This window comes from Pseudomonas marincola (assembly GCF_900682675.2).
Lineage (GTDB): Bacteria > Pseudomonadota > Gammaproteobacteria > Pseudomonadales > Pseudomonadaceae > Aquipseudomonas > Aquipseudomonas marincola.
This window is the reverse complement of sequence record NZ_LR215729.2, coordinates 1,311,163-1,368,833: the sequence shown is the minus strand read 5'-3', so window position 1 is coordinate 1,368,833 and position 57,671 is coordinate 1,311,163. Positions and strand designations below refer to the sequence as shown.

The 57,671-nt window shown below is 57.0% G+C and carries 48 protein-coding genes, 2 tRNA genes and 4 rRNA genes (1 of these 54 running past the window's edge); 29 read left to right on the top strand and 25 right to left on the bottom strand.

The window, feature by feature from the left end:
* From rrf (PMYSY11_RS06290) to ampC, 7 genes are all read right to left on the bottom strand, one after another.
* Window positions 1–95 (bottom strand): 5S ribosomal RNA (gene rrf, locus PMYSY11_RS06290); it reaches 21 nt to the left of the window's first position.
* A gap of 96 nt (window positions 96–191) precedes the next feature.
* Window positions 192–307, bottom strand: a 5S ribosomal RNA gene (gene rrf, locus PMYSY11_RS06285).
* A 123-nt stretch (window positions 308–430) separates the two neighbouring features.
* Window positions 431–3,321, bottom strand: a 23S ribosomal RNA gene (locus tag PMYSY11_RS06280).
* A gap of 257 nt (window positions 3,322–3,578) precedes the next feature.
* Window positions 3,579–3,654, bottom strand: a tRNA-Ala gene (locus PMYSY11_RS06275).
* A gap of 90 nt (window positions 3,655–3,744) precedes the next feature.
* A tRNA-Ile gene (locus PMYSY11_RS06270) sits at window positions 3,745–3,821 on the bottom strand.
* 65 nt (window positions 3,822–3,886) lie between these two features.
* A 16S ribosomal RNA gene (locus PMYSY11_RS06265) occupies window positions 3,887–5,429 on the bottom strand.
* The 16S, 23S and 5S rRNA genes sit together here with 2 tRNA genes alongside, the layout of an rRNA operon.
* A gap of 625 nt (window positions 5,430–6,054) precedes the next feature.
* A complete protein-coding gene (gene ampC, locus PMYSY11_RS06260; RefSeq protein WP_150548627.1) occupies window positions 6,055–7,215 on the bottom strand; it encodes a class C beta-lactamase in 1,161 nt (386 codons plus the stop codon).
* A gap of 283 nt (window positions 7,216–7,498) precedes the next feature.
* On the opposite strand from ampC, the gene PMYSY11_RS06255 reads away from it, so the two are divergent.
* Window positions 7,499–8,827: a spinster family MFS transporter gene (locus tag PMYSY11_RS06255; protein WP_069900965.1), complete on the top strand. Its 1,329-nt coding sequence runs from the start codon at window positions 7,499–7,501 to the stop codon at window positions 8,825–8,827.
* 44 nt (window positions 8,828–8,871) lie between these two features.
* Here PMYSY11_RS06255 and PMYSY11_RS06250 read toward each other — a convergent pair whose 3' ends face one another.
* From PMYSY11_RS06250 to PMYSY11_RS06235, 4 genes are all read right to left on the bottom strand, one after another.
* Window positions 8,872–9,840 carry a CobW family GTP-binding protein gene (locus PMYSY11_RS06250; RefSeq protein ID WP_150548626.1) on the bottom strand — a complete coding sequence of 323 codons (969 nt, stop codon included), beginning with the start codon at window positions 9,838–9,840 and terminating at the stop codon, window positions 8,872–8,874.
* 50 nt (window positions 9,841–9,890) lie between these two features.
* A complete protein-coding gene (locus tag PMYSY11_RS06245; RefSeq protein WP_150548625.1) occupies window positions 9,891–11,627 on the bottom strand; it encodes an amidohydrolase in 1,737 nt (578 codons plus the stop codon).
* A gap of 128 nt (window positions 11,628–11,755) precedes the next feature.
* Entirely contained in the window at window positions 11,756–13,093 is a 1,338-nt protein-coding gene (locus PMYSY11_RS06240; RefSeq protein ID WP_150548624.1) for a YjiH family protein, read from the bottom strand.
* A 130-nt stretch (window positions 13,094–13,223) separates the two neighbouring features.
* Window positions 13,224–13,964: a class II aldolase/adducin family protein gene (locus PMYSY11_RS06235; protein WP_150548623.1), complete on the bottom strand. Its 741-nt coding sequence runs from the start codon at window positions 13,962–13,964 to the stop codon at window positions 13,224–13,226.
* Window positions 13,965–14,140: 176 nt separating this feature from the next.
* Here PMYSY11_RS06235 and PMYSY11_RS06230 point away from each other — a divergent pair, with 176 nt between their 5' ends.
* Window positions 14,141–15,037, top strand: a complete 897-nt coding sequence (locus tag PMYSY11_RS06230; protein ID WP_239655543.1) for a LysR substrate-binding domain-containing protein — start codon at window positions 14,141–14,143, stop codon at window positions 15,035–15,037.
* A gap of 78 nt (window positions 15,038–15,115) precedes the next feature.
* Here the strand turns inward: PMYSY11_RS06230 and PMYSY11_RS06225 are convergent, their stop codons facing one another.
* Complete coding sequence (locus PMYSY11_RS06225; RefSeq protein ID WP_275582071.1) at window positions 15,116–16,111, bottom strand: LacI family DNA-binding transcriptional regulator; 996 nt, start codon at window positions 16,109–16,111, stop codon at window positions 15,116–15,118.
* 157 nt (window positions 16,112–16,268) lie between these two features.
* Window positions 16,269–17,885, bottom strand: a complete 1,617-nt coding sequence (locus tag PMYSY11_RS06220; RefSeq protein WP_069900974.1) for a 5-guanidino-2-oxopentanoate decarboxylase — start codon at window positions 17,883–17,885, stop codon at window positions 16,269–16,271.
* 164 nt (window positions 17,886–18,049) lie between these two features.
* Here PMYSY11_RS06220 and PMYSY11_RS06215 point away from each other — a divergent pair, with 164 nt between their 5' ends.
* The 3 genes from PMYSY11_RS06215 to PMYSY11_RS06205 all read left to right on the top strand — a co-directional run bounded on the left by PMYSY11_RS06215 (window position 18,050) and on the right by PMYSY11_RS06205 (window position 20,194).
* Window positions 18,050–18,607: a cysteine hydrolase family protein gene (locus tag PMYSY11_RS06215; protein WP_150548621.1), complete on the top strand. Its 558-nt coding sequence runs from the start codon at window positions 18,050–18,052 to the stop codon at window positions 18,605–18,607.
* 15 nt (window positions 18,608–18,622) lie between these two features.
* Entirely contained in the window at window positions 18,623–19,171 is a 549-nt protein-coding gene (gene thpR / locus PMYSY11_RS06210; RefSeq protein ID WP_150548620.1) for an RNA 2',3'-cyclic phosphodiesterase, read from the top strand.
* Between the two features lie 165 nt (window positions 19,172–19,336).
* Complete coding sequence (locus PMYSY11_RS06205; RefSeq protein WP_079235599.1) at window positions 19,337–20,194, top strand: alpha/beta fold hydrolase; 858 nt, start codon at window positions 19,337–19,339, stop codon at window positions 20,192–20,194.
* 62 nt (window positions 20,195–20,256) lie between these two features.
* Here the strand turns inward: PMYSY11_RS06205 and PMYSY11_RS06200 are convergent, their stop codons facing one another.
* A complete protein-coding gene (locus PMYSY11_RS06200; RefSeq protein WP_197737969.1) occupies window positions 20,257–20,697 on the bottom strand; it encodes a MarR family winged helix-turn-helix transcriptional regulator in 441 nt (146 codons plus the stop codon).
* A gap of 71 nt (window positions 20,698–20,768) precedes the next feature.
* Here PMYSY11_RS06200 and PMYSY11_RS06195 point away from each other — a divergent pair, with 71 nt between their 5' ends.
* The 13 genes from PMYSY11_RS06195 to PMYSY11_RS06135 all read left to right on the top strand — a co-directional run bounded on the left by PMYSY11_RS06195 (window position 20,769) and on the right by PMYSY11_RS06135 (window position 33,779).
* A complete protein-coding gene (locus PMYSY11_RS06195) occupies window positions 20,769–21,512 on the top strand; it encodes a siderophore-interacting protein (protein ID WP_150548619.1) in 744 nt (247 codons plus the stop codon).
* Window positions 21,513–21,621: 109 nt separating this feature from the next.
* Window positions 21,622–22,023, top strand: coding sequence for a hypothetical protein (locus PMYSY11_RS06190; RefSeq protein ID WP_150548618.1), 402 nt, complete (start codon window positions 21,622–21,624; stop codon window positions 22,021–22,023).
* Window positions 22,024–22,223: 200 nt separating this feature from the next.
* Window positions 22,224–23,639 carry a cytochrome c oxidase accessory protein CcoG gene (gene ccoG / locus PMYSY11_RS06185; RefSeq protein WP_172970668.1) on the top strand — a complete coding sequence of 472 codons (1,416 nt, stop codon included), beginning with the start codon at window positions 22,224–22,226 and terminating at the stop codon, window positions 23,637–23,639.
* Window positions 23,640–23,705: 66 nt separating this feature from the next.
* Window positions 23,706–25,115: a GntR family transcriptional regulator MpaR gene (mapR, locus tag PMYSY11_RS06180; RefSeq protein ID WP_150548617.1), complete on the top strand. Its 1,410-nt coding sequence runs from the start codon at window positions 23,706–23,708 to the stop codon at window positions 25,113–25,115.
* Between the two features lie 82 nt (window positions 25,116–25,197).
* The gene (locus PMYSY11_RS06175) at window positions 25,198–25,782 is read left to right on the top strand and encodes a TetR/AcrR family transcriptional regulator (RefSeq protein ID WP_150548616.1); all 585 of its coding nucleotides are present in this window, start codon (window positions 25,198–25,200) and stop codon (window positions 25,780–25,782) included.
* Between the two features lie 181 nt (window positions 25,783–25,963).
* Entirely contained in the window at window positions 25,964–26,998 is a 1,035-nt protein-coding gene (locus PMYSY11_RS06170; protein WP_069900990.1) for an NADP-dependent oxidoreductase, read from the top strand.
* 78 nt (window positions 26,999–27,076) lie between these two features.
* Window positions 27,077–28,087 (top strand): zinc-dependent alcohol dehydrogenase family protein, encoded by a 1,011-nt coding sequence (locus PMYSY11_RS06165; protein WP_150548615.1) that lies wholly within the window; start codon window positions 27,077–27,079, stop codon window positions 28,085–28,087.
* Window positions 28,088–28,416: 329 nt separating this feature from the next.
* Window positions 28,417–29,193: a transporter substrate-binding domain-containing protein gene (locus PMYSY11_RS06160; RefSeq protein WP_069900994.1), complete on the top strand. Its 777-nt coding sequence runs from the start codon at window positions 28,417–28,419 to the stop codon at window positions 29,191–29,193.
* Between the two features lie 66 nt (window positions 29,194–29,259).
* Entirely contained in the window at window positions 29,260–29,937 is a 678-nt protein-coding gene (locus PMYSY11_RS06155; RefSeq protein ID WP_069900996.1) for an amino acid ABC transporter permease, read from the top strand.
* Window positions 29,934–30,668 carry an amino acid ABC transporter ATP-binding protein gene (locus PMYSY11_RS06150; protein WP_069900998.1) on the top strand — a complete coding sequence of 245 codons (735 nt, stop codon included), beginning with the start codon at window positions 29,934–29,936 and terminating at the stop codon, window positions 30,666–30,668. The genes PMYSY11_RS06155 and PMYSY11_RS06150 overlap by 4 nt, the downstream gene beginning before the upstream one ends.
* A 19-nt stretch (window positions 30,669–30,687) precedes the next feature.
* Entirely contained in the window at window positions 30,688–31,923 is a 1,236-nt protein-coding gene (locus PMYSY11_RS06145) for a cysteine desulfurase-like protein (protein WP_139134713.1), read from the top strand.
* A 31-nt stretch (window positions 31,924–31,954) separates the two neighbouring features.
* Window positions 31,955–32,827, top strand: a complete 873-nt coding sequence (locus PMYSY11_RS06140; RefSeq protein WP_069901002.1) for a MurR/RpiR family transcriptional regulator — start codon at window positions 31,955–31,957, stop codon at window positions 32,825–32,827.
* Window positions 32,828–32,873: 46 nt separating this feature from the next.
* Window positions 32,874–33,779: an allantoinase PuuE gene (locus tag PMYSY11_RS06135; RefSeq protein WP_069901004.1), complete on the top strand. Its 906-nt coding sequence runs from the start codon at window positions 32,874–32,876 to the stop codon at window positions 33,777–33,779.
* 19 nt (window positions 33,780–33,798) lie between these two features.
* Here PMYSY11_RS06135 and PMYSY11_RS06130 read toward each other — a convergent pair whose 3' ends face one another.
* The gene (locus tag PMYSY11_RS06130) at window positions 33,799–34,692 is read right to left on the bottom strand and encodes a LysR family transcriptional regulator (protein ID WP_069901006.1); all 894 of its coding nucleotides are present in this window, start codon (window positions 34,690–34,692) and stop codon (window positions 33,799–33,801) included.
* Window positions 34,693–34,872: 180 nt separating this feature from the next.
* Between PMYSY11_RS06130 and PMYSY11_RS06125 the strand changes: the two genes are divergently transcribed.
* From PMYSY11_RS06125 to PMYSY11_RS06105, 5 genes are all read left to right on the top strand, one after another.
* Window positions 34,873–36,384 carry a CoA-acylating methylmalonate-semialdehyde dehydrogenase gene (locus tag PMYSY11_RS06125; protein ID WP_150548614.1) on the top strand — a complete coding sequence of 504 codons (1,512 nt, stop codon included), beginning with the start codon at window positions 34,873–34,875 and terminating at the stop codon, window positions 36,382–36,384.
* Between the two features lie 62 nt (window positions 36,385–36,446).
* The gene (locus PMYSY11_RS06120; protein WP_150548613.1) at window positions 36,447–37,220 is read left to right on the top strand and encodes an enoyl-CoA hydratase; all 774 of its coding nucleotides are present in this window, start codon (window positions 36,447–36,449) and stop codon (window positions 37,218–37,220) included.
* 57 nt (window positions 37,221–37,277) lie between these two features.
* Window positions 37,278–38,171: a 3-hydroxyisobutyrate dehydrogenase gene (mmsB, locus tag PMYSY11_RS06115; RefSeq protein WP_150548612.1), complete on the top strand. Its 894-nt coding sequence runs from the start codon at window positions 37,278–37,280 to the stop codon at window positions 38,169–38,171.
* 2 nt (window positions 38,172–38,173) lie between these two features.
* Window positions 38,174–39,265: an enoyl-CoA hydratase/isomerase family protein gene (locus PMYSY11_RS06110; protein WP_150548611.1), complete on the top strand. Its 1,092-nt coding sequence runs from the start codon at window positions 38,174–38,176 to the stop codon at window positions 39,263–39,265.
* A gap of 54 nt (window positions 39,266–39,319) precedes the next feature.
* On the top strand, window positions 39,320–40,471 hold the full coding sequence (locus PMYSY11_RS06105) for an acyl-CoA dehydrogenase (protein WP_150548610.1): 1,152 nt from the start codon (window positions 39,320–39,322) through the stop codon (window positions 40,469–40,471).
* Between the two features lie 892 nt (window positions 40,472–41,363).
* On the opposite strand, the gene PMYSY11_RS06100 is transcribed toward PMYSY11_RS06105, so the two are convergent.
* The 3 genes from PMYSY11_RS06100 to PMYSY11_RS06090 form a co-directional block, all read right to left on the bottom strand.
* Entirely contained in the window at window positions 41,364–42,032 is a 669-nt protein-coding gene (locus PMYSY11_RS06100; protein WP_069901018.1) for a TIGR04211 family SH3 domain-containing protein, read from the bottom strand.
* Window positions 42,033–42,302: 270 nt separating this feature from the next.
* Window positions 42,303–42,755, bottom strand: a complete 453-nt coding sequence (locus tag PMYSY11_RS06095; RefSeq protein ID WP_239655542.1) for a histidine phosphatase family protein — start codon at window positions 42,753–42,755, stop codon at window positions 42,303–42,305.
* Window positions 42,756–42,870: 115 nt separating this feature from the next.
* Complete coding sequence (locus tag PMYSY11_RS06090; protein ID WP_069901022.1) at window positions 42,871–43,053, bottom strand: PLD nuclease N-terminal domain-containing protein; 183 nt, start codon at window positions 43,051–43,053, stop codon at window positions 42,871–42,873.
* 253 nt (window positions 43,054–43,306) lie between these two features.
* Here PMYSY11_RS06090 and PMYSY11_RS06085 point away from each other — a divergent pair, with 253 nt between their 5' ends.
* The 6 genes from PMYSY11_RS06085 to PMYSY11_RS06060 all read left to right on the top strand — a co-directional run bounded on the left by PMYSY11_RS06085 (window position 43,307) and on the right by PMYSY11_RS06060 (window position 48,371).
* On the top strand, window positions 43,307–43,849 hold the full coding sequence (locus PMYSY11_RS06085) for a DUF3455 domain-containing protein (protein WP_150548608.1): 543 nt from the start codon (window positions 43,307–43,309) through the stop codon (window positions 43,847–43,849).
* Between the two features lie 109 nt (window positions 43,850–43,958).
* Window positions 43,959–44,513, top strand: coding sequence for a sigma-70 family RNA polymerase sigma factor (locus tag PMYSY11_RS06080; protein WP_075723370.1), 555 nt, complete (start codon window positions 43,959–43,961; stop codon window positions 44,511–44,513).
* A complete protein-coding gene (locus tag PMYSY11_RS06075) occupies window positions 44,510–45,211 on the top strand; it encodes an anti-sigma factor (protein WP_150548607.1) in 702 nt (233 codons plus the stop codon). The genes PMYSY11_RS06080 and PMYSY11_RS06075 overlap by 4 nt, the downstream gene beginning before the upstream one ends.
* A 208-nt stretch (window positions 45,212–45,419) precedes the next feature.
* A complete protein-coding gene (gene ccoN / locus PMYSY11_RS06070; protein WP_090512801.1) occupies window positions 45,420–46,871 on the top strand; it encodes a cytochrome-c oxidase, cbb3-type subunit I in 1,452 nt (483 codons plus the stop codon).
* A 10-nt stretch (window positions 46,872–46,881) separates the two neighbouring features.
* Window positions 46,882–47,109 carry a hypothetical protein gene (locus PMYSY11_RS06065; RefSeq protein ID WP_150548606.1) on the top strand — a complete coding sequence of 76 codons (228 nt, stop codon included), beginning with the start codon at window positions 46,882–46,884 and terminating at the stop codon, window positions 47,107–47,109.
* Window positions 47,110–47,228: 119 nt separating this feature from the next.
* Window positions 47,229–48,371 carry an HPP family protein gene (locus PMYSY11_RS06060; protein ID WP_069900397.1) on the top strand — a complete coding sequence of 381 codons (1,143 nt, stop codon included), beginning with the start codon at window positions 47,229–47,231 and terminating at the stop codon, window positions 48,369–48,371.
* Between the two features lie 26 nt (window positions 48,372–48,397).
* On the opposite strand, the gene PMYSY11_RS06055 is transcribed toward PMYSY11_RS06060, so the two are convergent.
* From PMYSY11_RS06055 to kdgD, 7 genes are all read right to left on the bottom strand, one after another.
* Window positions 48,398–49,258 (bottom strand): LysR family transcriptional regulator, encoded by an 861-nt coding sequence (locus tag PMYSY11_RS06055; RefSeq protein ID WP_069900398.1) that lies wholly within the window; start codon window positions 49,256–49,258, stop codon window positions 48,398–48,400.
* A gap of 202 nt (window positions 49,259–49,460) precedes the next feature.
* A complete protein-coding gene (locus PMYSY11_RS06050) occupies window positions 49,461–50,399 on the bottom strand; it encodes a 2-hydroxyacid dehydrogenase (protein ID WP_150548605.1) in 939 nt (312 codons plus the stop codon).
* Between the two features lie 24 nt (window positions 50,400–50,423).
* Window positions 50,424–51,980, bottom strand: coding sequence for a galactarate dehydratase (garD, locus tag PMYSY11_RS06045; RefSeq protein WP_150548604.1), 1,557 nt, complete (start codon window positions 51,978–51,980; stop codon window positions 50,424–50,426).
* A gap of 18 nt (window positions 51,981–51,998) precedes the next feature.
* Window positions 51,999–53,366 carry an MFS transporter gene (locus PMYSY11_RS06040; protein ID WP_150548603.1) on the bottom strand — a complete coding sequence of 456 codons (1,368 nt, stop codon included), beginning with the start codon at window positions 53,364–53,366 and terminating at the stop codon, window positions 51,999–52,001.
* Between the two features lie 140 nt (window positions 53,367–53,506).
* The gene (gudD, locus tag PMYSY11_RS06035) at window positions 53,507–54,862 is read right to left on the bottom strand and encodes a glucarate dehydratase (protein ID WP_150548602.1); all 1,356 of its coding nucleotides are present in this window, start codon (window positions 54,860–54,862) and stop codon (window positions 53,507–53,509) included.
* Window positions 54,863–54,961: 99 nt separating this feature from the next.
* A complete protein-coding gene (locus PMYSY11_RS06030; RefSeq protein WP_069900403.1) occupies window positions 54,962–56,404 on the bottom strand; it encodes an aldehyde dehydrogenase family protein in 1,443 nt (480 codons plus the stop codon).
* 87 nt (window positions 56,405–56,491) lie between these two features.
* Window positions 56,492–57,403: a 5-dehydro-4-deoxyglucarate dehydratase gene (gene kdgD, locus PMYSY11_RS06025; protein ID WP_069900404.1), complete on the bottom strand. Its 912-nt coding sequence runs from the start codon at window positions 57,401–57,403 to the stop codon at window positions 56,492–56,494.
* Window positions 57,404–57,671 lie beyond the last annotated feature (268 nt).

Here is a 57,671-nt window from a genome sequence, read left to right as displayed (position 1 = left end):
ACATGGGGAAACCCCACACTACCATCGGCGATGAACCGTTTCACTGCTGAGTTCGGGATGGGATCAGGTGGTTCCAGTTCTCTGTGGTCGTCAAGCAATTTGCTTGAAGCTTCGTCAACGACGCAGCTTCGAATCTGATACTTAAAGTAAAACCCCAGGCCGTTTACACGATCTGGGGTTTTGGTATAGGCGCTTGACGATGACCTACTCTCACATGGGGAAACCCCACACTACCATCGGCGATGAATCGTTTCACTTCTGAGTTCGGGATGGGATCAGGTGGTTCCAATTCTCTATGGTCGTCAAGCAATTTGTTGAAGCCTCGTCAGGGACGCTGCTTCGAATCGGGTATGTGATGTTTTGTAGTTTCGCAAACTTTCGGTGTTTATACTTCTAGAGACACTCAAACATCAAATTGTTTGGGTGTTATATGGTCAAGCCTCACGGGCAATTAGTATGGGTTAGCTCAACGCCTCACAGCGCTTACACACCCCACCTATCAACGTCGTAGTCTTCGACGGCCCTTTAGGGAACTCAAGGTTCCAGTGAGATCTCATCTTAAGGCAAGTTTCCCGCTTAGATGCTTTCAGCGGTTATCTTTTCCGAACATAGCTACCCGGCAATGCCACTGGCGTGACAACCGGAACACCAGAGGTTCGTCCACTCCGGTCCTCTCGTACTAGGAGCAGCCCCTCTCAAATCTCAAACGTCCACGGCAGATAGGGACCGAACTGTCTCACGACGTTCTAAACCCAGCTCGCGTACCACTTTAAATGGCGAACAGCCATACCCTTGGGACCGGCTTCAGCCCCAGGATGTGATGAGCCGACATCGAGGTGCCAAACACCGCCGTCGATATGAACTCTTGGGCGGTATCAGCCTGTTATCCCCGGAGTACCTTTTATCCGTTGAGCGATGGCCCTTCCATACAGAACCACCGGATCACTAAGACCTACTTTCGTACCTGCTCGACGTGTCTGTCTCGCAGTCAAGCGCGCTTTTGCCTTTATACTCTACGACCGATTTCCGACCGGTCTGAGCGCACCTTCGTACTCCTCCGTTACTCTTTAGGAGGAGACCGCCCCAGTCAAACTACCCACCATACACTGTCCTCGATCCGGATGACGGACCAGAGTTAGAACCTCAAGGTTACCAGGGTGGTATTTCAAGGATGGCTCCACGCGAACTGGCGTCCACGCTTCAAAGCCTCCCACCTATCCTACACAAGTAAACTCAAAGTCCAGTGCAAAGCTATAGTAAAGGTTCACGGGGTCTTTCCGTCTAGCCGCGGATACACTGCATCTTCACAGCGATTTCAATTTCACTGAGTCTCGGGTGGAGACAGCGCCGCCATCGTTACGCCATTCGTGCAGGTCGGAACTTACCCGACAAGGAATTTCGCTACCTTAGGACCGTTATAGTTACGGCCGCCGTTTACCGGGGCTTCGATCAAGAGCTTCGCGTTAGCTAACCCCATCAATTAACCTTCCGGCACCGGGCAGGCGTCACACCCTATACGTCCACTTTCGTGTTTGCAGAGTGCTGTGTTTTTAATAAACAGTCGCAGCGGCCTGGTATCTTCGACCGGCATGTGCTTACGGGGTAAACCCTTCACACTCACCGGCGCACCTTCTCCCGAAGTTACGGTGCCATTTTGCCTAGTTCCTTCACCCGAGTTCTCTCAAGCGCCTTGGTATTCTCTACCTAACCACCTGTGTCGGTTTGGGGTACGGTTCCTAATTACCTGAAGCTTAGAAGCTTTTCCTGGAAGCATGGCATCAACCACTTCGTCGTCTAAAAGACAACTCGTCATCAGTTCTCGGCATTAAGATCCCGGATTTACCTAAGATCTCAGCCTACTACCTTAAACACGGACAACCAACGCCGTGCTGGCCTAGCCTTCTCCGTCCCTCCATCGCAGTAATTAGAAGTACGGGAATATTAACCCGTTTCCCATCGATTACGCATTTCTGCCTCACCTTAGGGGCCGACTCACCCTGCGTCGATTAACGTTGCGCAGGAAACCTTGGTCTTTCGGCGTGCGAGTTTTTCACTCGCATTGTCGTTACTCATGTCAGCATTCGCACTTCTGATACCTCCAGCAAGCTTCTCAACTCACCTTCACAGGCTTACAGAACGCTCCTCTACCGCTCATCCAAAGGATGAACCCGTAGCTTCGGTGTATGGTTTGAGCCCCGTTACATCTTCCGCGCAGGCCGACTCGACTAGTGAGCTATTACGCTTTCTTTAAAGGGTGGCTGCTTCTAAGCCAACCTCCTAGCTGTCTGAGCCTTCCCACATCGTTTCCCACTTAACCATAACTTTGGGACCTTAGCTGACGGTCTGGGTTGTTTCCCTTTTCACGACGGACGTTAGCACCCGCCGTGTGTCTCCCGTGCTGACACTTGCTGGTATTCGGAGTTTGCATCGGTTTGGTAAGTCGGGATGACCCCCTAGCCGAAACAGTGCTCTACCCCCAGCAGTGATACACGAGGCGCTACCTAAATAGCTTTCGAGGAGAACCAGCTATCTCCGAGCTTGATTAGCCTTTCACTCCGATCCACAGGTCATCCGCTAACTTTTCAACGGTAGTCGGTTCGGTCCTCCAGTCAGTGTTACCTAACCTTCAACCTGCCCATGGATAGATCGCCCGGTTTCGGGTCTATTCCCAGCGACTAAACGCCCTATTAAGACTCGCTTTCGCTACGCCTCCCCTATTCGGTTAAGCTTGCCACTGAAAATAAGTCGCTGACCCATTATACAAAAGGTACGCAGTCACAGAACAAAGTCTGCTCCCACTGCTTGTACGCATACGGTTTCAGGATCTATTTCACTCCCTCTCCGGGGTTCTTTTCGCCTTTCCCTCACGGTACTAGTTCACTATCGGTCAGTCAGTAGTATTTAGCCTTGGAGGATGGTCCCCCCATATTCAGACAAAGTTTCTCGTGCTCCGTCCTACTCGATTTCACTTCTAAGATCCTTTCGCGTACAGGGCTATCACCCACTATGGCCGCACTTTCCAGAGCGTTCCGCTAAAATCAAAGAAGCTTAAGGGCTAGTCCCCGTTCGCTCGCCACTACTAAGGGAATCTCGGTTGATTTCTATTCCTCAGGGTACTTAGATGTTTCAGTTCCCCTGGTTCGCCTCTTACACCTATGTATTCAGTGCAAGATACCTAACTTATGCTAGGTGGGTTCCCCCATTCAGACATCTCCGGATCAAAGGTTATTTGCCACCTCCCCGAAGCTTTTCGCAGGCTATCACGTCTTTCATCGCCTCTGACTGCCAAGGCATCCACCGTATGCGCTTCTTCACTTGACCATATAACCCCAAGCAATCTGGTTATTGTCTCTAACGTGAAGTAGACATTCGCCGAAAATTTGCAATTGAGAACTACAAATTTTACCTTGACCAAATTAATTACCAGTGAAAGTAATCAATTAGTCACTTCTATCACATACCCAAATTTTTAAAGAACGATTTTTTCTAGTCAAAGACCAGAAATCAACATTCAGCTACTTAATGTAGGAATGCTCATTTCTGAACACTAACGAGACGCGGATCAAGCAATTACATAATGGTGGAGCCAAGCGGGATCGAACCGCTGACCTCCTGCGTGCAAGGCAGGCGCTCTCCCAGCTGAGCTATGGCCCCATGATACGGATTTTATTCAGAACAAGGCACTTAGTTGCGCCGTGTAGTACAACTACACAAGTCACTAAGTAACGCTGTGCTGGATAAAATTGGTGGGTCTGGGCAGATTCGAACTGCCGACCTCACCCTTATCAGGGGTGCGCTCTAACCAACTGAGCTACAGACCCAATCGTCTTCTTCAATGAATCAAGCAATTCGTGTGGGAGCTTATAAGGAAGCTGATGTCGTCGATTAAGGAGGTGATCCAGCCGCAGGTTCCCCTACGGCTACCTTGTTACGACTTCACCCCAGTCATGAATCACACCGTGGTAACCGTCCCCCTTGCGGTTAGACTAGCTACTTCTGGTGCAACCCACTCCCATGGTGTGACGGGCGGTGTGTACAAGGCCCGGGAACGTATTCACCGTGACATTCTGATTCACGATTACTAGCGATTCCGACTTCACGCAGTCGAGTTGCAGACTGCGATCCGGACTACGATCGGTTTTATGGGATTAGCTCCACCTCGCGGCTTGGCAACCCTTTGTACCGACCATTGTAGCACGTGTGTAGCCCTGGCCGTAAGGGCCATGATGACTTGACGTCATCCCCACCTTCCTCCGGTTTGTCACCGGCAGTCTCCTTAGAGTTCCCACCATAACGTGCTGGTAACTAAGGACAAGGGTTGCGCTCGTTACGGGACTTAACCCAACATCTCACGACACGAGCTGACGACAGCCATGCAGCACCTGTGTCTGAGTTCCCGAAGGCACCAATCCATCTCTGGAAAGTTCTCAGCATGTCAAGGCCAGGTAAGGTTCTTCGCGTTGCTTCGAATTAAACCACATGCTCCACCGCTTGTGCGGGCCCCCGTCAATTCATTTGAGTTTTAACCTTGCGGCCGTACTCCCCAGGCGGTCAACTTAATGCGTTAGCTGCGCCACTAAATTCTCAAGGAATCCAACGGCTAGTTGACATCGTTTACGGCGTGGACTACCAGGGTATCTAATCCTGTTTGCTCCCCACGCTTTCGCACCTCAGCGTCAGTATCAGTCCAGGTGGTCGCCTTCGCCACTGGTGTTCCTTCCTATATCTACGCATTTCACCGCTACACAGGAAATTCCACCACCCTCTACTGTACTCTAGCTTGCCAGTTTTGGATGCAGTTCCCAGGTTGAGCCCGGGGCTTTCACATCCAACTTAACAAACCGCCTACGCGCGCTTTACGCCCAGTAATTCCGATTAACGCTTGCACCCTCTGTATTACCGCGGCTGCTGGCACAGAGTTAGCCGGTGCTTATTCTGTCGGTAACGTCAAAACAGCAAAGTATTAATTTACTGCCCTTCCTCCCAACTTAAAGTGCTTTACAATCCGAAGACCTTCTTCACACACGCGGCATGGCTGGATCAGGCTTTCGCCCATTGTCCAATATTCCCCACTGCTGCCTCCCGTAGGAGTCTGGACCGTGTCTCAGTTCCAGTGTGACTGATCATCCTCTCAGACCAGTTACGGATCGTCGCCTTGGTGAGCCATTACCTCACCAACTAGCTAATCCGACCTAGGCTCATCTAATAGCGTGAGGCCCGAAGGTCCCCCACTTTCTCCCGTAGGACGTATGCGGTATTAGCGTTCGTTTCCGAACGTTATCCCCCACTACTAGGCAGATTCCTAGGCATTACTCACCCGTCCGCCGCTCGTCAGCAAAGTAGCAAGCTACTCTCTGTTACCGCTCGACTTGCATGTGTTAGGCCTGCCGCCAGCGTTCAATCTGAGCCATGATCAAACTCTTCAGTTCAATACTGCAATTAGGTTTTGAGAAAACCTTATAAACTTGGCTCAGCAATCGCAAAACTTACAAATTAATGTAAGGTAACTCTCGAATTAACGAGTGTTGCTTTGTGATGCTGATAATCTGTTGACTATCAGTCTTACCTCACAAGCACCCACACGAATTGCTTGATTCAGTTGTTAAAGAGCGGTTGGTTAAGTCTTTCGTCTCAACCGAGGCGCGCATTCTACAGCAGCCTCATTTACTGTCAAGCTGTTTTTCGAAGAATTTCTTCAATCTACTCAACCACTTGCGCTTCCGATCAAACCAGCTTCTCGTCAGCGGGAGGCGCATTCTACAGCGTTCAAACTCGCTGTCAACACCTCGTTTTCTACCGCTTTCGATCACCGTGACGATCACTCTAAAAGGCTTTAAAGCCACCCTCCAGAGCTCGGCGCATTCTACACAGCTTTCGCTGCTTTGCAACCCCTCTTTTTAAGCTAACTTCTTGTTTTCTAAGAAGTTTTCCGAGAGGTCGACGCCGGAAGAGGTGCGCATTATAGGCACCTCAGTTTTGCCGTCAAGGGTTTATTGCGGATTTGTTTCAATCAGCGCCAAATGGCCATCATCCTGGGCTGAATCGAGCAGAACCTTATGGCTTTAACGTATCGATGATCTGCAGCGCCGCCTTTACTCTCAGTGCATTCGGGTAGTTCTTGTTAGCTAAGAGCACTACCCCCACTCGCTTGGACGGGATGAACACGGCGTATGCACCGAACCCATTGGTTGAACCGGTTTTGTTAACCAGCCATTCTGAGCCAGACGGCTCGCCCGCTGCTACCGGCTCAACCGGATGTGGCTCCAGCGCCATGCTTGATGAGTTGCCTTGCAGCAACGTCTCCAGCGTTGTCGGGTAACGGTAGAGTTCCCAACCCAATCCCTGGTACATGCCTGCAACCTTGTAATACGGCTGTTGCGTCGTCGCTATCGCCCGTTGATACGGTTTCTCCAGTGCCTCAGCTGACATATTAAGCTGGATAAAGCGCAGCACATCGCCTGCGGTGGTTTTAACCCCGTACGCTTCTGCGTCGAGCATTCCTTTACTCACGCGTACCGGCTGACCATTGGCCATGTAGCCCTGCGCATAATCGGGCATCTTAGCGGCAGGTACTTGCAGATAACTGTGCGCAAGGCCCAGCGCCGGAAATAGCTGTTTCTGCATTAACGTCTCGAATGGTTTACCCATGCTTCGAGCAGCGATATAGCCGAGCAGCCCGATACTCGGGTTTGAGTACTGTCGATGACTGCCCGCTGCATAGCTCGGCTGCCACTGACGGTAGAAGCGGTACATCTCAGGCTCATTATTAACGCCATCAGGAAACTGCAACGGCAAGCCGCCCGCACTGTAGGTGCCGAGTTGCAACAAGCTGATGTTATCGAACGCGCTACCGCGAAAATCCGGCAAATGCTGCGTCACACGGTCAGTCAACGCCAAGTGGCCGCTCTCTTGCGCATACGCGGCCAGCGTTGCGGTGAAGGTTTTGCTTAGCGAGCCGATCTCGAAAAGGGTTTCTGCGGTTACCGGAACAGCCCCCTCGGCCGCGGCCAAGCCATAGCTATATAGATAGCGCTCGCCATCTACGGTCACCCCGACCGCCATACCTTTGATGCCCTGCTCCTGCATCAGCGGCAATACGCTCTGATCCACTGCCGACTTAACTGACGTCTCGCTCACCTTGGCTGCCTGCAGCGGATTAGCCGCCAACAGCGCCACCAGTGGCAACCCGATTACCGCCGTGCGTCTTCTGCACATATAAAACCCTTCTCCTGAATAGCCATTAGCAACAGATCTTTTATGACCGCAGCCTTACAGCACCTGCACAGAATTGACCACGACACTGATCACCTACACCCATCGCAGGCTGATACGTCTGACTAATCGCACCTTATAAGCGTTCCAAACCATGGCTTTGTTTGATTGACGCTCAGGCCAAAGCAACGTTTGATCGGCACATGCGTTATCTAAACCGAGCCGCCATGTGTCTCGATATTTAACCTGGCAATACCTCACCAATAACAACAATGAGGTCAGCTACATGCACGAGTCCCAGCAAGCCAAGAACGCCTGGCGCGTATTATTTCTGCTTTTCCTAGCCAACCTGTTCAATTTTTTTGACCGCACCATCCCCGCCATCATCATTGAACCGATGCGCATGGAGTGGAGCCTCAGCGATTTACAGGTGGGCCTGGCCGGCACCGTATTCACAATCGTCTATGCGATTGCCGGAATCCCGTTGGGCCGCATGGCCGACACGGGCTCAAGGCGCAAGATCATGGGCTGGGGCCTGCTCGTCTGGAGCGGTCTTACCGGCGCAACTGGCATGGCCGGTAATTTCATAACCTTCCTGTTTGTGCGCATGGGCGTAGGCCTTGGCGAGGCCAGTTACGCGCCTGCGGCCAACTCGCTCATTGGTGACTTGTTCCCCACCCAACGCCGTGCTCGCGCAATGGGCATTTTCATGCTCGGCTTACCGCTCGGCTTGGTACTGGCGTTCTTCACTGTAGGCGCAATGGTCGAAGCATTCGGCAACTGGCGCGCGCCCTTCTTCATCGCCGCAGTGCCGGGCATGTTGTTGGCCGTATTTATCTTCCTGATCAAAGAACCTTCACGCGGGGCGGCTGAAGTGGTCAAGTCTGCCACCACGCCAGTCGAAAAACCGCTGCGCAAAGTCCTGGCCATTCGCACCTTCTGGTGGTTGCTGTTGGCGGGACTGGCATTCAATTTCGCCAGCTATGCGTGTAACACCTTTATGGTGCCGATGCTGCAACGCTACTTTCACCTGCCGTTGCAGCAGGCGGCGGTGGCCACGGGCGTGATTGTCGGGATTACCGGCCTGTTCGGCCTGACACTTGGCGGCTGGGCTGCCGATAAAATTCATCAGCGCTGGGCCACCGGCCGCCTGATGTTTGCTGCTATCAGCATGTTCATCTCGGCGCTGGCGACGGGTTACGCATTGCTCGCCGGACAAATTGAAGTGGGCGTATTCATCGCGGTGTTCAGCGTGGGCTGGCTGTTTTCGTACAACTACTTCACCTGCGTATACACCGCCATTCAGGACGTGGTCGAGCCACGCCTACGCGGCACGGCGGTCGCGCTGTTCTTTGCAGGCTTGTACTTGCTCGGCGGCGGGATGGGCCCGGTGGTTGTCGGAATGTTGTCGGACCATTACGCTCACGCCGCCATGCTGGCAGCTGGCGCCAGCGAGATGAACGAAACCTTCAAAGCCATCGGCCTGCACGACGCAATGCTGCTGATTCCCGTTGCGTTTGTGCTGACCACATTGGCCTTGCTGCAAGCCTCTCGCTGCTTTGTAAAAGATGCAGAAACCATGCGCACCGGCATGGAGCAAGCGGCGCTGGCGTGAACGATCAGCTGCGCAAGATGAAACCCATCTTGCGCAGCGTCCACTCAAGCGACGCACTGATCGAAGGCGGCTTGCAGATTGGCCGGATCAATTGCGCCGTGGGCCCCGATCACAATGAATTCACTGTAAGGGCTGGTTCCACGCCACGTGTCATGCGGCTTGATTTCAGTACGGCTGCCAACCAAATGCAGCACACAACGCTTGTCTGCCACCTCAACCAGATTACAAACACCTTTGGCCCGGTAAATGTCAGCAGGCAGCGATGCTAGGGTTTGGCGCAAGGCTTTGAGCGACAATGGCTTGTCGCTGCTCCAACTCCAGCTCGCAAATAGCGCCGCATGATCCGTCACACCCGGCGCTTTAACTGAGGGTGCAGCGGCTTTAAGCGGCCTGAAGGTTTGCGCCGATTTGAAACGTTCAACGCCAAGCACGAACTCCAGGGGCACACCACACTCAACGGCTTGCAACAGCCTGACATTGGGATACAACCAGCGCGAACGCAGGGCATCCACCTGCTGCGGACTGACCTGATCGATCTTGTTCAACACAATAATGTCTGCCGCATCCAACTGCTCCATGGCCAACTGCGCCATGTCACCCTCAAGTGTTTCGAATTGCGCGGCATCGACCACCGTCAGAATACTGTCGATATGCAAAGCGTTGCGAAACTGTGGATAACGCAAAGTGCTGGCAATCTTGACCGGATTGGACACACCACTCGCCTCGATCACGATGTACTCGGGCCGGTTCTCGCGGTTGTCCAGCAGCCGCCCCATCTGCTCGATCAGGTCGCTTTCGACCGTACAACAGATACAGCCGTTGGCCAGACTGACAGTCGTCTGGGTCTGGCTGACGATCAGTTGGCTGTCGATATTGATGGCACCAAAGTCATTAACCATGACGGCCATACGCAACCCGTGATCGCTGTTAAGAATGCGATTCAACAGGGTGGTCTTGCCTGCCCCCAGAAATCCGGAAACGATGGTGACCGGAATACTTTCTCGCCTGTGCATAAATTTCCGCCTCTTGGCTTGCAGTCAGGGCCAGGCCCTGACCCGATCAATCAGAAGTTTGGCAACTCGCCCTGCCAGACTGCGGCATGGTCGGTGTTGTTGAACTCGCCCTGTCGATCCCACATCACCTCGCCCTCAAGCAAGGTCAGTTGAACTTGAGTGTCATGAATATTGCCCTTGGCCGAGCGTGCGAACAGATCGCGGTCGAGCACAATCAAGTCCGCCGACTTGCCGACTTCAATGGAGCCGGCCTTATCTTCCATACCCATGCACCAGGCGCCATTGATGGTCATTACACGGATGGCCTGCTCTAACGTAATCGGGTTGCCGTAAAAGCTGCCCTCTTCGCTGCCAAAAGGATTCTCGCGGGTGATCATCGCCTCGAAGCCGATCCATGGATTGATGCTGGATACCGGCCAGTCGGTGCCCATCACGGCTACGCCGCCAGCATCGAGCACGCCTTTGAAGTTATAGGCGCGTTGCATGCGTTCCTCACCGAACACCGTACGGGCGTTGGCAAAGGAGGACGGAAACCAGCCCACCGGGGAAAATTCAGCGGTTACCTGCAACTGGGCGAAGCGTTCCAGGTTGGCATCGAGCAGAGTCGTGCTGTGCGCACATTGGTGACGAACACCGCTGTCGCCATTACGCCGACGCGCTTCAGCCACTGCATCGAGAAACAAATCAGACGCGCCATCGCCGGTGCAATGGGCAATAACCCGCACGCCTTTTCGGTCCATGTCCACGACCATGTCGCTGATATGCTCAGGCGTCAGATTCAGATGCCCACGCCAGCTGGTTTCACCCGGCCATGCGCTCGACAGGTAAGAGGAACGCGACTCATGAGTGCCGTCGAAATGGAACTTCACCGCGTTGGCATTGAGCCGGGCGCTGCGATAGAAATGCCGTTCACCCGCGAGCAACTCCCAACGCCGCTTGACCGGGAAAATATCATCCTGCCAACTGATTGCGGCTTCGACCCGCACCGTCAACTCGCCGGCCTGATCAATAGCTTTCAGTGCATTCAGGCGATGCTCGCAAACATGCACATACTTGGTTCCCACCACGCCATGACCACTCTGAAACTGCACACCCTCGCGGTATGCACGCTGCAAAGCATGCTGCGGGATTGGCGGCATGGCGGCGTGGATCAACGCGTATGCACCGTCCACCAAAATCCCGTTAGGCACGCCGGTCACACTGTCGCGCTCGATATAACCGTGGCGCGGGTCCATGGTGTCGGCATCAATGCCTGCCAGCTCCAATGCCTTGGAGTTGACCATCATGCAGCCCCATGAACGGTCGAGAATTGCTACCGGACGATCCGGCATAAAGCTGTCCAGCCATTCGCGATCCGCTCCCAGGCCTGCTTGCTTGAAGGTGTACCGGACAAAATACTGCCCGTAGATCCAGCCCTCACCGGGGTTGGCCGCCGCGTAATCCAGCACAGCCTGCTTGACCTGCTCAGGCGTCGGGTCATCCAGCCCGATGTTCAAATCTCCGGAATAGCCGGGCGCCAGCGCAAGGTCGGGATGGGTGTGCATGTCGTACAGACCCGGCATGGCAAAGCGGCCATTCAGGTCCAACACTCGCGTTCGCTCGCCAATCAATGGCTGCACATCGGCGTAGCTGCCCACCGCGACAAACCGGCCATGTTTAATAGCGACGGCCTCAACCCAAGGCTGCTGCTCATTGACCGTGTAAATACGGCCATTGAAAAGCACCAACTCGGCAGCGCCGATGGCGCCCGCAATATTGGAGGAGAGATATTGATCAGACTTGGCCATTGGATAGTTCTCACATGTTCAAAGCGCGCGGGTGCTACGAAGAACCCTCTGCGCAGTAAATAGCGAATAAAAAAACCTTCACTCAGACGCCACTCGGGTGTCTGGGTGAAGGTGGGAAAATTGCCGGACTACAGGACCAGGTGCGCCATCAGCGACAGCACGGGCAAGGAGATCAGCACGCGCAGCAGATAGATCGCCAACAGGTCACGCAAGCGCAGGCCGAAGTTGGCACGGACCAGAATGATGGCCGCCTCGGTAAAGAAGATGATCTGGGTAACCGCAACGCCTACCAGCACAAAGCGGGTGATTTCGCTCTCAATCCCAGACGCCAGAATCGACGGCATGATGCTGTCGACAACACCCGCCAGCAGCGCCGGGGCTGCCTCAGCGGCCTGCGGAATCTGCAGCAGTTCCAGATAGGGCACCAGCGGCATCGACAACACATGAAACACCGTGGTGTATTTGATCAGCGACAGGCCCACGCAGCCGATCAACATCATTGCCGGGTACACCGAAATCGCGATGTCGGCACTGATGTGCACGCCTTGCTTGATCAACTCCAGCGGACTGCTGGCTTTATCAGCACGCTGGATTGCGCGGCTAAGGCCAAGGGCAAACAAACCCTGCCCATGGTCGTCATCGGTCACCAGTTGCTTGCCAACACCTGGCGCGTAGGTGTCGAGCTTGCCACGCAGTGGCGGCAGTTTTGGCACGATCAGGGCGCAGATAATTCCGGTAACCGCTACCGAGAGATACCACTGAATAAACACATGTTCCATGCCAATCAGCTTGAGTAGCAGGTAGGAATAGGCAATGGATACGATCGAGAAATTGGTCGAGATCACGCAGGCTTCACGACTGGAGTAGAAGCCGTTTCGGTATTGCTGGGTGGTGAGCATGATGCCCACGCTGGACGCCGACAACCACGACGCTGCGCAGTCAACCGCCGCGCGACCCGGCAGGCCGAACAGCTTCTCGAACACACGGCTGACCAGGGTGCCGATGAACTCCATCAAGCCAAAGTCGGTCAGCAGCGGCAACAAAATGGCGGACAGCAAGTAAATCGCCAACACCACCGGGCCAACGTCGTACAACATCACCCCGCCAGTGTCGCGGCTCCAGATCCACTCAGGGCCGACCTCGAAAAACACCATCAACATCAGCACCGCACCGATCACCCTGACGGCGGTCCAAGCCAGGCTCGGATTGAACAGTTGGATAAAACGATTGGGGTTGTTTTTCAGCGGGCTGAATCGCACCAGCAAGGTAATCAGACTGGGAATCGTCGCCACAGCAACGGTGGCCGGCACCATCATCGGTTTGAGCACATCGTTTACATAGTCGATGATGAACGCAATCATCACCGTAATGCGGCCATCCACGCTCAATGGCGTCAGAAACAACAAAACGCCAAACAAAGTTGGAATAATGAAACGCAGTAATTGCTTTGTGGTGTAGGGTCCCAATGGCGCTCCATGTTGACTTGACGTGGTTTGTGTCTCGCTTGATTCCAGCATGTTTTCACCTTTTTATAGTTGTGGTGCTGCCTGGTTTGCACGCAGTTCTAGTCATTCAAAGTCACGCGGTTGCGTGTGTTCAGTCGCGAAACGTCGGGTCCAAACGGTCCAGTTTGCGTAATTCGGCCTGCCACACCAGTTCAACACTCTCCTGGTGATAAGCCGGGTGTTCGAATTGCTGAGCTGTCATTTCACAATCTTCACTGGACGGCATAATCAAAGGACGCCCGGTTTTCAGGGCCTCCAGCTGAATCTCACACGCCTTGTTGAGATAGAACATGAAGAAGTAGGCTTCAGCCACGCTGCGCCCAACGGTCAACAAACCGTGATTGCGCAAGATCGCGCAGTTGCGGTTACCCAGCGCCGCAACAATCCGCTCGCGCACTTCGAGGTCTAGCGGAATGCCTTCGTAGTCGTAGTAAGCCACGCGGTTGTAGAAGGCCATATTGGTCTGATTCAGCGGCAACAGACCCTCCTCCATTGCCGCCACAGCCATACCCGCCAACGTGTGCGTGTGCATGACACACACCGCATCGTGGCGGTTCATATGAATGGCGCTGTGAATGGTGAAACCGGCGGGATTGACATCACTCAGGCTCGGATCAAGCTTTTTGCCGTTAACGTCGATGGCGAGCAGATTCGATGCGCAGACTTCGTCAGGTGCAAGGCCGTATTGATTGATCAGAAATGACGGCTCGACGCTCGGCAGGCGAGCTGAAATATGGGTAAACACCTGATCGCTCCAGCCATTAAGGTCGAGCAGGCGATAAGCTGCTGCCAGATCGGTGCGTAACGATTGCTCGTGTACTGAATCACTCATCGAGTATTTGCGCCTTTTGTTATGTCACTCTGAAAACTGACTGATGCAATGCCGCACGCAGGCTCAGTCAGTGCAGCGGCATAGCTGCCATCCCTAGGCGTCAGGTTAAGGCGCTTGTTGTGTCAGAAATATCGATTTATCCTTGATACACTCATTCCAAAACGTCATGAACTATTGTGCGCCGACAACTTCCCAGCATGATCTCGCTCAGTTGCTTCACCGCTTTCGCGCGCCACATGAGCGTGACCAAGGCGGCGGCGGAACTGAACCTGACGCAAAGTGCCGTGAGCCGGCAAATCAAGAACCTTGAAGACATGCTCGGCTGCTCGCTGGTCGAACGCGTCAAGCAACGCCTGTTGCTGACTGATACGGGTCGCCAGTACGCGCAAGAGATCAGCCTGCTGCTGGACCAGATCGAAGCGGCTACGCATCAGGTTCGCAGCAGCCATACCGGGCACTTGCGCGTGGGCGCCGAGCCTTCTTTCACCACGCGCTGGCTATTGCCCAAGCTGCGTGATTACGCTCGCCAGCACCCCGAAATAGATCTGGAAATCATGAATGACCTGCGCCGCTTGTATGACGGCCACGAGGGATACGACGTCGGAATTCTCTACGGCGACGGCAACTGGCCCGGTTTCGATGCGTATCATTTGATGAATGGCGACATGCTCGCGGTGTGCACGCCGGAGCTGCTTGAGCGCTATGGAGAAATCCACCAACGCCGGGACATCTTGCGCTACCCGCTCTTGCACCATGCTGCGCATTCGGCGCAATTTCGCTCCTCGACCCAGCTATGGCTGGATGCAGCAGGGCTTTCGCAAAAGGAAATTGAAATGCTCCCGGGCCAACGCCTGGAACACTTCCAGTTTGTCCGCGATGCCGCGCTGCATGGTTTGGGCGCCACAGTGCTGCCGCGCTTTTTTATCACCGAAGAGGTAGACGCTGGCCGGCTGGTTATCGCCTGCGAGCAGCCTTTGAACTGCGGTCAGTACTACGTCGTAGTCCCCAAACACAACCGCGAACCCAAGGTCGATCACTTCGCCCAATGGCTGTTGCAATGGCGTGAAGCGTAACCAACACGGCAGCTAAACAGGCTGCGTCAATGCAACCTGAGCCTACTATCGCTGCATTAATACACCTGCGGACAAAAACTAGCTGCTGCGCCGTGCGGTGGATTCGCGGGCAATCAACTCAGAGCCGACATCATTGAGCATCGCGCCAACGCCTTCAGCCTTGATTTGCTGGGTGAGTAATTCGACGGTGGTGTTGGCAACCAATTCTGCGGGCACCCGCACGCTGGTTAAGGCCGGTGAAGCCACGCGGGCGATTGGCAAGTCCCCGAAGCCGCAGATGCCCAGCTCGCCTGGCACATCAATGCCATTGCGCTGACAGGTAAACAACGCGCCGATGGCCGGCATATCGTTGGTGAAGAACGCGCCGTCGAACTCAAGTTCGCCGCGCACGTAGCGTTCAATCACCGCAACTCCGTCATCAATATGCGGAATCGCCGAGGTGTTGTAGCGCAGCGGTTCGATGCCAAGCCCTTCAACTACAGCCTGGCGAAACCCCTGCCAGCGCAGATTTTCACGCGCATCTTCGTAGCCGAAAAATGCCGGCCGTTGATAGCCACAGTCGACCAGATGCTGACCCGCTGCTGCGCCTGCCGCCCAGTTCGAAAAGCCGACCACCTGCCCCACCGGCGTACGCGGTTCATCCCCCTCCGGTAAGTCCCATAACTCGACCACCGGAATACGCGCCGCCTGCAATAACGCGAGAGTTTCGGGGGTGTGATAGCCGTATGCGAGGATCAGCCCGTCGAGCTGGCGCCCGAGAAACGCACGGAGCATCTTGGTTTCTTCTTCGGGCGAGAAACGCGTCTCGCCGATCAACATGTGCAAACCCGCCTTGCTCAGGCCTTGCTGGAGAATCTCGATGGTAGTCGCCAGAATCGGGTTGGTGATCGTGGTGATCAATGCGCCCACGACTCCGCTACGGCGGGTAACCAAGGCACTGGCAGCCAGATTGGGCACGTACCCCAACTCGCGCACGGCCTGTTCAATCCGATTGCGGGTCTCTTCCGAAACCAGCTCAGGCTTGCTCAGCGCGCGCGAAACGGTCATGCCTGACACTCCTGCCAAGCGCGCCACATCCTGCACGGTGGGTTTATTTTTGATCACGCAAACAGTCCCCTATTGGTCACTCAACGATTATCCCTATCAACAGAGCGCAGGCCAATAAGGGCTGTGAATTGCATGTGGCTGAAGGCAAAAAGCCGCAGCCAACTGGTGACTGCGGCGCAACTGCTTACACGGCGGACAGGAACTCGGCGTGTTCCTGAATCTCGATAATCGTTGGCCGGTCAGCCTTAGCCGCGCTCAACAACAACTCACGCAACTGCTCGAAACTTTCAGCGCGCTCGGCATTGCAGCCAAAACCCTTGGCCAGCGTGAGGAAGTCCGGGGTGTAGATATCGACACCAATGGTCGGGATGTCGCGATTTTGCATGTAGCGCTTGATTTCGCCGTAGCCGCTGTTGTTCCACAGCAAGACGATCACCGGTGCATTGGCCTCCACCGCCGAAGCCAGTTCCGGCAACGTGAACTGAATGCCGCCATCGCCAATCAGCGCCACCACCGGGCGCTCGGGAGCGGACAGTTTGGCGCCAATGGCTGCTGGCAAACCGTAACCCAAGGTGCCGTAACCGGTGGATGAATTGAACCAGGTGCGTGGCTGATTGGCTTCAAACAAGTGATTACCGGAGTAGACAATCTGCGTTGAATCACCCGCAAAAATCATCTCAGGCAAGGTTTCCTGCAACACATCCAGCACGCGCTTTTGCGCACGCCAAGCTTCAGGAACTTGTGCATCCAATTGCTCACGCACCTGCGCCGCAAGTTTGCTGCCAGGGCCTTGCGGATTGAATGCTGGCACTTCACCCAAGCCTGCCAACAGCGCCTTAATTGCCAAGCGCGAGTCACTGAGAATGGCGATGTCGGCCGGGTAATTGCGATTGAGCTGTTCAGCGTCGATATCAACCCGGATCAACTGGCTTTCAATCTGGAAGTTGCCGTCGAACACGGCGTCGTAATCAGTCTCGCCCAGCTCAGTACCAATCGCCAACACCACATCGGCTTGCAGCACCAGCTCGCGCACCGGCACCAGCGACTGATTGGAGCCCAGCGCCAGCGGATGGCCCTTGGGCAAAACGCCCTTGGCATTAATCGTATAAGCGGTGGGCGCATCCAGCGCCTCGACCAGACGCACTGCCTCGGCGCACGCATGGGTTGTGCCGCCACCGAGCAGCACCAGCGGGCGCTTGGCCGACTTGAGCATATCTACCGCGCGCAGAATTGCATCCGGGCATGGCGCCGGACGGCTCGGCACAGCGCCCAGCTTGCGCTTGACGTGATCGGCAGGGGCGGTGATCACATTGATCGGAATTTCGATATGCACCGGTCGCGGGCGGGCGCTGTTGAACACCGCAAAGGCGCGTGACAGCACCGCCGGTAATTCATCTGCGCGCATCAGCGTATGGCTGAACGCTGCAACTCCCGCCACCAGATTGCTTTGCGAAGGCAGCTCATGCAGACGCCCGCCGCCCATCGCCAATTGCTCGGTGTTGTTGACACTGGAGATCACCAGCATCGGGATCGAGTCGGCATACGCCTGGCCCATTGCAGTGGTGATGTTGGTCATGCCCGGCCCGGTAATAATGAAGCACACACCCGGTTTACCGCTGACGCGTGCATAACCATCGGCCATAAAGCCTGCGCCCTGCTCGTGACGTGGTGTGATGTGCGTGATTTGGGTGGCCGGCAAGCCGCGATAAAGCTCCACGGTATGTACGCCGGGAATCCCGAACACGGTGTCCACACCGAAACCTTCCAACATCTCGACCAACAACTCTCCACACGTCAGCATGACAGCACTCCAGGCACATAATTAAGCGATGGCAGTACTCTAACATCGAAATGTTATCGCTAACATAGGTCGTATCAGATTTGTCCAAATCACCGACAAAACGCCTCTGCCAGCTCAGGCTCAAGCCTGATAACCTCGTACTCTGGCATTAATGGAGAGACGCCATGGGCACCGCGTTACTGATCATCGATGTGCAACAGGCACTGTGCACGGGTGAATATGCAGCCTTTGAAGCTGACCGCGTGATCGCGGCAATCAACCAGCTCAGCGCACACATGCATGCCGCCAATCAGCCGGTTGTTTTCATCCAACATGAGGAGCCCAGTGGCTTGCTGCAATTTGGTAGTGCTGGCTGGCAACTGGCAGCGACACTTGCAACCGGCCCGAATGATTTTCGCGTACGCAAAACCACACCGGACTCGTTTCTCAACACCGAACTGAGCGCACTGCTCGACGCACATGGCATCGATCGCCTGGTGATTTGCGGGTTGCAAAGCGACTTTTGTGTCGACACCACAACCCGCCGCGCTCTGGCCCTCGGCTACAATGTAGTGCTCATCACCGATGCTCACTCGACGGTCGATAACGATGTATTAAGCGCCGCGCAGATAATCGCTCACCACAACGCCACGCTGACCAATATTTCAAGTTTCGGTAAGCGCGCGATTGGCATCACCGCCGCCCAATTGCAACTAGATCCTGCTACTTGCCCTGCTAACTGAGAGGACTCCCCGCGCATGAGCCCATCTACACCCGAGCCTCAACTGCCGCAAAAACGCCTGTTCTTCGCCCTGCCCTGCGCCCAACCGCAACGCAAGGCCATCGCCCAATGGCGACGCGAGTTGGGGCTGCGCAATGGCAGCCCGGTGCCCAGTGAGAACTTCCACCTGACCTTATTGTTTCTGGGCGCGGTCGAGCTCGATCAGATTGAACAGGTTTGTCAGGCGGCAGCAACCGTGAGTCGCCCACAATCGCCGCTGCGCATCACGCTCGACCGTTTTGAGCTCTGGCAGCGCAACGCCTTGTTAATGCTTACGCCAAGCCAGCCGCCGAAAGCCCTCGGCCAATTAGCCTACGCCTTGCAACAAGCACTCCTGCCGCTCGGGCTCGGCGCCGAAGCCAAGGAGTTTCGCCCGCATGTCACCCTGTCGCGGCGTTTTAACTCAACGCTTCCCGAGTCGCCAAGCGAACCTGAATTTTGGTTAAAATGCGATTACTTTGCGTTGTTTGAATCCCATCAAGGCCGCTACCGTGAAATCGCCCGCTGGCCACTCGACGGGATTTAGCACGGCAGTGGATGAACAAGCCTGTTAGGGTGTTGCTCAATCGGTGAAGGTCGCCGGTTTGCAGTGCTGTCTTAACTCGATAATCCTGCCTGATTGCCCACGCGCAAGCTCTCTTGGCCACCCACGTGGCCGAATCACCCGAACAAGCATTCAGGGAAACTCCCCATGCGCAGTTGTAAATCACTTATCAGTCTGGCGCTGCTGGCCGCCAGCTATGTTGTTAGCGCTACGAGCGCAGTGGCTACGAGCGCAGTGGCTGCCAGCCAAACGGTCAAACACGGCGAGGCCACCATCGAATATAAGGTCGATGGTTCGGGCCCGCCGGTGTTGATGATTGCATCGCTAGGCCGCCCGGCCAGTGATTATGATCACCTGGCCCAGGTGCTGGTTGATGCAGGCTACAGCACTATCCGCCCGGAGCCACGCGGTATTGGTGGCAGTTCCGGCCCCATGCAAGCGTTGACCCTGGATGATCTGGCGGGTGATGCACTGGCCACCGTGCCCGCCGATGCCAAGGAGCTGATCGTGATTGGCCACGCGTTCGGCCAGCGTATCAGCAGTTTGCTGGCAACCCGCCATCCAGAGAAGATCAAACGAGTGGTCATGCTCGCAGCCGGCGGCAAAGCACCAATGCAGCCAGGCGCTGAAGCCGCGCTGATGGCGTCTTTCAACCTCAAGCTGTCACCCGAGCAACACATGGACGCGGTTAATTACGCCTTCTTTGCACCCGGCAATGACCCCGAGGTCTGGCGCGATGGCTGGCACGCCAAAGTCGCCAAAATGCAAATCACTGCCGCCAAGGCTCAGCCCACAGAAGACTGGTGGGGCGCAGGCAAAGCCAAGGTTCTGGTGATTCAGGGCGAGCAAGACAAGATCGCCACGCCGGAGAACGGTGAACTGCTCAAGCAAGAATTCGGCGACCGGATAACCCTGCAGCGGGTCAATAACGCCGGGCATGCGCTGATAGCGGAGCAACCGCAAATCATTGCGGACTCGGTGCTGGAGTTTCTCAAAGCCAAATAACCCGCCCGCTTTGGCAACTGGCGGCGCGGGCGCTGCGTAGATCTCGCGCAGCGCCCGCGAACTCAGTTGGCGTTTTCGATATTGGCCCGCACCCGCGCCAGCAATTCATTAAGTTGCTGGCACTCGGCGTCGGTCAAACCTTTGACCGCGCTGTTCGACACGTGGCGACCTTGCTCTTCGACGGTGTTGAACACCTCATGGCCAGTCGCGGTTAACTCCATGCGAATACTGCGTCGGTCGGTCTGATCAGCGCAGCCCTGCACAAAGCCCTTGCTCTTCAAGCCCTGCATCAGCCGCGCCAGCTGGGCTTTATCGCGCCCGCTGTGGGCCACCAGATCACTCTGGGTTGAGCCCGGATGACGGGCAAAGAAAGCCAACACCTTGAACTCCATGTGCGTCAGCTCGAAGGGCCCGTCGCGCAGGGAGCGGTATTGCTGCGCCCGATACAAATGCATCAGCGAGTGGATGGACTCAAAAACCTGATTGGCAATATCGCTGCTCATACTGTTGACTTTATCAACCATGTGAAATTATGATTGTTGATATTATCAACTTAACCCACCGAGGTACAACCATGGCAACTACCCAAGAGCGTCGCGTGCAACGTGTACGTCACGAATTACGCCGTCGCGATGTCCAGGTTACGCGTATCAATCCGATTGGTTCAGGCTTTGTCAGCCTGACATTTGCCGGCGAGGCCCTGCAGGATTTCACCTCGCTGGGCTTTGATGATCACATCAAATTCATGTTCGCCGACGCCGATGGCGAAACCGTGCGCCGCGACTACACGCCGCGTCACTTCGACCCCGTATCCAATGAACTCACCGTCGAATTTGCCCTGCATGGCGATGGCCAGGTGTCGGAATGGGCGCGCAATGCCAAAGTCGGCGACAACGCCATCATCGGTGGTCCGCGCGGCTCGATGATTGTGCCGATGGATTACGCCTGGCATTTGTTCATCAGCGATGAAACCGGCCTGCCTGCCGTCAGCCGTCGCCTCGAAGAGCTGCCGGCAAACAGCCACGCAATCGTTATCGCCCAGGTTGCCGATGCAGCGGACCAACGCAAATTTGCCGCACAGGCCAATGTGCAGGTGCAGTGGGTACAGAACGCCGATGAGCTGATCGATGCGGTAGTCGCTTTGCAATTACCCGAAGGCGACGGTTTCGCCTGGGGCGCGGGTGAAGCCTCGAGTATGGCCAAGGTGCGCAAGATTCTGGCCGACGACAAAGGTCACTCCAAGCAAGCCATGCGCGTGGCCGCTTACTGGCGTCACGGGGCGAGCGACTTTCATGAAGAGCTCAGCCAGCCCGAGTAAACCACTGAATGTGGCTGATTAGCTGTCAGCCACGCAACGCGCAACACTCGGCAAGCACCTGCAGCTTGATGGCTTCTAAAACGGCCTGACAAACCGCTATGATCAAGCCATGAATTCGTCCAACGCCACCCGCCAACCCTGCCCGCCCGGCGCTTGCAATTGCGAGCGCGAGCAGCTTGTGGAAATCCCGGGCGGCGATACACGGATTTTGCTGCTCACCCGCAGCGAAGAGAAACGCCTGCTCGAACGGCTCGAGTCAGTCAGTAGCCTGGAAGACCTGGAACACATGCAACGACGCATGTACCAGCAACTTGGCATCCGGGTGTCCATCGCGCCGGGTTTTAACGAGGTGCGCAGCATGCGCGGTATCGTCATCGACATCGCCGAGCAAATCGGCCTGTGCCGTAAAACCCGCCAGGCCATCCCCGCCGCCATTCGCCGCGCACTGGAACAGCGCCCGGAAATTGCCTACCGCTTGCTGGATTCCCACGATTTGCTGCGCGACGCGTAGCGCTGAGCGCGCCCTCCTGAAACTGCATCCTCGATAACCACCAGCGCCGGTCATGCGCCGCTTGATTGCGCGCCAAACACAGCCGGGGTGCGACAACCCGTCAGGCTGATATGCTTTTTTTACAAAAAACTGAGCCTGTTATAAAACACCTCGCAGCCTGATCATGCGCTCGCCTGATAAAACCAGACGAGGCTCATGACGTGAGCGAGCGCATCCCCGCAACACTTATCGAACCCACAACTTCCTCCAGCCCAGTGCGCCAGACGCCGGCGATGGCGGGAGGCGCAATTCACACCCGCAGTTTCACCGGGCTCTATCGCTCGCTGCGTCTGTACGGAGCCGGGGCCTTGTTCGTGCTGTACTTCGGCACAGCCTGGCTCAACTGGAACGGTCGCCAAGCCGTGCTTTGGGATCTGGGCAAAAGCCAGTTCCATATTTTCGGTGCCACCTTCTGGCCGCAAGACTTCGTGCTGTTCTCGGCCATCCTGATCATCGCGGCGTTCGGCCTGTTCTTCATCACCGTATTCGCCGGGCGCGTGTGGTGCGGCTACACCTGCCCGCAAAGCGTCTGGACCTGGGTGTTCATGCGCATCGAGCACTTCACAGAAGGCGAGCGCCATCAGCGGATCAAACTCGATAACGCGCCCTGGTCAATTAATAAACTGCTGCGCCGCACCAGCAAACATGGCTTATGGCTTGGCGTCAGCCTGCTGACCGCGCTGGCATTCGTCGGCTATTTCATGCCGGTGCGCGCGCTCAGTCACGATCTCATCAGCTTCAACCTGAGCACCAGCGAAAGCGTCTGGCTGTTTCTGTTCACCGCCGCCACCTACATGAATGCCGGCTGGCTGCGGGAAAAGGTCTGCCGCGACATGTGCCCCTATTCGCGGTTTCAGAGCGTGATGTTCGACAGTGACACCCTGCTCGTGACCTACGATGCCAGGCGCGGCGAAAACCGTGGCGCGCGCAAAAAAGAAATCAATGCAAAAGCCGCAGGGCTCGGCGACTGCATTGACTGCACCGTGTGCGTGCAGGTGTGCCCGACCGGCATCGACATCCGCGACGGGCTGCAACTCGACTGCATCAGTTGCGGTGCGTGCATTGATGCCTGCGACAGCGTGATGGATAAAATGGGCTATGCCCGCGGCCTGATCCGCTACACCTCAGAACGCGCTTTGGCCGGTGGCCAGACTCGCTTCTTGCGCCCTCGCCTCGTGGCCTATGCCGCCACCTTGTTGGTCATGTTCGGCGCATTTGCCTGGGGCCTTGAACAGCGTGATCTGATTGCGCTGGACGTGCACAAGGATCGCGGCTTGTTCCGCGAGAACAGTCAGGGCCAGATCGAGAACATTTATGTACTCAAGGTCATCAACAAAACCCAGCAAGCCCGCGACTATGCAATTGCCTTGGTCGACTCGCCGGACTTCGCGCTCAATGGCCAACAACAAGTAAGCCTTGAGCCGGGTGAAATTCTCGATGTGCCCGTTAGCGTGGTCATGTTGGCCGATAAGCCTGAACGCAGCTCAGTGCCGATCTACTTTGCGGTCAGCGACAGCGACGATATTGCCAGCCACGTGCGTGCCAAGAGCGCATTTGTTGCGCCTCTGAACCGGTAAGTGTTCGCATGTTCAGGCGCGGTCAGTAAAGTGTCGTTACCGACTGCGCCGAACTTACAGGACCGCATGAAACGCTACGAGAAATTTGCCGACGAAATTGCCGAGCTGATCAGAACCGGCGTACTCGCCGCAGGTGAAAAAGTGCCCTCGGTGCGTCACGCCAGTCGCACTTACGGCATCAGCGCCTCCACGGTTTTTCAAGCGTATTACTTGCTGGAAAGCCGGGGCCTGATTATCGCCCGTGCCCGCTCCGGCTATTTTGTCCGCGAACTCGCCCAACAACCCCTCGCAGAACCAGACATCAGCGCGACCGCTGCCACCAGCACCGAGGTCGATGTCAGCGAGTTGGTTTTCTCGGTGCTGGGCTCTCTGAAAAATCCTGACACCGTGCCTTTTGGCTCGGCGTTTCCCTGCCCGAGTCTATTCCCGCTGCCGCGACTCGCCCGCTCAATGGCGCAAAGCCTGCGCGACATGGCGCCAAATGAAGTCATCGCCGACATGACCGAAGGCAACCCCAACCTGCTCCGGCAGATCGCCCTGCGATACGGCGGCAGCGGCGTCGCACTGCAACGCGAACAGTTGGTGATTACCACCGGCGCACTCGAAGCGCTGAACCTGTGCCTGCAATGCGTCACCCAGCCAGGCGATCTGGTGGCCATCGAAAGCCCGGCGTTTTACGCCACCCTGCAAGTGCTCGAACGGCTCAAACTCAAGGCGGTTGAAATTCCCGTGCATCCGCGTGAAGGCATCGACATCGACATCCTCAGCCAGCGCCTGGATAAATTGCCGATCAAAGCCTGCTGGTTCATGAGCAGCCTGCAAAACCCGCTGGGCGCGAGCATGAACGAGGCCAAAAAGGCCGCCGTCTACGCATTGATTCAACGCCATCAGGTGCCGCTGATTGAAGACGATGTTTACGCCGAACTGTACTTTGGCGCCAATCCGCCCAAGCCCCTCAAAAGCTATGACCGCAACGGACTGGTCATGCATTGCGGCTCGTACTCAAAATGCCTGGCTCCCGGTTATCGGGTCGGCTGGGTAGCGGGTGGGCGTTTTGCTGAGCAGATTCGCCGACTCAAGCTGATGACCACCATCTCTCCTTCGGTGCCTGCACAGGCGGCAATTGCCGACTACCTGCAACATGGCGGTTTTGATCGTCACCTGCGCAAATTGCGCCACGCTTTGGAAACCCAGCAAGCCTCGATGCTCGCCTCAGCTGCGCGGCACTTTCCACCGGGCTGCCGGGTAACACGACCTACCGGCGGTTACTTTTTATGGTTCGAACTGCCCAAGCAGGTCGACTCCCTGCAACTGTTTCAGCAGGCGCTGAACGAAGGCATTAGCCTCGCGCCGGGGCCAATATTTTCTGCCAGCCGCGGCTTTGGCAACTTCATCCGCCTCAACTACGGCCACCCGTGGAGCCCGCAATGTGAAGCGGCCATGGCTACACTCGGCGGGCTGATTCGCGGGTTTTGAATAGCCACGGCGCATGACCGCAGGAACGTGTTGAGCAGATTGGAGCTAGACGACTGGTCTAATCGGGTTTAGGATGCACCACATGAAGACAGCCACAGACGACACTCGCCAGCACATTCTCGACACCGGTCACCGGGTCATGGCGGCTAAAGGTTTTTCCGGCGTGGGGCTCAATGAGCTGCTGCAGGAAGCGGGTGTGCCCAAGGGTTCGTTCTATCACTATTTCAAATCCAAAGAGCAATTCGGTCAGGCGCTGCTGGAGGACTACTTCAAGCGCTACCTCGAAGAATTGAGCGGCCGCTTTGCTCTTACCGAACAACCTGTGCCTGAACGCCTCATGGGCTACTGGCAGAGGTGGTTCGACAGTTACAGCGCCGGCACCGGCGAGCAGCGTTGCCTGGTGGTGAAGCTAAGCGCCGAGGTGGCTGATTTGTCCGAGCCGATGCGCCTGGCATTACGCGATGGCACCGCCCGCGTGGTGGCTTGCATCACCGAATGCATCGAGACGGGCAACGCGGATGGTTCGATGAATCAGGCCGATCCGCAGCAAACGGCGGCTGCTTTGTATTCGCTCTGGCTGGGCGCAAGCTTGCTGACCAAGATTCAGCGCACACCGGTTTTTCTTGAGCATGCCATGCTCACCACACGCCAAATGTTAATGACCTGATCGCAGCCTTCGCTGCGTATGTTTTTCAACACCCATGAACTAGACGACCAGTCTATTTAATCCAGTTATATCACTGCATAACCGGCTGGCCCGGTTTAATTGTCACACTGAACATCGAGGCTTTATTGGGTTCAATACACCTTGAATGTCAGTTTTTATCACTCATTAGAGGACTGCCCGCATGAACCAGAACCAGACCGTTAACCGTCAAATCGTTCTCGCTTCACGTCCACACGGTGCGCCGAAACCCAGCGACTTCCGCCTTGAGCAGAACCCAATCCCTGAGCCGAAAGACGGCGAAGTTTTATTGCGCACGGTGTACATGTCGCTCGACCCGTACATGCGCGGTCGCATGAGTGATGCGCCCTCTTACGCAGCCCCGGTTGAAGTCGACGCGACGATGTGTGGCGGCACCGTTTCCCGGGTTGCAACCTCGCGCCATCCAGATTTCAAGGAAGGCGACTGGGTGCTTTCGGCCAACGGCTGGCAGGATTACGCAGTCTCCGACGGCACCGGCCTGAACAAGCTGGGCAGCAATCCAAGCAATCCTTCCTACGCCTTGGGTGTACTCGGCATGCCCGGCTTTACTGCCTACATGGGCCTGCTCGATATCGGCCAGCCAAAAGCTGGCGAAACGTTGGTAGTAGCCGCAGCCACTGGCCCGGTGGGCGCAACAGTCGGCCAGATCGGCAAGATCAAAGGTTGCCACGTGGTGGGTGTTGCCGGTGGCGCCAAGAAGTGTCGGCATGCCGTTGAAGTGCTCGGTTTCGATGCCTGCATCGATCATTACAGCGATGACTTCGCTGAACAGTTGAAAGCAGCCTGCCCGAAAGGCATCGACGTCTACTTTGAAAACGTCGGCGGCAAGGTGTTTGAAGCGGTGTTGCCGTTACTCAACACCAGCGCGCGGATGCCGGTGTGCGGCCTGATTTCCCATTACAACCTGACCGCCCAGGCCAACGGCCCGGACCGTCTGCCGCAACTGACCCGGGCTATTTTGACCAAGCGTCTGAAGGTTCAGGGCTTCATTATTTTTGATGACTACGCTCACCGCTACGACGAGTTCGCCAAAGACATGAGCACTTGGCTCAGCGAAGGCAAGGTCAAGTTCCTGGAAGACCGTGTCAGCGAACTGGAAAACGCCCCGCAAGCCTTTATCGGTCTGCTCGAAGGTAAGAACTTCGGCAAATTGGTGGTACAGGTCGGCGAGGAATAAATCCCGCATTGGCACGCGACACACCCACTCACGGCTGGACTGCCTTGCGCAGCCAGCCCTGCCTGATCAAGGATTATCATGAGCAATAAAACCATTTACGTCGAAGCCGGTGGCGGCTACGACAAAGTTGTTGAGCGCGACAGTGAAGTACGCGCCCCGCAAGCCGGTGAAATCAGCGTGCGCCTGCACGCCAACTCGCTCAATTACCACGACTTCGCCGTTGTCAGCGGCGTTTGGGGCCCGACCGAAGATCGCATTCCCATGGCCGATGGCGCGGGTGTTGTCACTGCGGTTGGCGCGGGCGTCGATGAGTTTAAAGTGGGCGACAACGTGGTCAGTACCTTCTTCCCCCAGTGGGTTGACGGCAGGCCGCACGTGCTTGGATTCACAACGGTGCCGGGAGATGGCATCGACGGCTATGCCCGCGAGCAGGTAACTGCCAGCGTCAATTCGTTCACCCTTGCGCCAAACGGCTGGAGCCACGCAGAAGCGGCCACGCTCACCACCGCCGGCCTCACCGCCTGGCGCTCACTTATGGACGACGGCGCTTTGCAGCCGGGCGATACTGTGCTGATTCAGGGCACTGGTGGCGTTTCGATTTTCGCCCTGCAGTTCGCCAAGATGGCCGGCGCAACGGTTATCGCCACCTCCAGCAGCGATGAAAAGCTCAAGCGCCTCAGCGACCTTGGCGCCGACCATGTCATCAACTACCGCAAAGACCCGAAGTGGGGCGAAACCGCGCTGAAGCTAACAGGCGGCTATGGAGTTGATCACGTCATTGATGTCGGCGGCCCAGCAACGTTGGAGCAATCCATGGCGGCTGCCCGCGTTGGCGGGCAAATCTCGGTCATCGGCATTCTCGGCGGAGTCACCGGGGATCTGGCATTCGTCCCTGCGCTGATCAAGCAACTGCGCCTGCAAGGTGTACTGGTCGGCAGCCGCGCCCAGCAGCAAGCCATGGTGCGGGCGATCAATGCCAACGGTATGCGCCCGATTATCGACCGTCACTTTCCACTGAGTGAAATTGTCGAGGCGTTCCGCTATCAGGAATCCAATCAGCATTTCGGCAAGATCTGTCTGGATATCTAAAGGCGGCACACGCTTTACCCAAAGCCCGCGACTGTTGCAACAGTCGCGGGCTTTGCATATCTGCCCTTAGCGGGCAGTGTTTCTCCAACTTACCCACGCACTTTGATGGCGCACGTCAGCGCGCAGCAATGCGTTTGACTGCGTGTAAACACGCGGTTGCGGGGCCTGAAGGAATGCACCATTTTGGACGTTCAAAGCCTTCTAATGGAGCGAAATATTCAATAAAATTATTATTTGAATTATTTAATTCATTGCCCTAGTCTCAGTTCCCAAGTCGCCCGCAAACGTTGCGGTGACCACCTAAAAAAAACAGTGAACGGGGAGCAAACATGAAAGCAAAAGTAATGTTGGGAATGTTCATGACAGCCGCAGTTGCGCTGCCTACCTGGGCTGCAGACTGGACTGTAGGTGCAAACGTCGGCAACGTACCGTGGGAATTTCAGGACAAGAAAGGCGACATCGTCGGCTTTGAAGTCGATGTGGTCAAAGAGGTTGCCAAGCGCGCGGGCAAGACTGTCGAGTTCATCAATATCCCATTCAACGGCCTGTTCAGCGCCGTGCAATCCAACCGCGTAGATATCGCCATTTCGTCGATCACCATCACGCCCAAGCGTCTTGAGTCGGTCGCCTTCGCACAGCCGTACTACGACAGCGACCAGTCGCTGACCGCCCTTTCTACCTCCAAGGTGAAAAGCCTGGATGACATGAACGGCAAGGTAGTCGGCGTAGACACCGGCTCAACCGGCGACATGTGGGTAGGCACGCACAAAGGCGAATACAAGTTTGCCGACGTCTCGCGTTATGAAGGGTTGTCGCCCGCCATGCTCGACCTGGCATCGGGTCGCATCGACGGTTACATCAGCGACATTCCGGCGCTGCAGTACTACATCAAGGACAAGCCGCAATACAGCGTCGTCGCGCGCATCCCTACCGGCGAGCGTTACTCGCTGATGCACGCCAAGGGCTGGGCAATGGCGGATGAGGTCAACGACATCATCTCCAAGATGAAAGAAGACGGCACCATGGGCAAATTCCACCAGCAGTGGTTTGGCGCCGAAGCGGACAAAGACTCAAGCACTGTGAAGGTTACTGCGGTGCTCAAGTAAGCCACGCACGTACCGGTTTGAAAGCGGCGGACGCAAGTTCGCCGCTCGCCTTGATCGAGGTTGCTAATGGATCTGTTACAAACATTTTTTAACTGGAACGTGCTCGTCGAGTCGCTTCCACTGATGATGCGCGGCTTGGGCGTGACCATTCTGCTCGGCGTGACCAGCATCATCCTCGGCCTTGCCGGCGGCTTGGTGCTAGCCCTGCTGCGGCTGTATTCGTATGCCCCGATTCGGGCGCTGGCACGGATCTACATCGACATCATGCGTTCGATTCCGCTGCTGGTGTTGCTGGTTCTGATTTACTACGCGCTGCCCTTCGTCGGCATCCGGTTGTCTTCATTCGCCGCTGCCACCGCTGCGCTCTCACTGGTTTCCTGCGCCTACAGCGCCGAAATTTTCCGCTCCGGCATTGAAGCCATTCCGCGTGGTCAGTTTGAAGCCTCGGCCTCGCAAGGCATGAGCTTTTTCAACACCATGCGCGATGTCATCCTGCCGCAGGCCATCCGCATCGTCATGCCGCCGATGACCAGCAACTGCATCAACGTGATGAAAGACACCGCACTGGCCTCGGTTGTGGCCATGCCTGATCTGCTCAAGCAAGCCACGCAAGCCCAGGCGCTTGCCGCCAACCCGACGCCGCTGGTAGGCGCGGCCATTTTGTACCTGCTGTTGCTGTTACCACTGGTGCAGTTGGTCAGCTGGGTTGAACGACGCAATGCAGCAGGAGGCAAGACCGCATGAGCACGCTGATCGAAATTAAAAAACTCGACAAGTTCTACGGCAACTTCCAGGCCTTGAGCGATATCAACCTGCAAGTCGAGCAAGGCGAAGTGGTGGTGATTCTCGGGCCATCCGGCTCAGGTAAATCAACTTTGATCCGTTGCATCAATCTGCTTGAAGACTATCAAGGCGGCGACATTCTGGTCGCGGGCGAACGCGTCGAACACGGCCCGAATCTGGCCGATATTCGCAGCGAAGTCGGCATGGTATTCCAAGGTTTCAACCTGTATCCGCACTTGAGCGTACTCGACAACGTCGCCCTCGCCCCGATTCGGGTGCGCAAGCTCAGCAAGCGCGACGCACAGGCCCGCGCCAAAGAACTGCTGATTAAGGTCGGCATGGGTGATCACGCGCATAAATATCCCAGCCAGCTCTCTGGCGGCCAACAACAACGCGTAGCTATCGCCCGCACCATGGCGATGGAACCCCGCGCCATTCTGTTCGACGAGCCAACTTCGGCGCTCGATCCGGAAATGGTCGGCGAAGTGTTGGATGTCATGCAGAACCTTGCCCGCTCTGGCGTGACCATGGTCGTGGTTACGCATGAAATGGGCTTTGCCCGCCGCGTTGCGGACCGGGTGATATTCATGGAAAGCGGGAAAATCGTCGAGCAAAACACCCCGGAACCCTTCTTCACTGCGCCACAGGAACCTCGCACCCAAGCGTTCCTGCAAGCCATTTTGCATCATTGATTTCTGCCAGGAGAACACCTTGAAAGCTCTTGATATTGACTACGTTCGCGCACAATTCCCGGGCCTTGCCAGCGGTTACGCCTACATGGATAACGCCGGCGGCTCAATGGTGCTCAAGCAAGTTGCCGAGCGTATAAGCGACTATCTGCTCAACAGCAGCGTGCAATTGGGTGCCTCGTATCAGCCTTCGGTGGATGCCGGCGCGCGCGTTATGCAGGCGCGGCATTCGGTGATGCAGCTGATCAACGCCGCTCACCCCGAAGAAGTCATCATGGGCGGCTCAACCACCCACCTGCTGCAGATTCTCTGCCGCGCACTGGCGCCGTCTTTGGGCGCAGGCGATGAAATTGTCGTCACCAACTGCGACCACGAAGCCAACATCGGCCCGTGGATCAAACTGTGTGAAGCGACCGGCGCGACCTTGCGCGTGTGGGAAGTCAGCCTCGACACCTGCGAGCTGGAACTGGCCGACCTGAAAGCACTGCTCAACAGCAACACCCGTTATGTGGCCATGACCCACACCTCGAATATTCTCGGCTCGGTCAACCCAGTGGCCGAAGTTGCCAAGCTGGTTCACGCCGCCGGCGCCAAGCTTTGCGTTGATGCGGTTGCCTATGCGCCGCACCGCCTGGTTGATGTGCAAGCCAGCGGCGCTGATTACTACGTTTACAGCTTCTACAAAACCTTCGGCCCGCACTTCGCCGTGCTCTGGGGCCGTCGTGAATTGCTGCTGGAACTGCCGAGCCTGAATCACTTCTTCATTGGTCAGGATGTTGTGCCGTACAAACTGCAACCTGGCAACGTCAACTATGAGCTGTCGTTCGGCTGCATCGGTATTACCGATTATCTGCTCGATGTCGCCGACAAGATCGGCGCAACCGGTAGCGAGCGCGAGCGTATGCAAGCCGCCTTTGATGCCTTTGAGGTGCAGGAAGATTTGCTCGCCAAACGCCTGCTGGGCTTCCTGCGCGAATGCCCGGGCGTGCGCATTATCGGCAAGCCCGACACGCAAGGCCGCGTGCCCACCATCAGCTTCGTGGTTGAGGGCATGCAGTCCGAAGCCATCGTGCGTCAGGTCGATGCGCACAACATCGGCATCCGTTTTGGTGACTTTTATGCCCGCCGCCTGATCGAAGCGCTGGGCTTGAGCCAATACGGCGCCGTGGTGCGCGTATCGCTGGCACATTACAACACCCTCGACGAGGTTGACCGACTCATAATGGCGCTGGATCAAGCCATTGATTCGCTGCGCTAAGCGCACCTCTCAACCTGAACGAGCCTGACTTATGGCCTTACCGGAAAACCTGGCGCAGTTGCGTGACGCCATCACGGCTCAACAAGAGCAACTGACAGAACGCTTGCGCGATGCCGCGCGCTACCTGATCGACAACCCGCATGAGGTTGCATTGACCACAGTGGCCGAGCTGGGCAAGCGCTCGAATATTGCGCCATCGGCTTACATTCGCCTGGCTCAGGCACTGGGTTTTGCCGGCTACAAGGATTTGCAGCGGTTGTTTCGTGCGCCGCTGCAACAGGCCGCAGACACCCATTACAGTGAGCGGATTCGTCACTACGGCGGCGAAAAACTGCTCGAAGACCCCAGCGATGTCGGCGGTATTCTGCGTGAATTCAGCCAGGCCAATATCGTCTCCCTTGAACACCTGGCCGAGGGCGGCGAACAGGCCAATATCGAGGCAGCGATTGCCCACTTGCAAGCGGCCCGCACCACGTTTGTGATCGGCCTGCGCCGGGCGTTTCCGGTGGCGGCCTATCTCAGCTACGCGCTCAGCCGTGTCGGCCGGCGTTCCGTGCACATCAGTGGCGCTGGCGGCACATTGCCCGAACAAATCAGTGCGGTTGCCACCGATGACCTGCTGATTGCAGTCAGCTTTCCACCCTACGCGCAGGACACCATTGAGGCGTGCCGACAGGCCACCGAGCGCGGGGTCAAGCTGGTGGTCATCAGTGACTCGGTGCTGAGCCCCATTGGCCAGATGGCCGATACCGTGATTGTTGTGAGTGACGCTGAACTGCTCGGCTTCCGCTCGCTGACAGCCTCGTTCTGCGTGGCGCAAACATTAGCCATGGGCTTGGCATTTCGTGAGTGGCAAATCAACGGCTCGCTCAGCCATGAACGCCTCGAAGACATCGACTGCTAACAACTTAACCCTATTGATTGAGCCACTGGCTCCGGAGACTGCCCCGATGGTTTCACCTGCACGCGATTTGATTGGTTACGGCAGACAACGCCCAAAAGGCACCTGGCCCAATGGCGCCCGACTGGCCATCAGCCTGGTCATTAACTACGAAGAAGGCTCCGAGCGCTCGCTTGCGATGGGCGATCCGGATCAGGAATCGATGACCGAATGGGGCAGCTATTCGATCCCCGACGGCACGCGCAATCTGGCCATGGAGTCGATGTACGAATACGGCTCGCGCGTGGGCATCTGGCGCATTCTCGACATTCTTGATGAGCAGTCAGTACGCGCGACCTTCCACGCCTGCGCTGTAGCGTTCGAGCAAAACCCTGACGTCGCCCGCGCCGCAGTAGACGGCGGCCACGAGATTTGCAGCCACGGTTATCGCTGGGAAGAAGTGTTCCGCCTGACTGAAGAACAAGAGCGCGAGCACATGCGCCTGGCGATTGAATCGTTCGAGCGCACATGCGGCAAGCGTCCGGTGGGCTGGTATTGCCGCTACGGCGCCAGCGTTCACACGCGCAAACTGGTCGCAGAGGAAGGCGGTTTCCTCTACGACTCAGACGCCTACAACGATGACGTGCCGTACTTTGTCGACGTCGAAGGCAAGCAGCATCTGGTGGTGCCCTACACCGCCGACGTTAACGACTTCCGCTACTGGAATTCACCGGGTTTGTCGCAAGCCTCGGATTTTCTGGAGTACATGAAGGAAAGCTTCGACGTGCTCTATGAAGAGTCCGCCGATGGCCCGCGCATGATGTCGATCGGTTTACACCCGCGCATGGTCGGCCGCCCTGGTCGGGTACGCGCGATCAAACAATTCATCGAATACGCCCAGCAGAACAGCGGCGTCTGGTTTGCCACGCGTGAGGAAATTGCCCGCGCCTGGCTTGAGCGCAGCGAACCCCGCTAAACGCGCTCGGCTTAAATGCTTATGCCCGCCCCAGCAGGAGATCCTGCTGGGAGTCGGCCATCTCGCGCAGATAGGTCCATGTGGCTTTCATCCGCGCAATATCCTTCAGCTCAATTGGCATGAGCATCCAGAACGTGCGCGTGAATTCGATGCTATCGCTGAGAATCGGCTGCAATCGCGGATCGGCCTCCGCCGCAAACGCCGGCAATATTGCAATCCCCGCACCCGCGGCAGCCGCCTGTTGCTGCGCCAGAATACTGGTGCTGCGCAGCGACACCTGCAACGGCTTGCCGATTTCATCCAGATAGAACAATTCTTTGCTGTAGAGCAGGTCGTCGATATAGCTGACAAACCGATGGCTGCGCAGGGTTTCACGGCTGGTAATTGGCGCATGCGCCTGCAAATAACTCGGCGATGCATACAGGCGCAGCACGTAATCGGTCAGCCGGGTGATGATGAACGGTCCGCGCTCCGGGCGATCCAGAGTAATCACGATATCGGCTTCGCGCCGCGACAAGTGCATGGTTCTCGGCACCGCAAGCAGATCAATCCCCAAGTGTGGATAACGCTGGGTAAATTCGGCGAGCTGCGGCGCTAACATGACCGAGCCATAACCCTCGGTGACGCCAATGCGCACATGGCCGGAGAGCATTTCGGTTTGCTCTTCGCGCTCGCGCTCAATCGCCGAACACGCGCTTTCCATCGCCTCCGCTTGTGGCAACAGGCTGCGCCCTGCTTCTGTGAGGCTGTAACCACTGGTTTCGCGGGTAAAAAGCTGGGCACCGAGGCTTTTCTCCAGCGCCTGGATACGCCGCGAAACAGTGGTGTGATCGACCTCCAAACGCCGCGCTGCCGCCGTTAACTTGCGCGTTCTGGAGAGCTCAAGGAAGTAACGCAGGTTGTCCCAATCCATGCCGACTACGCCTAACTGTGCAAAAACGCAGAATAGCAGTGCAGATATGCCAATTGATACGGGTAAAAACGCGCTGCTAGGATCAACTCAAGACCTCTCACTGCACCGCTGGCTGTTGAGGTAGCACCTGCTTTGAGAGCAATTACCTCTGCGCTGTTTTCTACAGGAGTCATAACAACAATGAATACGACTACTCAAGTGCCTACCGTCAAGCTGCTCATCGACGGCAAACTGGTCGAGTCCAAGACCAGCCAGTGGCGCGACATCGTCAACCCTGCCACTCAGGAAGTCCTGGCCCGCGTACCGTTTGCCACGCCAGACGAGATGAATGCGGCGGTTGCCAGCGCCAAGGAAGCCTTCAAGACCTGGCGCAAGACCCCGATTGGCGCGCGGGCGCGAATCTTCCTCAAGTACCAGCAACTGATCCGCGAAAACATGCAGGAGCTGGCGGCCATTCTTACCGCCGAACAGGGCAAGACCCTGCCGGACGCCGAAGGCGATGTATTCCGTGGTCTCGAAGTGGTCGAGCACGCCTCGGCCATCGGTAACCTGCAACTCGGCGAATTGGCGAATAACGTCGCTAACGGCGTCGACACCTACACCCTGAACCAGCCGCTTGGCGTGTGCGCCGGCATCACGCCGTTCAACTTCCCGGCCATGATTCCGCTGTGGATGTTCCCGATGGCCATTGCCACTGGCAATACCTTCGTCCTCAAGCCTTCCGAGCAAGACCCGATGGTGACCATGCGTCTGGCCGAACTGGCTATGGAAGCGGGCGTGCCGGCCGGTGTGCTCAATGTGGTGCACGGCGGCGCGGACGTGGTGAACATGATTTGCGATCACCCCGATATCAAAGCGGTGTCGTTCGTCGGCTCAACCAAAGTCGGCACCCATGTGTACAACCGCGCCACACAAAACGGCAAGCGCGCGCAGTGCATGATGGGCGCGAAGAACCACGCGATCATCATGCCGGACGCGAATAAAGAACAAACCCTGAATAACCTGCTCGGTGCAGCATTCGGCGCCGCAGGCCAGCGTTGCATGGCCTTGAGCGTGGTGATTCTGGTCGGTGAGGCGCAAAAGTGGGTGCCGGAACTGATCGAAAAGACCAAGACACTGAAGGTCAATGCGGGCGCCGAAGCCGGCACCGATGTTGGCCCTGTGGTGTCGTGCGCGGCGCTGGACCGTATCAGCAGCCTGATCGCCACCGGCGAGCAAGAAGGCGCAACGCTGGCGCTTGACGGTCGCAATCCGCAGGTTGCCGGTTATGCCAACGGCAACTTTGTCGGCCCGACCATCTTCACCAATGTCAGCCCCGAGATGAGCATCTACCGCGAAGAAATTTTCGGCCCGGTGCTGTGCATCATCAACGCGGCGACCATGGATGAAGCCATCGACATCATCAACGCCAACCCGAATGGCAACGGCACCGCCATCTTCACTCGTTCGGGCGCATCTGCACGACGCTTTCAGGAAGACATTGATGTCGGTCAAGTCGGCATCAACGTACCGATTCCGGTGCCTGTACCGCTGTTCTCCTTCTCCGGTTCACGTGCCTCCAAGCTCGGCGATCTGGGGCCTTACGGCAAACAAGTGGTGCAGTTCTACACACAAACCAAAACCGTTACTCAGCGCTGGTTTGATGAGGATGAAACAGGCTCGACGGTGAACACCACCATCACCCTCAAGTAATCTGCTGGGCGGCTGTGTGAATACAGCCGCCCTTTTGCCATCTGCTGAACAGGAGTTATCGCGTGGAATTTGCAACCATCCTGCTGGACATCCAGGGCCGAGTTGGCCTGATCACTCTTAACCGGCCACAGGCGCTCAACGCCTTGAACAGTGAGCTGGTACGCGAAGTCAATCTGGCACTCGATCAGCTTGAGCAAGACCCGAATATTGGCTGCATGGTCATTACTGGTTCGGCCAAAGCCTTCGCTGCTGGCGCCGACATCAAGGAAATGGCTGAACTCAGCTACCCGCAGACCTATCTGGACGATCTGTTTGGCCCGGCCGACCGCATCGCGGCGCGGCGTAAACCGCTGATCGCGGCAGTTGGCGGTTACGCTTTGGGCGGTGGCTGTGAGCTGGCGCTGATGTGCGACCTGATTTACGCCGCCGACAACGCCCGTTTCGGTCAGCCGGAAATCAATCTCGGCGTGCTGCCGGGCATTGGTGGCAGCCAGCGCTTAACCCGCGCCGTGGGCAAAGCCAAAGCCATGGACATGTGCCTGACTGGGCGCATGATGAACGCCGAAGAAGCCGAGCGTGCCGGTCTGGTCGCGCGGATTTTCCCAGCCGAGACGCTGCTTGAAGAAACCTTGAAGCTGGCGCAGGGCATTGCAGAAAAATCGCTGCCAAGCGTGCTGCTGACCAAGGAATGCATCAACCGCGTTTTTGAAACCAACCTCAGTGAAGGCGTGCGTTTTGAGCGCCGGGTGTTTCAGGGCATCTTCGCCAGCGCCGATCAGAAAGAAGGCATGAACGCCTTTGTTGCCAAGCGAGCGCCCGAATTCAAACACCGCTAAACAGCTAAAACGCTGCTGGCAGCGTTCCGATAACAACAATATCAATAGGTAACGATCATGAAAATCGGCTTTCTGGGTCTGGGAAACATGGGTGGGCCAATGGCCCTCAATCTGCTGAAAGCGGGCCACCAACTGAGTGTATTCGACCTCGTTGCAGCCTCGGTCAAGCACCTTGTCGAAGCAGGCGCTAGCGCTGTCGGCTCGCCTGCCGAGATGGCCAAGGGCGACTGCGAAGTGATCATCACTATGCTCCCGGCCTCGCAACACGTGAAGGCTGTATACCTTGGCGAAGACGGCCTGCTGGCCCATGTCAAAGCCGGCGTGTTGCTGATCGACTCCTCAACCATCGATCCGATCAGCGCCCGTGAAGTGGCGGGCGCTGCGGTCAAGCACGGCAACCCGATGCTCGATGCGCCGGTATCGGGCGGCACAGGCGGCGCAGCAGCGGGCACCCTGACCTTTATGATCGGCGGCGAACAAGCCGACTTTGATCGTGCGCAACCGATTCTCGCGGCCATGGGCAAGAACATCGTTTATTGCGGCGGCGCCGGTAACGGCCAAGTGGCCAAGGTCGCCAACAACATGCTGCTGGGGATTTCGATGATCGGCGCCGCCGAAGCGATGAATCTGGGCGTGTCACTGGGCATGGACGCGAAAGTCCTCGCCGGGATTATCAACACCTCCAGTGGCCGTTGCTGGAGCACCGACACTTACAACCCATTCCCCGGCGTCATCGAAACGGCGCCGGCTTCACGCGGTTATACCGGCGGTTTCGGCACAGACTTGATGCTCAAGGATCTGGGCCTTGCCACCGAGGCGGCGAAGCAAGCACGCCAACCGGTGATGCTTGGCGCAGCAGCCCAGCAGATTTATCAAACCTTCAGCCAGCAAGGTAATGGCGGCCTGGACTTTTCCGCCATCATCAAGCTGTACAGCAAGCAAGAGGGTTGAATATGAGTGATGCACAGGCACCGGTTTTGGCCGAAGTACGCAACCGCATCGGCCATCTGACGCTCAATCGTCCAGACGGCCTGAACGTACTGACACTGCCGATGGTGCGCCTGTTGGCCGAACGCTTCGAGGCCTGGAAAAACGACCCGAATGTGCTCGCCGTAGTGATCCGCGCAAACGGTGAAAAAGCCTTCTGCGCCGGGGGCGATGTTCGGGCCATCTACAACAACGTCAAGGCCGGTGAAACCGAGCACGAAGTATTCTTCGCAGAAGAGTATGTGCTCGATCAGGAGATTCACGCGTATCCGAAACCCGTTGTCGCCCTGATGGACGGATTGGTACTCGGTGGCGGCATGGGCCTGGTTCAGGGCGCCACGTTGCGGGTGATCACCGAGCGCACAAAAATGGGCATGCCGGAAACCGCAATCGGCTATTTCCCGGATGTCGGCGGCAGCTATTTCCTGTCGCGTCTGCCGGGTGAGCTGGGCACTTATCTGGGCGTTACCGGCCTGCAAGTCCGCGCTCAGGATGCGCTATATGCCCGGCTGGCCGACTATTGCCTGCCCGCCAGCATGCTGGAGGAGTTCGACCGCTGCCTCGACAACATGCAGTGGACCAATCATCCCCGCGAAGCCCTGCGCAGCCTGATCGCCACACTCGCGGTAAATAAGCTGCCAGCGCCCGAGTTGCAGGGTCTGCAGGCGGTTATTGATCAGGTCTTTGCCTTGCCCGATCTGACGTCTATGCGCACTGCGCTGCGCAATGAGTCGCGCGCACCCTACAAGGCCTGGGCACAGGCCACGCTTGAGATTTTCGAACAGCGCTCGCCAATGGCCATGAGCGTGACTTTGGAAATGCTGCGTCGTGGTCATCAGCTGAAAATAGCTGAGTGCTTTGCCATGGAACTGCATTTGGGAGAACAGTGGTTCGACAAGGGCGACATCATGGAAGGCGTTCGCGCGTTGATTATCGACAAGGACAGACAGCCGCGCTGGAACCCCGCCACACTCGATGAAATTGACCCGAACTGGGTTGATGGCTTTTTCAGCCCCCAGGCAACCAACAAGAACACCGCACGCACTGCCAAGGCATAGCCCGCGCAGCGCTTCAGGTTTATTCGCAGCACAGTAGAACAAGAGAGAAATGTGATGCACGACCTCGAACTCACAGAAGACCAGCGGATGATCCGCGACATGGCCCGTGACTTTGCCCGCCGCGAAATCGCGCCCCATGCACAAGCCTGGGAAAAAGCCGGCTGGATCGACGACGCACTGGTCACGCAAATGGGCGAGCTTGGCTTGCTCGGCATGGTGGTGCCCGAAGAATGGGGCGGCAGTTACATCGACTTCGTTGCCTACGCGCTGGCGGTTGAGGAGATTTCAGCGGGCGATGGCGCTGTGGGCGCGCTGATGAGCATCCACAACTCGGTGGGTTGCGGGCCGCTGCTTAAATACGGCAGCACCGAGCAGCAACAAACCTGGCTGCCTGATCTGGCCAGCGGTAAAGCCATTGGCTGCTTCTGCCTGACCGAACCCCAGGCCGGTTCCGAGGCGCACAACCTGCGCACCCGCGCCGAACTGCAAGGCGAAGAATGGGTGCTTAACGGCGCCAAGCAATTCGTCAGCAACGGCAAGCGTGCGCAATTGGCCATTGTCTTTGCGGTCACCGATCCCGAGTTAGGCAAGAAAGGCTTGTCGGCATTTCTGGTGCCGACGGACACGCCCGGATTCTGCGTTGAGCGTACAGAACACAAAATGGGCATCAAGGCCTCAGACACCTGCGCAGTGACGCTGACTGATTGCCGTATACCGGCCGCCAACATGCTCGGCGAACGCGGTAAAGGCCTGGCCATTGCCTTGTCGAATCTGGAAGGTGGACGCATCGGCATCGCGGCCCAGGCATTGGGTATCGCCCGCGCCGCATTCGAAGCCGCCCTGCTCTATGCGCGTGAACGTACCCAGTTCGGCAAACCGATAAGCGAGCATCAAAGCATCAGCAACATGCTCGCCGACATGCACCTGCAGCTCAACGCCGCACGGCTTCTTATCCTGCATGCAGCGCGTCTCAAGACCGCAGGCTTGCCGTGTTTGTCCGAAGCATCGCAAGCCAAGTTGTTTGCCTCGGAGATGGCCGAAAAGGTTTGCTCCAGCGCCGTGCAGATACATGGTGGCTACGGTTATCTGGAAGATTATCCGGTAGAGAAATATTACCGCGACGCCCGCATCACCCAGATATACGAAGGCACCAGCGAAGTGCAGCGCCTGTTGATCGCAAGAGAATTGGCGAATTACGGCATTTAAAACCGCAGAGTAGGTGAAAGGATTGCGGCGCAATCGCCGCAATCCACACAACCGACAAACCCCACATATCCCCGGAGGATGGATGGCGAAGCACAGCGCCGCGATCCGTCAGGCCATTTACGCCACCCCACCAATCACGGATCAAACCGTCAGACCGCCATGTCGGAAGCCGCGTTGCGGATTCCAACCTCCGCAAACACAAAGCCAAACCCCGTAAAACCTGCAACCCACAAAACCCACGTATACCCGGAGGATGGATGGCGAAGCGCAGCGTCGCAATCCGTCAGGCCATACACGCAACCCACCAATCACGGATCAAACCGCCAGACCGCCATGTTGGAAGCCGCGTTGCGGATTCCAACCTCCACAAACACAAAGCCAAAACCCACCCACAAAACCCACGTGTATTCGGAGGATGGATGGCGAAGCAAAGCGCCGCGATCCGTCAGGCCATTCACCCAACCCCACCAATCACGGATCAAACCGTCAGACCGCCATGTCGGAAGCCGCGTTGCGGATTCCAACCTCCGCAACCAAACCGAAACGCCGCAGCCCACCCAACCCACAAACCCCACGTATATCCGGAGGATGGATGGCGAAGAGCAGCGCAGCGATCCGTCAGGCCATACACGCCCCCCAACAATCACGGATCAAACCGTCAGACCGTCATGTCGGAAGCCGCGTTGCGGATTCCAACCTCCACAACCACAAAACCAAAACCACCCAACCCACAAACCCCACATATATCCGGAGGATGGATGGCGAAGCAAAGCGCCGCGATCCGTCAGGCCATTTACGCCACCCCAACAATCACGGATCAAACCGTCAGGCCGTCATGTCGGAAGCCGCGTTGCGGATTCCAACCTCCGTTTAAGGCGTTACCGCTGCGGCATCAAACCCATTGATCATTACGCTTGCGGCGTACGCGCAACATGGTCGGCAAGATCAAACCGGCCAACAATCCACCGCCGGCGATGCTGCCGCCGTAGATCATGTACTGCATGAGCACTTGTTTGTTTTCGCCGCCGAGTTGCGCCTGCAACTCACGCACTTGCGACTGCGCCTGGGTCAATTCGCTGTCCAGCGATGATCGCGCGGCTTGCAGCTCATCAATCAGCTTTTTGCGCGCATCCATCGTCTCTTGCATGCCTTTGACGCGGGTTTTCCAGGTCTCGTTAATCCCGTCCAGTTCTGTGCTCAACTCGGTGACCTTTTGCTCCAACATCGGCAGGCGCTCGGCCTGGCCCGGTACGTCTTGCAGGTCGCGGCTCGGAATCCACACGGTGCTGCCACTCTGACCGCGGACCTGGCTGTAATCACCTTTGGTGTTGAGCAGTTCGACGCGCTCGCCCGAGGTGAGTGTTCCGACAATCCTGTAGCCATCCGTGGGGCCGCTGCGAACGTAGGTACTGAGGCTGTCACTGACCCAGCGTGCATTGTCATTGCTCTCCTCGGCCTGTGCCTGGGTACCGCCCATCAGCAAGCCGCCTAGCAAGCAGGCGCCGAGTACAGGTTTCTGGAAGGAGGAGACGCAAGCGGAGAAATGACGAGATAGGGACATGGGTAAATATCTTCACGTAGCTTAAAAATGAAGCCCGAAAAACGAGCGTGATAACAATCGGCCTGGCCATTTGTTTTAGGCATTGAGCGTTGTGAAGAACGGCGATCGCGCAGCCACCCAATGGCGACTGGCCATCCCCCTTCCGCGAGGCCGACTACAGACTGACAACCGTAAATTGGAATGAGTTCACTGCGGATTCAGTGCATGTGATGGGTGGCGCAAAACAGCGAATTTGCAGGTTTACGCTGAACGTACTTCAAAGCATTCGACTCAGGGCGCCGCAATGCGCGCCAGCACCGTGGGCGGCTGGGTGAGTGGCAAAGCCAGAATCAGCCCCTCGCCAGACGCCGGATAGATGCCGCTAAGGGCTGTGATGTTGACCTGATGGGAAATCAGCACCAGCCGCTGGCTGCGCTCAAGAGCGTTGATCTGGGCAATAAGCGCCTGGGTTTGGCGGTTTGCGTTGTCTCGCTCGGTAAAAAACGAATCGAGCGCTTGCAGCGTCTCGACCTTGCCAACATGCATGCCTTTACCGGTATCAATCGCGCGGCACCAACTGCTGGAAAGAATGCGCAGCGGCGCTATGCCCTGCTGCTGCAACAACCTGCCCCAGCGCGCGGCTTGCTCACGGCCGAGCGGGCTCAAGTTTCGCTGAGTGGAGCAATCGCCAGGGGTAAAGTTCGCCGGATCGCCAAGCCCCGGCGCATCTGTATGGCGCAGCAACAGCAGCGCAGACCCGCTGCGCAGTTGTTGCCAAGCCGCTTCAACAGTGGTTTGAGCAGAATTTGCGGGAGCGCACACGCAGCACAAAACAAGCGCCGCGAATCGCCCCCAGACGCTAGACCTTAACATTCCCCCGAGGCCCCATCAGCGCCCAGATGATCAAACCGACTACCGGAAGGAACAGAACGAGTAACGCCCACAAGATTTTCTTGCCAGTGTCCGTGTTGCTTTTAACGATGTTGATAATCGCCCAGATATCCAGCGCGAGGATTATCAGCCCGATGATTTCCGATCCCATTTGAATACTCCTGGCTCTTGGTTTGAATTTAGAGAATAGACGGCTACGACCAAACACACGTCGCAGTTGACTGACAACTCTTCAAAAGCGGCCTGTTCGCACCTTCCGGGCAACTTTGGTGGCGGATGTGGCATGAACCTGGAGCGCTGCAAAAAAATATTTTCTTTTGCCTGCATCCAATTTCCGCTCTGGCGGGTAGTACCAGTAGCAGCCACTTATTTGCTGCTCCTTTTGCCACTCTGGAGTGACTCGCATGAACGTTAAAAAGAATCTCGGCCTTGCCAGTATCACCCTCATCGCCAGCAGCCTGTTGGTTGGTACTTCGACCGCCTATGCACAAATGGACCTGCCAGACACCATTAAGGTCCCCGCCGGCAATAAAATTGCGCTGGAAACAGTAGGCGTCGGCGAAATTACCTATGAGTGCCGCGACAAGGCCAGTGCCGCAGGCGAAACCGAGTGGGTGTTTGTCGGGCCAAAAGCGGCGTTGAATGATCGCAGCGGCAAACAGGTTGGCGACTATTTCGGTCCACCAGCCACATGGCAGGCCAAAGACGGCTCGAAAATCACCGGCACACAAATGGCTGTCGCGCCTGCGGGCGATGGCAATATTCCTTACCAGTTGGTCAAAGCCAACCCTGCCGAGGGCAAGGGCGCAATGACTGGCGTCAGCTATATCCAACGCGTTGCTATCAAGGGCGGCGTAGCGCCGAGCAAGCCGTGCACCACCGCCAACAAGGGCAGCCAGGAAATCGTCAAGTATCAGGCCGACTACATTTTCTGGACCGCCAGCTAAGCTGGTAGACATGAGCAGGTTACGCACGGTGCAAACTCGGCTAATCTGCTCAGACACCTCCCCGGCCGAACAGGCTGGGGTATCCAAAGACTGCCGGCGCCCGAAACTATTGTCCGTACCTGAGCCTTCCTTCGACTACGAAGCGTGTTTAGCTGATTGCGCCCGAGGCGAGCAGCAAGCGCTGCACAACCTATACGACCAGGAAAGTGCCCGCCTACTCGGCGTGGCCCTGCGCATCGTACGCGACACTGCTCTGGCTGAAGACATCGTGCATGATGCGTTCATCAAAATCTGGGCGCGTGCGGCCAGCTATGACGCGTCGAGAGGCTCCGCCCGTGGCTGGATATTCAGCGTGACCCGCCATCTGGCGCTTAATTTTATGCGCGATAACGCCCGCAATGCTTCAGCCAGCGAGTTTGACGAAAACGCCCTGCCCGACGACTCGGCAACGGTTATCGCCGACTCCTTTGAATACCGTGAACACAGCGGACGAATCTACAACTGCCTCGACCTGCTCGAACCGGCGCGCCGCAACTGCATTCTACATGCTTACGTTGACGGCTATTCGCATGCGCAAATCGCCGCGAAACTGGGCGCCCCGTTAGGCACCGTCAAAGCCTGGATCAAGCGCAGCCTGTCGGCCCTGCGGGAGTGCATGGGATGAGCCCGCAAGCAATCGACGAACTGGCAAGTGAATACGTGCTCGGCACGCTCAGCGCCGAACAACGCGACGAGGTACGCCAGCGCTTGGCCAGCGAGCCTGAGTTGCGCGCGGCCGTGGACGCGTGGGAACAGCGTTTGCTCGACCTCACAGCGCAAGCTGAAAGCCAACAACCTTCGCCGCTGTTGTGGCGGCGGATCGAACGCAGCGTTAACAGTGCCCGCAGGCAAACCCCTGCTCAGCCAGCTACTCAATCGTGGTGGAACATGCTGCCACTCTGGCGCGGCCTTGCCGGTGCTGGTATCGCTGCCAGCGTGGTTCTGGCCAGCGTGCTGATGCTGCGCGGCGCGGCGGTGAGTGAGCCGAGTTATCTGGTGGTGCTGGTTGCCCCGCAAGACAAAGCGCCGGGCTGGGTGGTTCAAGCCAGTAACCGCGAGGAAATTCAGCTGATTCCGTTAGGGGTGGCAGAAATCCCGCAAGACAAAGCCCTGCAGTTCTGGACCAAAGGGGATGACTGGCAAGCGCCGGTTTCGCTGGGTCTGGTGACGCCGGGGCAAAGCTTGTCGATCTCGCTGGACAAGCTACCGCCCTTGGCGCCCAACCAATTGTTCGAGCTAACGCTGGAGAGCCCGACCGGTTCACCAACAGGCAAACCGACTGGCCCGATCCAGTTTATTGGCCGCGCCGTTAAGGTGATTTAGTTCTCCCTCGAGCCCAGTATTTAATATCAATAAAAATGCACTTATAAGCCAATATCATTCATTGGATGATTCTATCCGTAACCCGCACACTATCCGTCTAGCCCTTGTGCATGGCCTGAAACGACCGTATCAGGCCTTCGGCAATACCAACTACCTCACCAAAAGCCGAAGGCAAGGCCCTTAGAACCTCTGCGTGCGACGGATTAAAATGCCTATTCAAAGCAGTACCCAAATTGACCAATCCTATAACTACGAGGTTGTCAGACGTTTTACTCTGGCCACCTTGTTCTGGGGGATTATCGGCATGTTCATGGGCGTGTTTATCGCCGCCCAGTTGGTCTGGCCGGAGCTGAGTTTCGGTCTTGAGTGGACGACTTTCGGACGCCTGCGGCCGATTCACACCAACGTGGTGATTTTTGCCTTTGGCGGCAGCGCGCTGTTTGCCACCTCGCTGTATGTGGTGCAGCGCACCAGCAGGATCAGGCTTATTTCCGATGGCCTGGCCCGCTTTGTATTCTGGGGCTGGCAGGCCTGCATTCTGGCAATGGTCATCAGCTATCCGCTGGGCATTACCACGTCCAAGGAATACGCCGAGATGGAATGGCCGATTGCGATTTTGGTTGCAGTGGTCTGGGTGGCTTATGGCTACTTATTCTTTGGCACTATTGCGCGCAGAAAGGTTAAGCACATATACGTCGGCAACTGGTTCTTTGGCGCCTTCATCATCGTCACGGGCATGGTGCATGTGGTTAATCACTTGTCTGTTCCGGTAAGCCTGTTCAAATCCTACTCGGTCTACTCCGGCGCCACCGATGCCATGATTCAGTGGTGGTATGGCCACAGCGTGGTCGGCTTTATTTTGACCGTGGGCTTTCTCGGCATCATGTATTACTTCGTGCCCAAGCAAGCCGAGCGCCCCATTTATTCTTATCGCCTGTCGATTGTGCATTTTTGGGCGATTATCACCCTGTACATTTGGGCTGGCCCGCACCACCTGCATTACACCGCACTGCCTGACTGGGCGCAGTCTATCGGCATGGCCATGTCGCTGGTGTTGTTGGCGCCCAGTTGGGGCGGCATGATCAACGGCATGATGACGCTTTCAGGAGCGTGGCATAAATTGCGCGAAGACCCGATTTTGCGCTTTTTGGTGGTGGCCTTGGCGTTCTACGGCATGTCGACGTTTGAAGGGCCGATGATGGCGATCAAAACCGTCAACTCACTCTCGCACTACACAGACTGGACCATTGGCCACGTGCATGCAGGGGCGCTGGGTTGGGTCGCGATGATCTCCATTGGCGCGCTGTATCACATGCTGCCCAAGCTGTATGGGCGCAGCCAGATGTACAGCATCCGGCTGATCAACGTGCATTTTTGGATGGGAACCATTGGCACCGTGCTGTACTTGGCGGCCATGTGGGTCAATGGCATCACTCAAGGTTTGATGTGGCGTGCAGTAAACGCCGATGGCACGCTGACTTATTCATTCGTTGAAGGCTTGCAAGCCAGTCACCCCGGCTACTTGGTGCGCCTGATCGGCGGCGGAATTTTCGCCAGCGGCATGCTGCTGATGGCTTTTAACGCCTGGATGACCATCCGTGCAGGGCACGCCGTGGAAAACCTGCGCATCGACGCCGCTCACGAACCGGCAGTGGCCTGAGGAGACAACCATGCACCTGTTGATTATCTGTATCGCCAGCATAATTTCAGTCTGGGGCTTGTATCGCAGTCTTTACCTGAACAATGACGAGGAGTTGATACAAGCGGGCTTGCTACCGTTTGCCGACGATCCCGATGCTGCCAGACGCGTAGAAGCGAAAACCAGCTTGCATTGTGATCATGTGTTCAACCCCGTCGCTGAAGCAGAGCTCGAACACGGCGACTTCTTTGACGCTTAACACGCAACAGTTCCATAACCAGGGATGGTACCTGCGGTGTCTTTAGGCACGGCTTAGGCTCTCCAGTATGATGGTGAGCCTTTTTTATATTTACTCTATTGTCGAAAGCACCTTGGTTTATGACTCGTTCACAACATTTTACGGCCTGGCTGCGTGCCTTCAAACCGGCCCCGATACATACCCGTCCCAGCGAATGGATCCGTGCCGCTCTCGGCGCCGGAGCCGCACTGCTGTTGAGCAGTTGGTTATGCAGTGTTCTCTTTGGCCTTGAAACAGCCCAGCATCTGGTCGGCCCTCTGGGCGCCTCAGCCGTGCTGTTGTTTGCCGTTTCATCCGGCGCACTGGCGCAGCCCTGGTCAATTATTGGCAGCTATCTGGTCGCCACTCTGGTCGCGCTCGGCATTACCCATTTTTTTGGCTACAGCCTGTTCAGCGCCAGCGCCGCATTGACCCTCACACTGATACTCATGTGCACCGTCCGCTGCTTACATCCACCCGGCGGCGCACTGACACTCTGCGTGGTATTCGCCAACCCCAAACTCAGTGAAATGGGTTTGCAGGCATTTTTGCCGGTGATCGTCAGTGGTGCGTGCTTGCTTTGTTGCGCCTTGATTTACAACAACCTCACGCGTGTGCGCTATCCGCGCCAGCCAGCAGCAGCGCCAGCATCCGGGGATCACCACACGCGTGACCCTGCACCGCAGTCGCGCGTGGGTATTACCAGCAAAGATTTGGATCAGGCGCTGGATGAACTTGGCGAGTTTGTTGACGTAACCCGCGAGGACCTCGAAACGATTATCCGCAGCACCGAGAAACACGCGCTGCGCCGCAGCATGGGGGATATTCGCGCGTCACAGGTCATGTCGCGCGATGTGATCTGGGCCAACCCCCAGACGAGTGCGCAAGAAGGCCTGCGCATGCTGCTGTTGCACCATTTGAAAGCGCTGCCGATTCTCGATGAGAAATACCACTTGGTCGGCATCGTCAGCTTGGTCGACTTGGTCACGCCCAGCCTGAGAATGGCGAAAAAGCGCCGCTGGATCGGTTTGCGCAAACGTGATGAGGTCGTTCTCAGCGACATCATGAGCAGCCCGGTGAGTTGCGTAAACAGTGATGCCCACGCCGTTGAGCTGATTCCGCTGCTGTCTGATCGGGGCTTACACTGCCTGCCGGTAATTGAGCATGGCAAGATGGTCGGCGTCATTACTCAGTCCGACCTGATTGCTGCCCTGCACCGCGATTTGCTCAGCCATCTGGGCTGAGCAAATACGCTTGAGTCGCTGCCTTTTTAAATCAGCGGCTCCCAACGCTGCGACCAGTCGGTATCACTGGCGACCACTTCGCGCAGCGCGCTGAACGCGTGTTGCAGCGTCTGGGAGTCACGCTCCCGTGAATAGACCAAATACGTCGGAAAACTAAACTCCGGCGCCTTGGGTACACGTTGCAGATAACCTTTCTCGATGTAGCTTTCGACCACGCGGGAGCGGAAATAGCCCGAGCCACCATTTTCAAGAATGTGCTGTAGCGCTAAGGGGCCGAGGTTGATACTCACCGAAGCCTTGGCCTTATCAGGCAAGGCGCTGTCGTGCTGACGGCGAAAGCCTTCGCCCCAGTCCACATAAACATAAGGGTCTGGGTTGGCCGCACGCACCATGACCAGCTTTTCTTCGAATAACTGCTCAACCTGCAGGCCAGGCCAGTATTCGGGTTTGAACACCACGGCGGCATCGAGAACACCGCGCTCCAGCAGGCGCAACAGCGTCATGCCTTCCGCCATTTCCGTGCGGATTGCATAGCTGGGAATTTGCTCGCGCAACGCACCGATCCACTTAAGCATCAGCGGATTACACAAGCTGACCTCCGCCCCAAGATGCAACACATGGTGGAAACCGTCAGGTAGCGGCAGCTCACGCTGCGCCGCGTCCCAGGTCTCAAGCATCTGGGTGGCAAACACGACAAATGCTTCGCCATCGGCGGTAAGTTTCGCCCCGGCCCGATTACGGATGAACAGTGTGCAATTGAGGTGGCTTTCCAGTTTTTGAACCCGCGCACTGACGGCCGTCTGGGTCAGGTGCAGACGCTCGGCCGCCGCAATGAAACTGCCGTGACGGGCAATTTCCAGAAAAGTACGGGTCAGGTCGATATCCATGGGCTGCACTGCGCAAGAAGTGAGTCGCTATTGTAGCCAAACCATCCCAGCCGCATGCCCATTAAAAAGGGTGCGCTTGTGGCGCACCCTTGGGGATGTTGCAGATTGAACTGCTGGTAAGAACACCGCAAAGGCTTGTGGCCAGTGAAGTGTATTTGCCGGACGGCGTGCGTCTCGACGAATCAGGTATAACCCAGGACCTTTACAGCGGGGTGACCAATCGCCCGTAACGGGCATATTCCAGCATATTGGCCAGCACTAACTCTTCCATGCGCAAGCGCGTTTCGGCGGTGCCACTGCCAACGTGCGGCAGAAGCACCACGTTATCGAGCGCCAGCAACTCGCTTGGCACCAACGGCTCTTCGGCAAATACATCGAGCCCGGCGCCGCCCAGCGTGCCGTTGCTCAGAGCGCTGACCAAGGCCTGCTGATCGACCACCGAACCGCGCGCCACGTTGATCAGAATGCCGTTGCGGCCGAGCGCGGCCAGTTCGGCTGCCGAAATAAGATGATGCGTGGCAACGCCGCCGGGACAGGTCAGGACCAGAAAGTCCGCCCACTCGGCGAGCGCCAGCATATCCGCTTCGTAGGTTAACGGTGAGCCTGCAACCTGACGACGGTTGTGATAACGCACCTGCATGTCGAAACCGCTCGCACGCTTGACCACGGCCTGACCGATGCGGCCCAGGCCGACAATGCCCAAACGCTTGCCGGTCACGCTGCGCGCCAACGGGAAGTTGCCCATCAGCCAGCCGCCGTCACGCACGAATCGATCCGCCGCACTCATGCCGCGTGCGGTGTCGATAATCAGGCCCATGGCCAGATCGGCCACGCAGTCATTGAGCACATCAGGGGTATTGCTCACGGCAATGCCGCGATCACGGGCAACGTCGACCGCCAACGCATCGGTGCCCACACCAAAGCTGCAAATGGCCTTCACATTGGGCAGTTGCGCCAATAATTCAGCGCTGCAGCCGAAGCGCGCCGAAGTGGCAACCACTTCGAACTCACCGCCGTGCTGGGCCAGAAACGCCTGCGGATCAGTCTGCTGCCAAAGAGCAGTCACGCTGTACTCGTCAGCAAGACGTTGATTGAAGCGCTCGGTAAGCGCCCCCACTTGCAGTACATTGAGACGTTGCATACACACTCCTTTTAGCAGGCGCGATCAGGTGATTGGCGCCGGGTTGAACAGGGTAATGTCGTTGTGCAGTTTGTAGTGTTCAGCCCAGGTTTTCTTCTTGCCGCTGGCCACATCCAGGTAATAGTGGAACAACTCCCAACCCAGCTCTTCAATGCTCGCGCGGCCAGTTGCAATGCGACCGGCATCGACGTCGATCAGGTCTGGCCAGCGCTGCGCCAGCTCGGTGCGGGTGGATACCTTAACCACCGGCGCCATGGCCAAACCATACGGCGTACCGCGCCCGGTGGTAAATACGTGCAGGTTCATACCGGCAGCCAGCTGCAAGGTGCCGCAAACAAAATCACTGGCGGGTGTGGCGCAGAAGATCAGGCCTTTGCGGGTCACGCGTTCACCTGGGCCAAGTACGCCATTGATCGCGCTGTTGCCGGATTTGACGATTGAACCCAGCGATTTTTCCACAATGTTCGACAAGCCGCCCTTCTTGTTGCCCGGCGTGGTGTTGGCGCTGCGATCCGCCTCGCCCTTGGCCAGATATCGGTCGTACCAGTCCATTTCACGCACCAGTTCGCTGGCAATTTCCTTGTTCTCGGCACGCGAGGTCAGCAGGTAAATGGCGTCGCGTACTTCGGTGACTTCCGAGAACATGACCGTGGCACCGGCGCGCAGCAGCAAGTCCGAGGCATAGCCCAATGCCGGGTTGGCGGTGATCCCCGAAAAGGCATCGCTGCCGCCACACTGCATGCCCAGAATCAGCTCACTGGCCGGCACGGTTTCGCGGCGGCGCTGATCCAGTTTGCGCAGGCGGACTTCAGCCAACTCCATGATCTGCTCAATCATTTCAGCGAAGCCGTGCGACGAGTCTTGCAGGCGATACAACCACGGGTCGGTGAGATCAACCGAGCTGTCGCCCTGATGCATAACCTGCTCGGCCTGAAGTTTTTCACAGCCCAGGCTGATCACCAGCGCCTCGCCACCCAAGTTAGGGTTGCGCGCCAGATTACGCACGGTACGAATCGGGATGTAAGCGTCAGTCGCGGTGATCGCCACGCCGCAGCCATAGCTGTGGGTCAGCGCGACCACATCATCCACATTCGGGTACTTGGGCAAAAGCTCTTCACGGATGCGCTTGACCGCATGATCGAGCACACCGGTCACGCATTGCACGGTGGTGGTAATACCGAGAATGTTGCGCGTACCGACAGTGCCATCGGCATTGCAATAGCCTTCGAAGCTATAGCCTTCGAGTGGCTCCTGCGCCTCGGGCACGTCGGTTGAAAGCGGCAGATTGGCCAGCTCCGGCGCGGTCGGCATGCGCAACTGATCTTCACGCACCCAACTGCCGCACGGGATCAGTTGCTTGGCGTAACCGATGGTCTGGCCGTATCGGATAATGCGCCCGCCTTCGGGAACATCTTCCAGGCACACTTTATGGCTCTGCGGGATGTGATCAACGGTGACCAGGCCTTCGGCAAACGCGGTGCCGGCCGGAACGCCCTGATCGTTAACCACCACCATCACGTTGTCCTGTGGATGCAGGCGAATAAAACGCGGCGAGTCAGAATGTTCAATTAACTGCGACATAACGCAGACTCCTACAAATCAGGCGTGAGAAAGGATGGCGGTATCGGAATCGGGTTTTGCTGAATCAACAGGTGGCTCCTGCAGATCAACCCGTTTGATATCACCCACAATCACCAGATAACTGATAACTGCAATCAAGGCATTGGCACCGACATACACCAGCGCCCATTTGAACGAACCGGTGGCGCTGATGATGTAACCGATGACGATGGGCGTGGTGATCGAAGCCAGATTGCCAAAGGTATTGAACAGGCCACCACTGAGCCCGGCGATTTGCTTGGGCGAGGTGTCTGAAACCACGGCCCAACCCAGCGCACCGACACCCTTGCCGAAGAACGCCAGCGCCATGAAGCCGACCACCATCCACTCGGCCTCGACATAATTACAGAGCACCATGCTGGTCGAGAGCAGCAAGCCGCAGACGATGGGCGCCTTGCGCGCGAATGTCAGGGAATGGCCCTTACGCAGCAGGTAATCGGAAATCACCCCGCCGAGCACACCGCCGATAAAACCGCACACCGCAGGCAGCGAGGCAATGAAGCCGGCTTTGAGAATGGTCATGCCGCGTTCCTGCACCAGATACACCGGGAACCAGGTCAGGAAAAAATAGGTGATGCCGTTAATGCAGTACTGGCCGAGATAGACGCCGAGCATCATCCGGTTGGTCAGCAGCTGACGAATGTAATCCCACTTTGGTCCGACATCGGCGCCCGCCTTTTTCGGCTGGTCCATATCCACCAGGCCGCCATTGCTGGCGATGTAATCCAACTCAGCCGCGTTGATTCGCGGGTGCTCGCGCGGGCTGTAGATAACTTTGAGCCAGATGCCCGAGAAGATAATCCCGGCAGCGCCCATGACGATAAATACGTGCTGCCAGCCGAAGGTATAAACAATCCAGCCCATTAGCGGGGCGAACAAAACAGTGGCGAAGTACTGCGCCGAGTTGAAGATCGCCGATGCAGTACCGCGCTCGGCGGTAGGGAACCACGCGGCCACGATGCGCGCATTACCCGGAAAAGATGGTGCCTCGGCCAGACCAACCAGAAAGCGCAACATGAACAGGCCAACGACTGCGGTAGAGGCGTTCAGTTCGCCGATATAACCTTGCAACAGGGTAAAAAACGACCAGGTAAAAATGCCCAGCGCATAGACCTTCTTCGAGCCGAAGCGATCCAGCAACCAACCGCCCGGAATTTGCCCCAGCACGTATGCCCAGCCGAAAGCCGAGAACACATAACCCAGGGTGACAGCATCAATACCGAGGTCTTTCTGCAGGCTGGAACCGGCAATGGCGATGGTCGCACGGTCGGCATAATTGATGGTTGTTACCAGAAACAGCATCAGCAAAATCAGGTAACGCACGCGCGTTTGTTTCAGGTCTTGCACGGAACGAACACTCCTACAGCTTATTTTTATAACGGAGTACAGCGACCGCCAACCCACACCCAGAGGGTTTGCTCACAGGGCCAGAGTGCCCTGTAAGCGTGTACCGGAAAAGTGTGCGGGTGGTGGCCAAACGCCAGGGTTTAGCGCACCAGGCAGGGGCGCTTGTTATCAAACTTCCAGTTCGGGATCAGGTACTGCATGGCAATCGCATCATCGCGAGAACCCAGCCCTTTTTGCTGATAAAGCTCATGAGCTCTGGCCAGCGCATCCCAATCCAGTTGCACACCGAGACCGGCGGTTTTAGGCACAGCCACCTTGCCCTGCACAATCTGCAAAGGATTGTGAGTCAGGTGCTGGCCGTCCTGCCAGATCCAGTGGGTGTCGATGGCCGTGACTTTACCCGGCGCAGCGGCAGCGACGTGGGTGAACATGGCCAGCGAGATATCGAAGTGATTGTTCGAATGCGAGCCCCATGTCAGCCCCCACTCGTTGCACATTTGCGCAACGCGCACAGAACCTTGCATGGTCCAGAAGTGCGGGTCGGCCAACGGGATGTCGACTGACTGCAACTGAATGCAATGGCCCATCTGACGCCAGTCGGTGGCGATCATGTTGGTGGCGGTTGGCAGGCCGGTTTCACGGCGGAACTCAGCCATGACTTCGCGCCCGGAGTAGCCGTTTTCAGCGCCGCATGGGTCTTCGGCATAGGCCAGAATCCCGTGCAGATCACGGCACAGGCGAATCGCATCCTTGAGCAACCAGCCGCCGTTCGGGTCCAGAGTGATACGCGCTTCGGGGAAACGCGCAGCCAGTGCGCGAATCGCCTCGACTTCCTGCTCGCCGCTGAGCACGCCACCTTTGAGTTTGAAATCGTTGAAGCCGTAACGCGCATGCGCCGCTTCGGCCTGACGCACGATGGTTTCCGGGCACAGCGCCTGCATATTACGCACACGTTCCCAGGCGTCGTCGGCGTTGTCTTCCTGACGATAATCGAGGTCGGTCTGGTTGCGATCGCCGACATAAAACAGATAGCCGAGCATCTCGACTTCATCGCGCTGCTGGCCTTCACCGAGCAAGGCTGCAACCGGCACACCAAGGTATTGGCCGAGCAGGTCGAGCAACGCCGACTCCAGCGCAGTCACTGCATGAATGGTGATGCGCAGGTCGAATGTTTGCAGGCCGCGACCGCCCGAATCACGGTCAGCAAAAGTGCGGCGAACTCGGTTGAGAATTTCGTTGTAGTTGCCGATGGATTGGCCAACCAGTAAAGCGCGTGCATCTTCGAGGGTCTGGCGGATGGATTCGCCGCCCGGTACTTCGCCAACACCGACATTACCGGCGCTGTCTTTGAGAATGAGGATATTGCGGGTGAAATACGGGCCATGAGCCCCGGACAGGTTCATCAACATACTGTCCTGACCGGCAACCGGCACGACAGTCAGTTCGGTAATTTTGGGGGCAGTTGCGCGAGTTTGTGCAGTTGCGGAAGCGTTCATAAGCGGGTCCCAAATTATTTTTATAAAGGGTCTGCGTATTCCATGAAACCGTGCAGCAGCGCCTCCCCGCCTATTGTGACGGCGGGGAGGCGTTTACAGTCAGCCGATATAGGTCGTCTTGACAGTGGTGTAGAACTCTTGCGCGTAACGGCCTTGCTCGCGGGAGCCGTAGGACGAACCTTTACGGCCACCAAACGGCACGTGGTAATCGACCCCGGCAGTCGGCAGGTTGACCATCACCATCCCCGCCTGAGCGTGACGTTTGAAGTGGTTGGCGTACTTCAGCGAAGTGGTTGCGATACCGGCAGACAAACCGAACTCGGTGTCGTTGGCCATCGCCAGTGCAGCCTCGTAGTCGGCAACGCGAACCACGTTGGCCACCGGGCCAAAGATCTCTTCACGGCTGATGCGCATGTCGGCAGAACTGTCGGCAAACAGTGTCGGTGCCAGGAAGTAACCTTCGGTGTCGCACGTTACCAGCCCCCCACCGCTGACCAGACGCGCACCTTCATCGCGGCCGATGTCGATGTAGCGCAGGTCTTGATCCAACTGCGATTGCGAAACAACCGGGCCAATATCTGTGTCTTTGTGCAGGGCATGGCCCACCTTGATCGAACGCATGCGCTCGGCCATCGCCTCAACGAACTTGTCGTGAATACCCGCCGTCACGATCAAACGGCTGGACGCTGTGCAACGCTGGCCAGTCGAGTAAAACGCGCTCTGCACAGCCAGTTCGACCGCCGTTTTCAGGTCGGCATCATCGAGGATGATTTGCGGGTTCTTGCCGCCCATTTCCAGCTGAACCTTGGCCTGACGCCCAACGCAGGTTGCAGCGATGCTGCGGCCAACGCCAACCGAACCGGTGAAGCTGACACCGTCGACCTTCGGGCTGTTGACGATAACGTCGCCCACCACCCGGCCGCTGCCCATAACCAGGTTAAATACGCCAGCCGGGATGCCCGAACGCGAAATGATTTCGGCAATAGCCCAGGCGCAGCCCGGCACCAGATCAGCCGGTTTGATCACCACGCAGTTACCGTAAGCCAGCGCTGGGGCAATTTTCCAGGCAGGGATTGCAATCGGGAAGTTCCAGGGCGTGATCAGGCCAACAACACCCAACGCCTCGCGGGTGACTTCAACCGATACGCCAGGGCGAACCGACGCCAGCACTTCACCGGCTTGGCGCAGGCATTCGCCGGCAAAATACTTGAAGATGTTACCGGCACGGCTGACTTCGCCGATGGCTTCAGGCAGGGTTTTGCCTTCTTCACGAGCGAGCAAAGTGCCCAACTCTTCGCGGCGCGCGAGAATTTCGCTGCCGATTTTATCCAGTGAGTCGCTGCGCGCCTGAATACCAGACGTCGACCAGGCCGGGAATGCTGCACGAGCAGCAGCGATAGCCTGTTCAACTTGCGCCGCGTCAGCTTGAGCGAATTCGCCGATTACATCAGCCAGATCGGATGGGTTGCGATTTACCGAATAAGTAGCGCCAGCCACCCACTCGCCACCGATGAAGTTTTCAAAGCGTTTTGTCTCAGCCACAAGTGACCTCCTGATAACAGGCCGCTGCAATGCAACGGCACGTCGAATGTAAGTGAACCCCGAACAAAACAGGGGTTCCGGGGTTTATTACTGCGCGCCTTGTGCCTTGATCAGAGCAGCCAGTTGCTCGTATTCCTCAGGCAGCAGATCAGTCAGCGGGGCTCGAACCGGGCCAGCATCGAAGCCTGAGATTTTGGCACCGGCTTTAACGATGCTCACCGCGTAGCCTGCACGGCGATTGCGGATATCCAGGTACGGCAGGAAGAAGTCATCAATGATCTTGCCAACAGTGGCGTGATCGTCACGGGCGATCGCCTGATAGAAATCCATCGCGGTTTTCGGGATGAAGTTGAACACTGCAGACGAATAAACCGGCACGCCCAATGCCTTATAAGCAGCGGCATAAACTTCGGCAGTCGGCAAGCCGCCCAGATAGCTGAAGCGATCACCGAGGCGACGGCGGATCGACACCATCAACTCGATATCACCCAGGCCATCTTTGTAGCCGATCAGGTTCGGGCAGCGTTCAGCCAGTTGCTCAAGCAGCGGCGCAGTCAAACGGCAAACGTTGCGGTTGTAGACCACCACGCCGATTTTCACTGACTTACACACCGCTTCAACGTGAGCGGCAACGCCTTCCTGACTGGCTTCGGTCAGGTAGTGCGGCAGCAGCAACAAACCTTTGGCACCCAGACGCTCGGCTTCCTGGGCGTACTGAATCGCCAGACGAGTCGGGCCGCCGACCCCGGCCAGAATCGGCACACCGCCGTCGCAGGTATCAACAGCTGTCTTGATAACAGCGGAATATTCATCGGGGGCCAGCGAGAAGAACTCGCCGGTGCCGCCTGCAGCAAACAATGCAGACGCGCCGTAAGGCGACAGCCACTCAAGACGACGCGCATAAGTGTCAGCACGGAAATTGCCGGCAGCGTCAAAGTCGGTCACCGGGAAAGACAGCAGACCGGAAGAGAGGATGGACTTCAGTTCTTGTGGATTCATTATTCGAACACCCTGGGGGAAAACGGTTATGTGAGTCAGTACAGGTACTAAACTGAAGAAATACGTTATCGTACAACTACACATATTGCCAACTGGATTTTCACCCCCAACCGACAGAATACCGTTCGCTGCTGCAAATAATTACGCTGGTATTTCGGTCATATAACATGGATATAACCGCCATCCACAGGCCACAAATCACCGCATAAGCCCAGCAATTCACTGCATCCGGCTAGATTTACACCCTTTAACGTAACGCGCATGTGCA

Coding starts and splice junctions, on each gene's coding strand:
- ampC (WP_150548627.1), bottom strand. CDS start 7,215: ATGTGCAGAAGACGCACGGCGGTAATCGGGTTGCCACTGGTGGCGCTG.
- PMYSY11_RS06255 (WP_069900965.1), top strand. CDS start 7,499: ATGCACGAGTCCCAGCAAGCCAAGAACGCCTGGCGCGTATTATTTCTG.
- PMYSY11_RS06250 (WP_150548626.1), bottom strand. CDS start 9,840: ATGCACAGGCGAGAAAGTATTCCGGTCACCATCGTTTCCGGATTTCTG.
- PMYSY11_RS06245 (WP_150548625.1), bottom strand. CDS start 11,627: ATGGCCAAGTCTGATCAATATCTCTCCTCCAATATTGCGGGCGCCATC.
- PMYSY11_RS06235 (WP_150548623.1), bottom strand. CDS start 13,964: ATGAGTGATTCAGTACACGAGCAATCGTTACGCACCGATCTGGCAGCA.
- PMYSY11_RS06220 (WP_069900974.1), bottom strand. CDS start 17,885: ATGCTGACGTGTGGAGAGTTGTTGGTCGAGATGTTGGAAGGTTTCGGT.
- PMYSY11_RS06215 (WP_150548621.1), top strand. CDS start 18,050: ATGGGCACCGCGTTACTGATCATCGATGTGCAACAGGCACTGTGCACG.
- thpR (WP_150548620.1), top strand. CDS start 18,623: ATGAGCCCATCTACACCCGAGCCTCAACTGCCGCAAAAACGCCTGTTC.
- PMYSY11_RS06205 (WP_079235599.1), top strand. CDS start 19,337: ATGCGCAGTTGTAAATCACTTATCAGTCTGGCGCTGCTGGCCGCCAGC.
- PMYSY11_RS06200 (WP_197737969.1), bottom strand. CDS start 20,697: ATGAGCAGCGATATTGCCAATCAGGTTTTTGAGTCCATCCACTCGCTG.
- PMYSY11_RS06195 (WP_150548619.1), top strand. CDS start 20,769: ATGGCAACTACCCAAGAGCGTCGCGTGCAACGTGTACGTCACGAATTA.
- PMYSY11_RS06190 (WP_150548618.1), top strand. CDS start 21,622: ATGAATTCGTCCAACGCCACCCGCCAACCCTGCCCGCCCGGCGCTTGC.
- mapR (WP_150548617.1), top strand. CDS start 23,706: ATGAAACGCTACGAGAAATTTGCCGACGAAATTGCCGAGCTGATCAGA.
- PMYSY11_RS06175 (WP_150548616.1), top strand. CDS start 25,198: ATGAAGACAGCCACAGACGACACTCGCCAGCACATTCTCGACACCGGT.
- PMYSY11_RS06170 (WP_069900990.1), top strand. CDS start 25,964: ATGAACCAGAACCAGACCGTTAACCGTCAAATCGTTCTCGCTTCACGT.
- PMYSY11_RS06165 (WP_150548615.1), top strand. CDS start 27,077: ATGAGCAATAAAACCATTTACGTCGAAGCCGGTGGCGGCTACGACAAA.
- PMYSY11_RS06160 (WP_069900994.1), top strand. CDS start 28,417: ATGAAAGCAAAAGTAATGTTGGGAATGTTCATGACAGCCGCAGTTGCG.
- PMYSY11_RS06155 (WP_069900996.1), top strand. CDS start 29,260: ATGGATCTGTTACAAACATTTTTTAACTGGAACGTGCTCGTCGAGTCG.
- PMYSY11_RS06150 (WP_069900998.1), top strand. CDS start 29,934: ATGAGCACGCTGATCGAAATTAAAAAACTCGACAAGTTCTACGGCAAC.
- PMYSY11_RS06140 (WP_069901002.1), top strand. CDS start 31,955: ATGGCCTTACCGGAAAACCTGGCGCAGTTGCGTGACGCCATCACGGCT.
- PMYSY11_RS06135 (WP_069901004.1), top strand. CDS start 32,874: ATGGTTTCACCTGCACGCGATTTGATTGGTTACGGCAGACAACGCCCA.
- PMYSY11_RS06130 (WP_069901006.1), bottom strand. CDS start 34,692: ATGGATTGGGACAACCTGCGTTACTTCCTTGAGCTCTCCAGAACGCGC.
- PMYSY11_RS06125 (WP_150548614.1), top strand. CDS start 34,873: ATGAATACGACTACTCAAGTGCCTACCGTCAAGCTGCTCATCGACGGC.
- mmsB (WP_150548612.1), top strand. CDS start 37,278: ATGAAAATCGGCTTTCTGGGTCTGGGAAACATGGGTGGGCCAATGGCC.
- PMYSY11_RS06110 (WP_150548611.1), top strand. CDS start 38,174: ATGAGTGATGCACAGGCACCGGTTTTGGCCGAAGTACGCAACCGCATC.
- PMYSY11_RS06105 (WP_150548610.1), top strand. CDS start 39,320: ATGCACGACCTCGAACTCACAGAAGACCAGCGGATGATCCGCGACATG.
- PMYSY11_RS06100 (WP_069901018.1), bottom strand. CDS start 42,032: ATGTCCCTATCTCGTCATTTCTCCGCTTGCGTCTCCTCCTTCCAGAAA.
- PMYSY11_RS06090 (WP_069901022.1), bottom strand. CDS start 43,053: ATGGGATCGGAAATCATCGGGCTGATAATCCTCGCGCTGGATATCTGG.
- PMYSY11_RS06085 (WP_150548608.1), top strand. CDS start 43,307: ATGAACGTTAAAAAGAATCTCGGCCTTGCCAGTATCACCCTCATCGCC.
- PMYSY11_RS06075 (WP_150548607.1), top strand. CDS start 44,510: ATGAGCCCGCAAGCAATCGACGAACTGGCAAGTGAATACGTGCTCGGC.
- ccoN (WP_090512801.1), top strand. CDS start 45,420: ATGCCTATTCAAAGCAGTACCCAAATTGACCAATCCTATAACTACGAG.
- PMYSY11_RS06065 (WP_150548606.1), top strand. CDS start 46,882: ATGCACCTGTTGATTATCTGTATCGCCAGCATAATTTCAGTCTGGGGC.
- PMYSY11_RS06060 (WP_069900397.1), top strand. CDS start 47,229: ATGACTCGTTCACAACATTTTACGGCCTGGCTGCGTGCCTTCAAACCG.
- PMYSY11_RS06055 (WP_069900398.1), bottom strand. CDS start 49,258: ATGGATATCGACCTGACCCGTACTTTTCTGGAAATTGCCCGTCACGGC.
- PMYSY11_RS06050 (WP_150548605.1), bottom strand. CDS start 50,399: ATGCAACGTCTCAATGTACTGCAAGTGGGGGCGCTTACCGAGCGCTTC.
- garD (WP_150548604.1), bottom strand. CDS start 51,980: ATGTCGCAGTTAATTGAACATTCTGACTCGCCGCGTTTTATTCGCCTG.
- gudD (WP_150548602.1), bottom strand. CDS start 54,862: ATGAACGCTTCCGCAACTGCACAAACTCGCGCAACTGCCCCCAAAATT.
- kdgD (WP_069900404.1), bottom strand. CDS start 57,403: ATGAATCCACAAGAACTGAAGTCCATCCTCTCTTCCGGTCTGCTGTCT.